This is a genomic window from Streptomyces flavofungini (assembly GCF_030388665.1).
Lineage (GTDB): Bacteria > Actinomycetota > Actinomycetes > Streptomycetales > Streptomycetaceae > Streptomyces > Streptomyces flavofungini_A.
In genome coordinates this window covers 54,649-109,549 of the sequence record NZ_CP128847.1, presented here as the reverse complement: position 1 = coordinate 109,549, position 54,901 = coordinate 54,649, and the positions used below count along the sequence as shown (strand labels likewise).

General features: G+C 70.8%; 61 protein-coding genes (2 of these 61 running past the window's edge). 10 read left to right on the top strand and 51 right to left on the bottom strand.

The window, feature by feature from the left end; all coding sequences use genetic code 11:
- The 20 genes from QUY26_RS40145 to QUY26_RS40050 all read right to left on the bottom strand — a co-directional run.
- Positions 1–1,098 carry the 5' portion of a NucA/NucB deoxyribonuclease domain-containing protein gene (locus tag QUY26_RS40145; RefSeq protein ID WP_289956600.1) on the bottom strand. The gene continues 147 nt to the left of window position 1, outside the view, so only the first 1,098 of its 1,245 coding nucleotides appear in the window; it begins with the start codon at positions 1,096–1,098; its stop codon lies beyond the left edge, outside the window.
- A gap of 849 nt (positions 1,099–1,947) precedes the next feature.
- Positions 1,948–5,244, bottom strand: a complete 3,297-nt coding sequence (locus tag QUY26_RS40140) for a LysM peptidoglycan-binding domain-containing protein (protein ID WP_289956598.1) — start codon at positions 5,242–5,244, stop codon at positions 1,948–1,950.
- 1 nt (position 5,245) lies between these two features.
- Positions 5,246–5,692, bottom strand: coding sequence for a TadE/TadG family type IV pilus assembly protein (locus QUY26_RS40135; RefSeq protein ID WP_289956596.1), 447 nt, complete (start codon positions 5,690–5,692; stop codon positions 5,246–5,248).
- Complete coding sequence (locus QUY26_RS40130; protein WP_289956595.1) at positions 5,689–6,135, bottom strand: TadE family protein; 447 nt, start codon at positions 6,133–6,135, stop codon at positions 5,689–5,691. Before QUY26_RS40130 ends, QUY26_RS40135 begins: the two co-directional genes overlap by 4 nt.
- A gap of 5 nt (positions 6,136–6,140) precedes the next feature.
- Complete coding sequence (locus QUY26_RS40125) at positions 6,141–6,575, bottom strand: TadE family protein (protein ID WP_289956594.1); 435 nt, start codon at positions 6,573–6,575, stop codon at positions 6,141–6,143.
- Positions 6,575–6,790 carry a hypothetical protein gene (locus QUY26_RS40120; protein WP_289956592.1) on the bottom strand — a complete coding sequence of 72 codons (216 nt, stop codon included), beginning with the start codon at positions 6,788–6,790 and terminating at the stop codon, positions 6,575–6,577. Before QUY26_RS40120 ends, QUY26_RS40125 begins: the two co-directional genes overlap by 1 nt.
- Positions 6,791–6,812: 22 nt before the next feature.
- Positions 6,813–7,700 carry a hypothetical protein gene (locus QUY26_RS40115; RefSeq protein ID WP_289956590.1) on the bottom strand — a complete coding sequence of 296 codons (888 nt, stop codon included), beginning with the start codon at positions 7,698–7,700 and terminating at the stop codon, positions 6,813–6,815.
- Positions 7,697–8,632, bottom strand: a complete 936-nt coding sequence (locus tag QUY26_RS40110; RefSeq protein ID WP_289956588.1) for a type II secretion system F family protein — start codon at positions 8,630–8,632, stop codon at positions 7,697–7,699. The genes QUY26_RS40115 and QUY26_RS40110 overlap by 4 nt, the downstream gene beginning before the upstream one ends.
- Positions 8,629–10,149, bottom strand: coding sequence for a CpaF family protein (locus QUY26_RS40105; protein ID WP_289956586.1), 1,521 nt, complete (start codon positions 10,147–10,149; stop codon positions 8,629–8,631). The genes QUY26_RS40110 and QUY26_RS40105 overlap by 4 nt, the downstream gene beginning before the upstream one ends.
- On the bottom strand, positions 10,139–10,972 hold the full coding sequence (locus QUY26_RS40100) for a hypothetical protein (protein ID WP_289956584.1): 834 nt from the start codon (positions 10,970–10,972) through the stop codon (positions 10,139–10,141). The genes QUY26_RS40105 and QUY26_RS40100 overlap by 11 nt, the downstream gene beginning before the upstream one ends.
- Complete coding sequence (locus tag QUY26_RS40095; protein WP_289956582.1) at positions 10,969–11,673, bottom strand: SAF domain-containing protein; 705 nt, start codon at positions 11,671–11,673, stop codon at positions 10,969–10,971. The genes QUY26_RS40100 and QUY26_RS40095 overlap by 4 nt, the downstream gene beginning before the upstream one ends.
- Positions 11,674–11,694: 21 nt before the next feature.
- Positions 11,695–12,564 (bottom strand): ATP/GTP-binding protein, encoded by an 870-nt coding sequence (locus tag QUY26_RS40090; RefSeq protein WP_289956580.1) that lies wholly within the window; start codon positions 12,562–12,564, stop codon positions 11,695–11,697.
- On the bottom strand, positions 12,558–13,148 hold the full coding sequence (locus tag QUY26_RS40085; RefSeq protein WP_289956578.1) for a hypothetical protein: 591 nt from the start codon (positions 13,146–13,148) through the stop codon (positions 12,558–12,560). The genes QUY26_RS40090 and QUY26_RS40085 overlap by 7 nt, the downstream gene beginning before the upstream one ends.
- Positions 13,149–13,427: 279 nt before the next feature.
- Positions 13,428–13,802, bottom strand: a complete 375-nt coding sequence (locus QUY26_RS40080; protein WP_289956577.1) for a fic family toxin-antitoxin system, toxin component — start codon at positions 13,800–13,802, stop codon at positions 13,428–13,430.
- The gene (locus QUY26_RS40075; RefSeq protein WP_289956574.1) at positions 13,799–14,053 is read right to left on the bottom strand and encodes a plasmid mobilization protein; all 255 of its coding nucleotides are present in this window, start codon (positions 14,051–14,053) and stop codon (positions 13,799–13,801) included. The genes QUY26_RS40080 and QUY26_RS40075 overlap by 4 nt, the downstream gene beginning before the upstream one ends.
- 124 nt (positions 14,054–14,177) lie before the next feature.
- Entirely contained in the window at positions 14,178–15,182 is a 1,005-nt protein-coding gene (locus QUY26_RS40070) for an NAD(P)H-dependent glycerol-3-phosphate dehydrogenase (RefSeq protein WP_289956572.1), read from the bottom strand.
- On the bottom strand, positions 15,179–16,015 hold the full coding sequence (locus QUY26_RS40065) for a class I SAM-dependent methyltransferase (RefSeq protein WP_289956570.1): 837 nt from the start codon (positions 16,013–16,015) through the stop codon (positions 15,179–15,181). The genes QUY26_RS40070 and QUY26_RS40065 overlap by 4 nt, the downstream gene beginning before the upstream one ends.
- Positions 16,012–17,157: a YcaO-like family protein gene (locus QUY26_RS40060; protein ID WP_289956568.1), complete on the bottom strand. Its 1,146-nt coding sequence runs from the start codon at positions 17,155–17,157 to the stop codon at positions 16,012–16,014. Before QUY26_RS40060 ends, QUY26_RS40065 begins: the two co-directional genes overlap by 4 nt.
- Positions 17,147–18,397 (bottom strand): TfuA-like protein, encoded by a 1,251-nt coding sequence (locus QUY26_RS40055; RefSeq protein ID WP_289956566.1) that lies wholly within the window; start codon positions 18,395–18,397, stop codon positions 17,147–17,149. The genes QUY26_RS40060 and QUY26_RS40055 overlap by 11 nt, the downstream gene beginning before the upstream one ends.
- Before the next feature lie 80 nt (positions 18,398–18,477).
- The gene (locus QUY26_RS40050) at positions 18,478–18,609 is read right to left on the bottom strand and encodes a hypothetical protein (RefSeq protein ID WP_289956564.1); all 132 of its coding nucleotides are present in this window, start codon (positions 18,607–18,609) and stop codon (positions 18,478–18,480) included.
- A gap of 265 nt (positions 18,610–18,874) precedes the next feature.
- Here QUY26_RS40050 and QUY26_RS40045 point away from each other — a divergent pair, with 265 nt between their 5' ends.
- The 6 genes from QUY26_RS40045 to QUY26_RS40020 all read left to right on the top strand — a co-directional run bounded on the left by QUY26_RS40045 (position 18,875) and on the right by QUY26_RS40020 (position 23,974).
- A complete protein-coding gene (locus QUY26_RS40045; protein ID WP_289956562.1) occupies positions 18,875–20,143 on the top strand; it encodes a Tat pathway signal protein in 1,269 nt (422 codons plus the stop codon).
- The gene (locus QUY26_RS40040; protein WP_289956561.1) at positions 20,140–20,682 is read left to right on the top strand and encodes a GNAT family N-acetyltransferase; all 543 of its coding nucleotides are present in this window, start codon (positions 20,140–20,142) and stop codon (positions 20,680–20,682) included. Before QUY26_RS40045 ends, QUY26_RS40040 begins: the two co-directional genes overlap by 4 nt.
- Before the next feature lie 254 nt (positions 20,683–20,936).
- Positions 20,937–21,905, top strand: a complete 969-nt coding sequence (locus tag QUY26_RS40035; RefSeq protein WP_289956559.1) for an alpha/beta hydrolase — start codon at positions 20,937–20,939, stop codon at positions 21,903–21,905.
- A gap of 243 nt (positions 21,906–22,148) precedes the next feature.
- Entirely contained in the window at positions 22,149–22,751 is a 603-nt protein-coding gene (locus tag QUY26_RS40030; protein WP_289956557.1) for a hypothetical protein, read from the top strand.
- A gap of 13 nt (positions 22,752–22,764) precedes the next feature.
- Positions 22,765–23,055 carry a DUF6087 family protein gene (locus QUY26_RS40025; protein WP_289956556.1) on the top strand — a complete coding sequence of 97 codons (291 nt, stop codon included), beginning with the start codon at positions 22,765–22,767 and terminating at the stop codon, positions 23,053–23,055.
- Positions 23,056–23,401: 346 nt separating this feature from the next.
- On the top strand, positions 23,402–23,974 hold the full coding sequence (locus QUY26_RS40020) for a hypothetical protein (RefSeq protein ID WP_289956554.1): 573 nt from the start codon (positions 23,402–23,404) through the stop codon (positions 23,972–23,974).
- A gap of 47 nt (positions 23,975–24,021) precedes the next feature.
- On the opposite strand, the gene QUY26_RS40015 is transcribed toward QUY26_RS40020, so the two are convergent.
- Positions 24,022–24,600: a hypothetical protein gene (locus QUY26_RS40015; RefSeq protein WP_289956552.1), complete on the bottom strand. Its 579-nt coding sequence runs from the start codon at positions 24,598–24,600 to the stop codon at positions 24,022–24,024.
- Positions 24,597–24,908, bottom strand: coding sequence for a hypothetical protein (locus QUY26_RS40010; protein ID WP_289956547.1), 312 nt, complete (start codon positions 24,906–24,908; stop codon positions 24,597–24,599). Before QUY26_RS40010 ends, QUY26_RS40015 begins: the two co-directional genes overlap by 4 nt.
- A gap of 167 nt (positions 24,909–25,075) precedes the next feature.
- Between QUY26_RS40010 and QUY26_RS40005 the strand changes: the two genes are divergently transcribed.
- Entirely contained in the window at positions 25,076–25,381 is a 306-nt protein-coding gene (locus QUY26_RS40005) for a hypothetical protein (protein ID WP_289956545.1), read from the top strand.
- A 120-nt stretch (positions 25,382–25,501) separates the two neighbouring features.
- On the opposite strand, the gene QUY26_RS40000 is transcribed toward QUY26_RS40005, so the two are convergent.
- From QUY26_RS40000 to QUY26_RS39965, 8 genes are all read right to left on the bottom strand, one after another.
- The gene (locus tag QUY26_RS40000) at positions 25,502–26,608 is read right to left on the bottom strand and encodes an NlpC/P60 family protein (RefSeq protein ID WP_289956543.1); all 1,107 of its coding nucleotides are present in this window, start codon (positions 26,606–26,608) and stop codon (positions 25,502–25,504) included.
- Entirely contained in the window at positions 26,605–29,094 is a 2,490-nt protein-coding gene (locus QUY26_RS39995) for a hypothetical protein (protein WP_289956541.1), read from the bottom strand. The genes QUY26_RS40000 and QUY26_RS39995 overlap by 4 nt, the downstream gene beginning before the upstream one ends.
- Positions 29,091–29,456 carry a hypothetical protein gene (locus QUY26_RS39990; protein ID WP_289956846.1) on the bottom strand — a complete coding sequence of 122 codons (366 nt, stop codon included), beginning with the start codon at positions 29,454–29,456 and terminating at the stop codon, positions 29,091–29,093. Before QUY26_RS39990 ends, QUY26_RS39995 begins: the two co-directional genes overlap by 4 nt.
- The gene (locus QUY26_RS39985; RefSeq protein WP_289956844.1) at positions 29,449–32,124 is read right to left on the bottom strand and encodes an ATP-binding protein; all 2,676 of its coding nucleotides are present in this window, start codon (positions 32,122–32,124) and stop codon (positions 29,449–29,451) included. The genes QUY26_RS39990 and QUY26_RS39985 overlap by 8 nt, the downstream gene beginning before the upstream one ends.
- Positions 32,121–32,717 carry a hypothetical protein gene (locus QUY26_RS39980; RefSeq protein ID WP_289956842.1) on the bottom strand — a complete coding sequence of 199 codons (597 nt, stop codon included), beginning with the start codon at positions 32,715–32,717 and terminating at the stop codon, positions 32,121–32,123. The genes QUY26_RS39985 and QUY26_RS39980 overlap by 4 nt, the downstream gene beginning before the upstream one ends.
- Positions 32,714–33,049: a hypothetical protein gene (locus tag QUY26_RS39975; RefSeq protein WP_289956839.1), complete on the bottom strand. Its 336-nt coding sequence runs from the start codon at positions 33,047–33,049 to the stop codon at positions 32,714–32,716. The genes QUY26_RS39980 and QUY26_RS39975 overlap by 4 nt, the downstream gene beginning before the upstream one ends.
- Complete coding sequence (locus tag QUY26_RS39970) at positions 33,046–34,026, bottom strand: conjugal transfer protein (protein ID WP_289956837.1); 981 nt, start codon at positions 34,024–34,026, stop codon at positions 33,046–33,048. Before QUY26_RS39970 ends, QUY26_RS39975 begins: the two co-directional genes overlap by 4 nt.
- Positions 34,027–34,913: 887 nt before the next feature.
- Entirely contained in the window at positions 34,914–36,521 is a 1,608-nt protein-coding gene (locus QUY26_RS39965; protein WP_289956851.1) for a DUF2637 domain-containing protein, read from the bottom strand.
- A gap of 554 nt (positions 36,522–37,075) precedes the next feature.
- Between QUY26_RS39965 and QUY26_RS39960 the strand changes: the two genes are divergently transcribed.
- From QUY26_RS39960 to QUY26_RS39950, 3 genes are all read left to right on the top strand, one after another.
- On the top strand, positions 37,076–38,323 hold the full coding sequence (locus QUY26_RS39960) for a ParA family protein (RefSeq protein WP_289956836.1): 1,248 nt from the start codon (positions 37,076–37,078) through the stop codon (positions 38,321–38,323).
- Positions 38,320–39,456 (top strand): ParB/RepB/Spo0J family partition protein, encoded by a 1,137-nt coding sequence (locus tag QUY26_RS39955; protein WP_289956834.1) that lies wholly within the window; start codon positions 38,320–38,322, stop codon positions 39,454–39,456. Before QUY26_RS39960 ends, QUY26_RS39955 begins: the two co-directional genes overlap by 4 nt.
- A 441-nt stretch (positions 39,457–39,897) precedes the next feature.
- Complete coding sequence (locus QUY26_RS39950; RefSeq protein WP_289956833.1) at positions 39,898–41,766, top strand: hypothetical protein; 1,869 nt, start codon at positions 39,898–39,900, stop codon at positions 41,764–41,766.
- A 235-nt stretch (positions 41,767–42,001) separates the two neighbouring features.
- On the opposite strand, the gene QUY26_RS39945 is transcribed toward QUY26_RS39950, so the two are convergent.
- The 21 genes from QUY26_RS39945 to QUY26_RS39845 form a co-directional block, all read right to left on the bottom strand.
- Positions 42,002–42,529 carry a hypothetical protein gene (locus QUY26_RS39945; protein ID WP_289956831.1) on the bottom strand — a complete coding sequence of 176 codons (528 nt, stop codon included), beginning with the start codon at positions 42,527–42,529 and terminating at the stop codon, positions 42,002–42,004.
- Entirely contained in the window at positions 42,526–43,206 is a 681-nt protein-coding gene (locus tag QUY26_RS39940) for a hypothetical protein (protein WP_289956829.1), read from the bottom strand. Before QUY26_RS39940 ends, QUY26_RS39945 begins: the two co-directional genes overlap by 4 nt.
- Before the next feature lie 75 nt (positions 43,207–43,281).
- Entirely contained in the window at positions 43,282–43,464 is a 183-nt protein-coding gene (locus QUY26_RS39935) for a hypothetical protein (protein WP_289956825.1), read from the bottom strand.
- Positions 43,464–43,934 carry a hypothetical protein gene (locus tag QUY26_RS39930; RefSeq protein ID WP_289956823.1) on the bottom strand — a complete coding sequence of 157 codons (471 nt, stop codon included), beginning with the start codon at positions 43,932–43,934 and terminating at the stop codon, positions 43,464–43,466. Before QUY26_RS39930 ends, QUY26_RS39935 begins: the two co-directional genes overlap by 1 nt.
- Positions 43,934–44,770, bottom strand: coding sequence for an Lsr2 family DNA-binding protein (locus tag QUY26_RS39925; protein ID WP_289956821.1), 837 nt, complete (start codon positions 44,768–44,770; stop codon positions 43,934–43,936). The genes QUY26_RS39930 and QUY26_RS39925 overlap by 1 nt, the downstream gene beginning before the upstream one ends.
- Before the next feature lie 9 nt (positions 44,771–44,779).
- Entirely contained in the window at positions 44,780–44,956 is a 177-nt protein-coding gene (locus QUY26_RS39920) for a hypothetical protein (RefSeq protein WP_289956820.1), read from the bottom strand.
- Between the two features lie 20 nt (positions 44,957–44,976).
- On the bottom strand, positions 44,977–45,267 hold the full coding sequence (locus QUY26_RS39915; protein ID WP_289956817.1) for a hypothetical protein: 291 nt from the start codon (positions 45,265–45,267) through the stop codon (positions 44,977–44,979).
- On the bottom strand, positions 45,264–45,722 hold the full coding sequence (locus QUY26_RS39910; RefSeq protein ID WP_289956815.1) for a hypothetical protein: 459 nt from the start codon (positions 45,720–45,722) through the stop codon (positions 45,264–45,266). Before QUY26_RS39910 ends, QUY26_RS39915 begins: the two co-directional genes overlap by 4 nt.
- A 164-nt stretch (positions 45,723–45,886) precedes the next feature.
- Positions 45,887–46,198 (bottom strand): hypothetical protein, encoded by a 312-nt coding sequence (locus QUY26_RS39905; protein ID WP_436840561.1) that lies wholly within the window; start codon positions 46,196–46,198, stop codon positions 45,887–45,889.
- A gap of 98 nt (positions 46,199–46,296) precedes the next feature.
- A complete protein-coding gene (locus tag QUY26_RS39900; RefSeq protein ID WP_289956814.1) occupies positions 46,297–46,602 on the bottom strand; it encodes a hypothetical protein in 306 nt (101 codons plus the stop codon).
- A gap of 925 nt (positions 46,603–47,527) precedes the next feature.
- Positions 47,528–47,905, bottom strand: coding sequence for a hypothetical protein (locus QUY26_RS39895; protein WP_289956813.1), 378 nt, complete (start codon positions 47,903–47,905; stop codon positions 47,528–47,530).
- 111 nt (positions 47,906–48,016) lie between these two features.
- A complete protein-coding gene (locus QUY26_RS39890) occupies positions 48,017–48,598 on the bottom strand; it encodes a hypothetical protein (RefSeq protein WP_289956810.1) in 582 nt (193 codons plus the stop codon).
- A 111-nt stretch (positions 48,599–48,709) separates the two neighbouring features.
- Complete coding sequence (locus QUY26_RS39885; protein ID WP_289956808.1) at positions 48,710–49,045, bottom strand: Pycsar system effector family protein; 336 nt, start codon at positions 49,043–49,045, stop codon at positions 48,710–48,712.
- Between the two features lie 205 nt (positions 49,046–49,250).
- Positions 49,251–50,207 carry an ATP-binding protein gene (locus QUY26_RS39880; RefSeq protein WP_289956806.1) on the bottom strand — a complete coding sequence of 319 codons (957 nt, stop codon included), beginning with the start codon at positions 50,205–50,207 and terminating at the stop codon, positions 49,251–49,253.
- Positions 50,204–50,548 (bottom strand): hypothetical protein, encoded by a 345-nt coding sequence (locus QUY26_RS39875; RefSeq protein WP_289956804.1) that lies wholly within the window; start codon positions 50,546–50,548, stop codon positions 50,204–50,206. Before QUY26_RS39875 ends, QUY26_RS39880 begins: the two co-directional genes overlap by 4 nt.
- On the bottom strand, positions 50,545–51,054 hold the full coding sequence (locus QUY26_RS39870; RefSeq protein WP_289956802.1) for a hypothetical protein: 510 nt from the start codon (positions 51,052–51,054) through the stop codon (positions 50,545–50,547). Before QUY26_RS39870 ends, QUY26_RS39875 begins: the two co-directional genes overlap by 4 nt.
- 116 nt (positions 51,055–51,170) lie before the next feature.
- Positions 51,171–51,632, bottom strand: a complete 462-nt coding sequence (locus QUY26_RS39865; RefSeq protein ID WP_289956800.1) for an RRQRL motif-containing zinc-binding protein — start codon at positions 51,630–51,632, stop codon at positions 51,171–51,173.
- Positions 51,633–51,807: 175 nt separating this feature from the next.
- Positions 51,808–52,065, bottom strand: coding sequence for a hypothetical protein (locus tag QUY26_RS39860; protein WP_289956798.1), 258 nt, complete (start codon positions 52,063–52,065; stop codon positions 51,808–51,810).
- 167 nt (positions 52,066–52,232) lie between these two features.
- Positions 52,233–52,865: a hypothetical protein gene (locus QUY26_RS39855; RefSeq protein ID WP_289956795.1), complete on the bottom strand. Its 633-nt coding sequence runs from the start codon at positions 52,863–52,865 to the stop codon at positions 52,233–52,235.
- 113 nt (positions 52,866–52,978) lie between these two features.
- A complete protein-coding gene (locus QUY26_RS39850; protein WP_289956793.1) occupies positions 52,979–53,284 on the bottom strand; it encodes a hypothetical protein in 306 nt (101 codons plus the stop codon).
- Between the two features lie 2 nt (positions 53,285–53,286).
- Positions 53,287–54,901, bottom strand: the 3' portion of a protein-coding gene (locus QUY26_RS39845) for a DNA translocase FtsK (protein WP_436840560.1). The gene runs 821 nt beyond the window's last position; 1,615 of the gene's 2,436 nt are visible here — the last part of the coding sequence; the start codon falls outside the window, past its right edge; the stop codon is at positions 53,287–53,289.

Genomic DNA, 54,901 nt, shown 5'->3' with positions numbered 1-54,901 from the left:
GTCACTGTAGGAGCAGCCGGCGAAGGTGCGGCGTTTACCGCCCGCGCTCAGGCCTTCCTTGGAGGTGGCGACGGGGTACTCGTCGCAGCTCTTGCCGGTCACGGAGGGCCGGTCGTCACAGGCCAGGTCGCGGTTCTTTTTGATGACCGACTGCTTGGTGGTGCGGTGCAGCCGCTTGGGCAGGCCCGAGTTCTGGGCGAGCGTGACATGGCGGGCGAGGTCGGGGGTGCGGGCCTTGCTGTACCTCAGGTCGGAGGCGTACCAGGGGACCGCGCATCCGACCTGCGGACGGCCCGACGTCGCATTGTCGCAGCGGAACTCCTTGAAGGTACTGGGGAAGTCCAGCTCGTTGTAGGGAGGGTTGGTCGCCTTCATGGTCCAGCCCGTCCCGCACGTGCCCTTGGCTCCCGCCGCGGTGGCGGTGGTGTCGAAGAACGACTCGCCCAGCATCCACTTGTGCAGCACGAGCTTTCGGCTGGGGAACTTCGCGCTCTCGGTCTTGCACGAGGCACTGGGTGCTCCCTTGCCGCCGATCTTCGCCTTGAGGGTGTCGCCCCAGCCCTTGGTGGCATAGACCTCGATCTGGTGAGCGACCCGGCCCTGGCCGGTGTCGCCGTAGCTGTAGTTCAGGAAGATCATTTCGGTTTCGCCGGTCTTCACCCAGCGGCCGTTGACCTTCTTGCGCGTCCAGAATGTCCAGCCGTCGGTCCGGCACACCCGGGTGCGGGTGCCCTTGGTCGTGCCGTCGGTGGGGCACCAGGACGGCGGGTCGACACCGGCCCGCGGTGACTGGACGAGTCCCGGCGGCAGCTCTATCTCGCTCGGCGGCTTCGGCGTCAGGCAGGCGACCTCCTCATCCGCGTTCGGCTCCCCGCAGACCTCCGAAGCCGGCGGCTCCTCACTCTGCGGCGCGGGCTGCGCCTCGCCCGAGCCGGGCGTGGTCTCCGCCACCAGCTCCGGCCCGGCCGGGTCCTGTCCGCCGGTGCGCGCGGTCACCGATGACCTGCCGTCGGGATCGTCTGCGGTGGCCGCGCTCACCCCGGCGCCGGCTAAAAGTGCGAGGGCGGCGACGGTCGTACAGAGCCGTCTGGCTCTCATGTTCCCTCCCCATATGAACGATTCAACGTGCGCGCACCAGGTGTGCGCACACCTCTCGCCAGGCAGCTGCCATCGCCTGGCGGCCCCAGCGGACCAGCGGCCGCACAAGAGGGTCAAGGGAAGCGGTCAGGGCTGAACCTGTTTGCGACAGGGACTCCATGGCGCGCTGCGTATCCCCCAAGGCGCGGAGGATCCAGGGCGCGCGATCTTCTCGCTATGCCTGCAGCTCAACCGCACTCCTGGGGAAGCCGCAGCAGGTCAAGCAGGAGGACAATGCGCACGTTTCCCGAGCAGAAGCTCCCGCTCGCAAACATGACTGGTTCGCGTATCGAGGCCGGGCTTCACATCGGCGCCACGCCGCCACCCGGACGTGGCGCCGTCAGCCAAGGAACCGCTCGACGAGGCGCAGCCCCGACCGGCCGGAGGGCGGGCCCGGGGCCGGTGGGTTCCGCGGCCGCCTCGCGGACGGTCGCGGCCCGCTGGCCGAGAAGGCGGGTTCGTGTTGTCTCTGCTGCGTTGACGGTCGTCACGTCGGTCCCGAGCCGTTCGTGTACTACCGTCCCGGGGGCCTGGGGCGAAGCGCAGGCTTGGCACCTTCTGTAGGGTCCGCAGATTCGTGAGCACTCGCGAGCGCCTGACCTGCGGTGTCGGTGACGGTGAGCCCTGCCAACGACGGCATCCGTCGGCGGATCATGAGCAATCCGGCCCGGCCAGCGCGGACTTCGCGGCCGCATGCTTCGAAGAGACCGCAGGTCACGCGATCCATTGCTCACCGAACCGTGGATTTGCTCGGACAGTGCTCATGATCCGCCGACAGCGCTCACGGAATCTGGGACCCTACACCTTCGCCTATGAGGCGCTGCGGCTCATGATCGTGTCGTAGACGCGTTCCGTTTCGGGTTCCATTCCGACGTCGAGACGCTTGTTGATGTCCCTGAGGGTCTCGTATGCGGTGCGGACTCCCGCGCGGGAGTCCGCCTGGTCCTCGATGAGCATCCAGTCCTGGTAGAGGAGTTCGGCGCTGTCGTCGACGTCCAGGCCGATGCGGATGGCGCGGCGGGCGGCGTCCAGGTCGGGGCGGGGCGCGCTGCGGTGCCAGGTGGCCAGGGTGTGGGCGACGTCGGTGATGCGGACGAGCATCTCCTGTATGCGGGCGGCGGCCCAGGTGAGGTCGGCGCCGCCGAACGGCCGGCCGCGGACGAGTCCGAGCGCGGCCTCCAGGTCGGCGATGCCGGCTCCGGGGCCCTTGGCGAGGCCGCGTTCGGCGAGCTGCTGGAAGCGGTGCCAGTCGCTGCGGACCTTGGGGGACAGACGGTAGGTTCCGGCGCGGGTCTTGGGCAGGTAGAGGATGCCGTCCGCGTCGGAGCCCAGGCGATTGCGGAGCTCGGAGATACGCACCTGCAGCGTCTGCTTGGACCAGGGGCTGCGGGGGTCCATGGCCTCGCGGGCGGTGTCGATGGTGCAGCCGTCCTTGAAGTGCAGGAGGGCGGCGAGCAGCGCGAGTTTGAAGCCGTGGCCGGAGGCCTGGATGCCGGTGACGGTGACCGGCCCGAGCACCTGGATCTCCGGGGCCTGTTCATCTGCCGGCTCGCCGGGCTCTTCTGCCGGGGCGGCGGGTTCGGCGGTCTCGCCGGCGGGCTCGACGGGGTCCTCGGCAGTGCTGCGGAGGTCGGGCTCCGGGCTGGTGCGCGCCGCGATCGAGGTGAAGGCGGGCACGGATCCGGGCGAGGTGCTGCTGGGGGTGGCCGATGCGGTCAGCGCCGTGAACGGGACCTCGGTATCCGCGGAAGGAACAGCCGACAGGCGGGCGAAGTGCGGCTCTGACGCAGGACGGTCCGGCCCGATCGGGGTATCGAGCACGCTGGGCGGCACGAGCTGCCAGGGGCCCTCAGCCGGGTGGGGCGGCTCCTCGGCGGTCTGCAGGACCTCGAGGAAGGCGCGGTAGTCCTCCTCGGTCAGGGACTGCACGACGAGGTCGCTTTCCAGGAGGTTAAGGCGCTGCGGCGCGTCCTTGCCGGCCGTCAGGCGTACGGCGTCGGGGAAGGCCTCGCGGGCGCCCTTGGCGGGGAGCACGAGCGCGACGGGGAGGTCCCGGGAGGCGGCGAGAGCGTCGGCCAGGTGGCGGGCGTCGTCTGGGGTGGCCTCGGCGGAGCAGATCAGCAGCCAGGGCAGCGGTTCCGGTTGGTCCTCGCTGTCGTAGCCGCCCTGGTGGTGTTCCAGCAGGAGCTCGCCCAGGTCGCTCTGGGCGGCGCGCAGGTGCGGCACGACGCGCAGGCGGCCCTGTGGCAGCAGAGCGGGCAGTTCGGTACCCAGACCGATGGTGAGGATCTCGGCGTGATCGCTCCAGGTACTGGTGGCGGCTTCCAGGGCGATGGCGCGTGCCGTGTCGCGGACAGCGTCGTCGTCACCGTCGAGGAGCAGGACGCGCGCGGGCAGGTTGAGGAGCAGGTGGCTGCCGTCCGGTTCGGCGCCCAGGGTGACCAGTCCTGGATAGGGGGCGGGCACCTGACGGGCCTGGTCGGCGGTCAGGAGGGTGTGCGACTCGTCCAGAGTCCACCGCCCGACGGCAGCCGCGGTGAACGGGGCCAAGGGCTCCGTCATGTCGGTGTCAGGGAGGAGTTCGACGGTTCGGGAGGTGACCCGCGCACCGCGCACGCTGGGCAGGGCCGTGTTCTGCTGGCGGGCGTGGTGGGCCAGGGTGCGCAGCGCGCGGTCGAGCAGGTCGGTGCTGCCCGGTTCGCTGCTCGCCTCGAGGACCTCCTCCAGGCGGGCCGGTTCGGCGGGCATAGCGATGGTCTCGCCCGGGCGCCGGCGGCGGCGCTGCAGCAGGCGTTTGATGCCGACAGCGGAGATCAGGCAGCCCGCGAGCAGCATCCCGATCCCGGCCACCTCGCGTACGCCGAGGGCCGGGTCGTCCGACTCGGCGGACGTGGTCGTCTCCGGCGGTGCCTTCGTCTCCGTCGGGGCGGTGGGTGGCGTGGGGGCCGGACTTGTGGGTGTGGAGGCGGGCGGCGGAGCAGCCGATTCCTTGGGCTTGGGCTTGGACGTGTCGGGCTTCGTGGGCGGCGGCTGCTGTCCACGGTCGTGGGCCTCGTGCTCCTCCTTCGGAGCCTTCGGGGCTCCTCCCTTCTCGCCCGGTGCGAAGTCGCGTTCGGCCTCGTCCCGGTCACCGCTGCGGGGCGGCTCGGCGTCTGGCTTCGCCTTGTCGGCAGGCCCCTGGGGGGCGGCGGGGGCCGTGGGGTGAGGAATGTCCAGTTCCAGGCCCGCGCGGATGTCGTCCGGATCAGTCAGCGTGGTGCCGCCGGGCTGAGGTGCGCCCCGGTTCTCCTCGAAGATCTCCTTGTACTGCGTGCCGTCGCCGAGCTCGTCCTCGGCGATCTTCCACAAGGTATCGCCGGAGCGGACGGTGACCTGCTGGGCGCGTTCGCCTTGCGTGGCGAGGGTGTTGTTCTGGGGTTTCAGGGTGCCGGGCATCCGGAGTTGCCAGCCTGGCTGCAGGAAGGTGCTGGCGTGGAAGGTGGTTCCGTCGGCCATCGTGCGGCCGTCGTTCAATTGAGCGATGTCGCGCCAGAGTTCGCCGTCGCCAAGCTGCTCCTCAGCGATGCTCCACAGGCTCTCTGCGGGGCGGACCTCGCGGACGGTGTAGGTGGGCGCGGAGTCGTCGGCCGATGTGGGCGCGGTGTGGTCTGTGGGGGCCGGTTGGGGTGTCTGTGGGGCTTGGTGGGGGTGGAGCGTGGCGGTGGCGGTAGGGGCTGCGGTGGCGGGGTTGGCCAGGGCGGTGCCGGTGGGCAAGAGCACGATGATGCTGCCGATGAGGACCGAGGCCAGGCGTTGGGAGGAACCCAGTCCGCGCGGTGCCGTCCAGGTCCGGCCGCGGAGTTGGGCGGGGATCTCACGCAGGGTGCAGAAGGTGAATTGTGCCCAGCCGATCCAGGCGATGGCGATGAGCAGGAGCAGGAAGGCGCCGCCGGTGTCCTGCCGGTCCACGAGGTGGCTCAGGTCGTCGTGGCTGGTGTCCCACACCACGGGGGTGACCTGGATGAGCAGCAGCGGCAGGCCTGCGACGGCGGCCGCCAGGACGGCGAGGCTGGCGAGGCCCCGCAGGATGGCAGCGAGGGTGCGGCCGGTGGGGGCTGGGGTGCTCATCTCAGGGTCCTTCGGGTGCGGTGACGCCGTGGAGGAGGCTGGCCTTTCCGTGGCCGGTCACGTTCAGGGAGCCGATGCCCACTGCGGAGAGGAACGATGTGTCGTAGGTGCCGTGTGTGGTGACGGTCAGCGTCTTGCCGTCGGCGGACACGGTGGCGGTCCCGTTGGTGTCGGCGGCGTTCAGGTATGCCTGGGCGGCTGCTTGGGCGGCCTGCGGGTCGACGGTGATGGTCTTGCCGGGCACGGCCTGGGCCGGGTCGATGGCCTGTCCGCCTGCGCGGGCTGCTTCGGTGGCGATGTAGTCGGCGCGTTCGGTGGCGCGCATCTTGCCGCCGCCGTCGACGGCGAGACCGATGATACTGAGCAGCGCGAGGACGCAGATCGCCACGAAGACGGTGACGCCGCCGCGGTCATCGAAGCGGCGGGTGCGGGGTGTTGCGAGCGTCATTGCCCGCCCCTCTGCCGGTACTGATCCACGACGGAGGTGGCGGTCGCTTCCTGCGTGCGGGCTCCGGGGACGCCGGGAAGCAGGAGGTCGGAGAGGTTGACGGTGCAGCGCACGGTCGCGGAGACGGTGGCGACCTGGCCGATGGGCACGTTCAGGCCGCTGGTGTCGACGGACACGCTGGTGCTGGCACAGGTGACGCCCTGATCGTTCAGGGACTCGGTCGCCGCGCTGCGTGCGGCGGCCTGGGCGGCCTCCACGGTGCGGTGGATGGAGGCCTCGCGGGCGGCGTCCTGCGCGGCCGCGTCGACTTTGGATCCCGACATGACGAGGCGGCCTCCGGCGATGGCCATGCACAAGAAGACGAGCAGCGCCGGAAGGACGATCGCCGCTTCAACCGCGGCGCTCCCGGCATCGCGCGGCGCGCAACGGACTTGGTGGAACACCGTCTTCACTCCCCTGGCGCTGTCCAACGCTCCACCGGTCCCGAGGCCGACTGCGTGATGCGCAGCCCGGGGACGCCCGGCAGCATCGACTGGGCCGTGCCCGAGACCTGGATCCGGATGCGCTCGCCGGTGCTGCCCGCCGTGGAGACACTGGGCCCGCGCAGGCTGTCGCCCGCCGTGCGGTCCAAGACCTCGCGGGCGCGCTGGGCTCCGTCGCCGGGCCCGGCCTTGTAGGAACGGGCCGCGCCGAGTCCTTCGCGGGCTGCGGTGAGCGCGATCTCACGGGCGTAGTACCACATCGAGGCCTGGATGACGGCGACGGCGACGAGCAGGACGAACGGGTAGATGATCGCCATCTGGATGGAGGCATCTCCTCGGTCCTCGCGCCACGGCCGGCTGCGCGCCACCCAGGCGGCGGGCTGCGGTATACGCCGGGGCATCAGATGCCGTTCAGCTTGCCGTTGTACTTGGCGACGATCACCGCGATGGTCCCGGCGATGACGAGGGCCCCGGTCACGGAGGCCACCCAGATGATGACGGTGGTGATGCTGATGTCGCCCTGGTCGGGGTGCGTTCTCATCTCCTCCAGGCGGGACTCCAGGTGGGCGGTGAGTTCCTGCACCAGTCGGTAGGCGTGGTGAGCGGTGTACTTCATGACGTGCTCCAAGAGAGGGGGGTCAGGTGGTAAGCATGCGGATCACCGCGGGGAAGGCCATCAGGAGCATCACCTGCACGGCGAGGAGCGCGCCGGGGGCGGTCATCTTCTCGCTGGCGGCATTCGCCTCGGCGGCCTGGGCGGCGAGCAGTTCGGGGTTCAGAGCGGCTGCACGTGAGCGCAGTTGCTTGTAGACGGCGGCGCCGTCGGTGGAGGAGCCGCGCATGATCTCGGCGATGTCGCCCAGGACGGGCAGGTCGTATTCGTCGCGCAGGTCGGTCAGGGCCTGCCAGGGCGGGATCTTCTCCAGGCGAGCCCGCAGCAGGGCACCTTGGACGTAGACGAAGGGCCAGCCGCGGCCGACGTCGGCCGCTTTCTCCAGGGCGGTGGTGGGGCCGGCGTCCGAGGCCCGCTTGAGGGCCACCAGCTCGAGGTAGGCGGCCATGGCGTGGGCGAACTCTTCGCGGGCGCGTTTGGCCTGGTCGCGTACGGAGAGGTCCGGTGTGATCCACAGCAGTCCAGCCACGAGCAGTCCGAACAGGGCGGGCACGTAGAAGGGCAGGGAGATGCCGGCCAGGATCCAGGGGATGGACACCAGGACCGGGCACAGCAGGCCGAGCGCGGCGAGCGCGGTCTTGAGCAGCATGAAGCGGCCCGGCCCCTGGCCGAGCAGGGCGAGGCTCTGGGCCGGGATGCGCACGCCTGGCAGGCGCCCGAGGCGGGCCAGCAGCCAGCGGCCCCATACCTCGTCGCGGTCCAGGTCCGGCTCGGGCAGTGCGGTGAGGCTGCTCTGCTCGGTGCGGCGCAGAGCGGCGTCCAAGGCGGGCTGAGGGCGCAGGAGTTCGCGGGTCAGCAGGGCGATGCCGCCGCCGACGGCAGCGCCGGTGAGGACCATGGGCATCACGTTCATCGGGCGACCGCCGTCTCGTGCTCGGGCACCACGGCTGGGGTGGGCAGGCGGACGGTGCTGCGCGGGTCGCGGCTGAGGAAGCGCGGGATGCGCCGGTAGTGGGCGAGGTGGCGCATCAGTGCGAGGGTGCCGATGAACCCGGCCATGAGCATCGCGAGCACCAGCTGGCCCAGGAGAGTGGAGTAGGGGGCGGTGTAGGAGGGGACGAAGAATCCGGCCACGACCACGGCGAGGGTGATCAGAGTCATCCAGCGCATGGTGGTGCGGGGCTTCTCCCGGTCAGCTTCGGTGTCGCGTTTCCTGGCGACTTCGGCGCGGACGGTGGCGGCGAGGTCTTCCAGGGCCTGGGCCAGCCCGGGGCCGCGGTCGGCGACCGACAGGATGAGCGCGGCCACGATTTTGTCGGCAGTGATGTCGTCGAGGTCATCGCCGAACGCCCGCAGGGCCTCCTCGGGCCGCCATCCCATGGTCAGCCGGTCGGCAAGCGTGGAGATCTGCTCGGCGAGCGCGTCGGGGGCGCCCTTACGGCTGGTGATCATCGCCTGCTCCAGGCCCATGCCCAGGCGCAGCAGTCCGGCCAGCCGCTGGGTCCATTCACTGAGGGCCTCGAGCTGCTGGATGCGGGACTTCGTGGCCGCCACTGGGGCGAGCAGCCACGGCACGCCGAGGACGGACACGCCGATCAGGAGGCCCGCGACGAAGTTTCCGGTCACGAGCCAGATGCCCAGCCACAGGACAGCGGCCGCACCGGCCTGTGTGCGGCGCCGCATCCGCCTCTCCTGCGGGCCGGCGAACCACTCGCGTACACCCTGACCGTGCCAGCCGGTGTGCCGGTCCTGTTTCGGCTCGGTGGTGCCCACGAGGCCCCAGACCAGGGCGGTCAGTCCTGCCGTCAGCGTCATCCCGCTGAGCAGGGCCCCCAGCATCGTCACGTGCTCACCACCTTCAGCGGCAGCGGCTGCGCCCACGCCCCATAAGGGTGCTGCAGCAGCTCGGAGTTGAAGCCGACGCGGCGCAGTTCGTCGATGCATTCGGGGTGCGTGCCGGTGGGCACGGCCCGCTCCTCGCCGAGTGCTCGGTTGGGGGCGAAGATGTCGTTGGTGGCCGGGCGGCCGGACTCCGCCACTCCGGTGATCTCCACGATGTGGGAGACGAACCGGTGCCGACGCCCTCCGATCTTCGTCTCGTCGATCATCGAGACGAACACGACGAAGTCCAGGCCGTTGGCGATCTGCCGGTAGGCGAGTTGCTCGGAGAGGTTGCTCTGGGCGAGCGCGTACAGCTCGGCGATCCGGTCGAAGACGATGTCGGGGCGGCGGGCGTGGATGGTGCACAGGTTGCCGCCCGCGCCGTTGGTCAACGCCTGCATCATCGCGACGACTTCGGGTCCGCGGACCTCTCCGACGACCATCCGCTCCAGCGACATGCGCAGCGCCGGGTGCATCAGGTCCAGGAGGCTGACCTCGCCGGCGCTGCGCCCGCCCGCGCCCACTTCCCCGTTGCCCTCGCGGGCTACCAGGGAGATGGCCTGGCGGTGGTAGCCGTTGCTGTGGGCGAACAGCTCGTCCTCGGTCTGAATGGTGGCAAAACGCTCGTCGGGGTCGAGCTCTCTGAGCAAGGAGCGCATCAGCGAGGTCTTGCCGGCCTTCTGCTTCCCCGCGATGATCACGTTCTTCTCGGCGCGCACGCAGGCCCGCAGGAACTCGGCCAGTATCGGGTCGATCGCGCCGAGGTCGATCATGCCCTGGAGGTCTGCGTTCTGGACCCGGTGGCGGCGGATCACGGCGTACGTGGTCGGGCTGACGTCCGTGATGGCCTGCAGCCGGGAGCCGTCCTTCAGCGAGAGCGCGAGCAGCGGGTTCGCCGTGGAGATGGTCCGCTCGCCGTGTCCGGAGTCGCGGGCGAGCTCGCGCAGCATCTCCAGGAGCTCCTCCTCGGAGTCGGCGATCGCGCCGACCCTGCGGCGCTCGCCGTCGCCGTAGTCGAGCCACACGTCATCGGGGCCGTTGATGAAGATGTCCTCGACCCGCGGGTCATCCAGATAGGGCTGCAGGCGCCCCGCGCGGAAGAGAAGGTCATAGACCGCGCGCCGCAGCGCGTTGTCCTCGGCCGCGGTCGGGCTCACGCCGCGCTCGGCGGCCGCGGCGTTCGACCACAGCGCCACCGCCTCGTTGATCCAGCCCAGGCAGCGCTGCTCCTCGCCGGCCCGATCCAGCGTCGGGTCGGCCTTGAGGAGTTCCTCGCGCTGCTTGGCGACCTGGGACTTGATGTGCTGGGCCACCCGGTGGTCGACGGTGGCCTGCGGCACCGCGCTGTCGGGGGCGGGTGTACTCGTCGCCGACCCGTACCCGGCGTGCGGGCGGCCCTGTGCCTGGAGCCGCTGGCTGAGCGGGTGCCCGCCTGCCTGCGGGCGCACTGTCGGGTCGGCGTGAACCGGCCTACCCTGCATGGGACATCTCCCCTCCGGGCGGCCCGGCGTAGCGGGGCGCCAGGCGGGCGCGGCGCAGCGCGGCCCGCTGCTCCAGCACCGTGCTCGCCGAGCGGGCCGCCTTCATCAGCGCCGACTTCGTGAAGTTCCGGGGCTGTTCGGCACCGTCCGACAGCACCCGAGCCTCGCGCGGCGCGTGGGGCAGGGTGGCCACGACGGGGACCCTCAGCAGGCGCTGCACTTCTCCTGCGGGGTACGGGCCTTCGTCGATCATCAGCACGCCGATGTTGCCGACCTTCTCCTCCAGGGCCTCCACACGCGTCTGCGCCGCCTGCACGGAACGCATCGTGTTGCGGACCACGACGACGAGGGCGTCCGCGCGCTGTGCCAGCACCGCCGAAGGGCCGAACGCGCCGCTGCGGCCGAGATCGATCAGCACGTCGTGGGCCTGCGCGGGTTGATTGCCGACCCCGGTGAACAGCTTCGACAGGTCCTCCCAAGCCGGGGCGAGCCCGGCCCACTGGGCGGGATCGGTCACCCCGGGCAGGACCAGACGATCCCGCGGCGATTCCTGCTTTCCGTCCTCGGCGCTCACGTCGATGAGCTGGCGCCAGAACGCCTCGACCAGCTCGCCCTTGCGGGAGGCCACGGACAGATTCCGCAGCCCGTACCGGTCACCGACGGTGCCCTGCAGCAGCCCGTAGAGCACGCCGCTGCCGTCCGGGTCGCACTCGGCCAACACCAGCTTGCGGCCCGGCTGCAGCGGCCAGGACAGCAGCAGCGCCAGCGCGCTCGTCGTCACTCCCGGCGCGCCGCTGCACCCGGCCAGCGCGATCACACTCACCGCCGGCCGCCCGGCGCGTCGAGGACGAGCCGTACGGTCTCCGAGGAGACCCACGCGGCCAGGCGCGCAGCGTCCTCGTCCGGCGCTGCGACGTCGACAACGACCACGCCGGTGCCCGGCGCGGCCTTGCCCGCCTTGACGACCCGGGCGGCCACCGATTCCGGAGTCGAGTCCTCCTTCGACGGCATGTCCTCGCCCTGGGCCGGGACGTGCACCAGACGCACCTTCTGGCCCGGAGTCAGCGCCGTGGCAGGCACCTGTTCGGGCTTGAGCCCGATCGGCACGACCTGTTCACCGGCGTTGACGAGGGTGCGGGAGGTCACCTGTGAAGGGGCGAGCAGCGATCCGGGGCGCAGCTGCACCGCGGCCCGCTTGCCGACCACGGAACCAAGGTCATCGGCATGCACGGCCTTGACCGCCGGGTCCAGGGCCATGGACGCACGTCCCAGGTCGGCCTCCGTGATGACCTCGCCGACCTGGACGTCGCGGGTCACGGTGACCACCTCGGTCCGGTCGCCGCTCTGCGTGACCAGGACCACCACGCCCGCGCCGCCCGCGGCGATCAGCGCCAGAGACAGCGCGATCAGTCCGGGCCTACGCCGGCGGGCGGACACCCGTGGGGGTGTGACCGGCCCGGCCAGGCCCTGGAGCGGAATACCGTTCGTGACGGGTCCGGCGGCGCGGTCTTTCGTCTTGCTCACGTTCGTTCCCTTTCGGAAGGGCTATCCGACGACCTGCACTTCACCGACCGCCACCTGAGCCTGGCTCTGGCGGATCTCGGTCAGCTCCCCTGCTTCACCGCCACCGCCGGTGACCTGCCAGTCGATCGACCAGGTCGAGGTGGCCGTCAGCGCGAACCTGCCGCCCGCAGCCTTCGCCGAGGTCTTGGTGTAGCGGTGTCCGCAGGTCGGCGACTCCCGCATGCCGTACGACTCCTTGTAAGGCGTGCCCGGACCGGCACAGGTCTCGGTGCCGCCGTCCCCCATCCGCCACACGATCTTCTTCACCTTCGCGGTCGCGGTCACCGTCACCCCGCCGGCCGTCGCGGTCGCCGTGTTCGGCCCGAACGTGGTCGGCGACTGACGCACCCACAGCCACATCGGCACCCCGACCACGTACTTCCCACCAGCGCGCGGACTCGCGATGTCAGGGCCGGCCAGCTTCATCTGGTCCACGGCACGCCGCGCCACGACCTCCGGATCGATGGCCGGAACGTCCGGAGCACCGCCGCCCTCCGGGATCCACACCGTCCCCACACGCATGGTCTCCGGGCACACCACCCGGTAGACCGCTCCCTTGCCGCCTCGGCGTTTGCCGTCCTTCATCGCCAGGTTGTTCGCCGGAGGCTGCGGAACGACCTTCTTGTAGGTGCACTTCGGAGCCGACTTCCCACCATTCGCCGCACTCTTCGCACCCCCGCCCCCACCCCCGTCGGTGCCAGCGCCAGGTTGGCGGACGCGCTGCTCGGCGCAGACCTTGACCCACATCACGGCGCCGTCGCACAGGCCGCTGCTCTTCTTGCCCTCGGCGTAGGCGAGGGGTACGGCGCCGGCTACGAGGACGACCGCGGCCACGGCAGCGCGCTTCAGCATTCCGCCCCGCCTTGCGGGTTGATGTCGGTCACCATCCAGCGGCCGCCGTCCCAGCGCTCGACCTTTGCCGTCGTGATGTACTTCAACGGCTGCTCGGACGGCAGCGGCTTCACCTTCTTCGCCTTGGTGTCGTACATCCGGTACTTCGACAGGTCGATGCAGTCTTTGATGGTGGCCGTCGGCGTCTCGGCCTTCTCGTCCAGCTCCGCTGCTGGGTCGTGGCCGAGTTCGCCCCGGACGACGGTCCCAGCCTTTTTCATGCTGGCCAGATCGAGTTCGACCTTGCTCAACGCGTCCAGACTCGCGTACTTGTCTAGGTCGGTCCCCTTGGCGGAGGCCTTGCGGTACGCCTTCGCTTGCTCGCGCAGGAACGAGTCGTACACCGCGAGCGCGGCCTTCTTGTCGGGATTTCGCGGTTCCGCGGTGGGTGTGTTCGGCGCCTTCGACGGAGTGGCCGTTCGGGACGGCTTCGTGGACGCAGTCCCGTTGCTGGAGTCGCTGCAGGCGGTCAGCAGGCCGAGCGTGGCGAGGGCTCCGGCAGCGGCCAGGAGAGTACGGTGGCGAATATGGGGGTGGCGTGTCACATTCTCTCCCGTTTCTCGCGGAGGCAGACGGTGCACAAGCGTGCCCCGTCAACGCCCTCTTGTTTGGGCCTGGCCGAACTGCGCTGATGCGCATTCAGTAGCCATGAGGTTACGCATATGCCAGCGATGTTCCCAGCTACTACCAGAAGTTATCGTTCATAACTCGGGGCGAAACAGGTCACATTGGATGTCGGGAGTCGACAAGTTGCCCTGTGCACATGTGACTAGCCCTGCGGGCTGGAGTGCCAGGTCATCCGGTCCGTGGCGGCCGACCGGCTGTCAGTTCCGTGTCCAGGTGCGGATCTCTGCAGCGGCGCTGCGCACGTCGAGGGCGTCGCGGTCGATGCGCTCGGCCAGGTCGGCGGCCGCCTTGGGGCTGGCGGTGACGAACAGGCCCGATGCGCTGAGGTAGGAAGCAGCGACAACGGCGGCGAAGAGTTTGTTCCGCCGCTCCAGGGCGGGCACGCGCACCAGCTGGTGCATGAGGGCTGCCGCCCGGTGGTGCGGCTCGGTGTAGACGTAGACGTCCATCACCTTGTCGGTGTGCCGGGCGACGGCGGCTTGCAGGCTGCCGAAGTCGGTCACTTCCGGGTCCCCGGGCAGGGTGCGGTGGGCCAGGTCAAGGAGCCAGGCCCGGTCGATGTGGACGATCACGCGGCGCGGTCGTCCTTTCGGGCCGGGGCGGCGCCGTGGCCGTCGTGGCCGAAGCGGTCGTCAAAGTGGTCGGCCCACTCGCCCGCGAAATGGTCCGCGGCGACGAGGAAGCGGTGGCGAAGGTCGTTGGCCTCATCAGCAAGGAGCTGGCGGGCGTACTCGTTGACGTCCATGCCTGCGGCGGCCGCGCGTTCTTCGATACCCAGGTACACCTCTTCATCTACCCGGACGTTGATCTGCTTCTTCGCCATACCACTACTGTAGCTCCCTGTACGAACCGCTACAGGGGTGTGCCGAAGATTCGCTCTCATGGGTTCGCTGACACGGCAGTGCCCTGCGCCGCTGTCGAATCGGAGCTGCTCAACCGGCGAATGATCAGATTCCGTAGCGCTCGGCCTTGGGGGTGCGGGTCATCAGCGCGTCGGCGGCCTCGCGGGCGGTGCACCGGCCGTCGATGACGTCGACGACGACCTCGGTGATCGGCATTTCCACACCGTGACGACGGGCCAGCGTGAGCAGGGCAGCGGCCGACTTCACGCCCTCGGCGGTCTGTGATGTGGCTGCTGTCGCCTCGCGCACGGTCATGCCCTGGCCGAGGTGTTCGCCGAAGGTGCGGTTGCGGGACAGCGGCGACGAACAGGTGGCGACGAGGTCGCCGATGCCGGCCAACCCGGAGAGGGTGATCGGGTCGGCTCCGAGGACCTGCCCCAGGCGGGCGGTTTCCGCCAGGCCCCGGGTCATGAGCAGAGCGGTCGCGTTGTCCCCCAGCCCCAGCCCGCTGGAAAGGCCGGTCGCCAGTGCGATGACGTTCTTCACGGCACCGCCGAGCTCGCAGCCCACGACGTCGGTGTTGGTGTACGGCCGGAAGTACGAGGTCAGGGAGGCCTTCTGAAGTCGCTCGGCGACCTTTTCGTCCACGCACGCGATGACCGAGGCCGCGGGCTGGCGTGCGGCGATCTCACGGGCCAGGTTCGGCCCGGAGAGCACCGCGACGCGGTCCATCGGCAGGTCCGTGACCTGGGTGATGAGTTCGCTCATGCGGAGCCCGGTGCTGGTCTCGATGCCCTTCATGAGGCTCACGATCACCGTGTCGGGGCCGATGAGCGGTGCCCACGCGGTGAGGTTGGCGCGCAGTGTCTGCGCAGGGATGGAGATCACGGCGACGTCTGCCCCAGCGAGTGCGGCGGCCGGGTCGGTGGTGGCCTTCAGCCCACTCGGCAGGGTGATGCCGGGGAGGTAGTCGGGGTTCTCGTGGCGGGAGTTGATCGCGTCTGCGACATCCTCGCGCCGAGCGTGGATCACGACGTCGTTCCCGGCGTCCGCGAGCACCGTGGCGTAGGTGGTGCCCCATGACCCGGCCGACAGAACGGCAGTCCTCACTCTGGCTCCTTCTCGTGCCCGACGATCGTGGGGAGCGTACCGGCTCGGGTGGGCTGTTCGTCCGCTGGTCGGCGCAGGGTCAGCACGAGGGCGCTGCGGCCGGGCAGGCGTGGGAGTTGTCGGCGGGCTTCGGCGAGCATGCGCTCAGTCTCCCGGTCGCCGACTTCGTCCCGTAGTTCGTTCTCGTGGGAGAGCCAGAGTCCGTACAGGCGGCCCCACATGTGGGGTTCTGCCGGTCTCACGTCGACGCGCTCGACGGCGAATCCGGCCGCTTCCTCCTGCACGGTGAGGGGGCCTCGGGTCTCGCGGTGTACGGAGCGGGTGATGACGGCGCGGCCGCCGGGGCGCAGGATGCGGTGCAGCTCGCGCAGGGCCGTTGGGCGCTCGCCGGTACGGGAGAGGGCGTCGATGCAGATGACGGTGTCGACGTGTCGGTCGGGCAGTCCGGTTGCGGTGAGGGTTCCGGTGCGGAATTCGGCTTGGCCCTGGGGGACGAAAGCGGGTGCGCGCGCGGTGGCCAGGCGCACGGCGGCCGGGGAGATGTCGATGCCGATCAGCCGGACGGCCAGGGCGCGCGCGAGCCAGAGTCCGACTCCGCCGGTCCCGCACCCGAGGTCGGCCAGGACCTTGCCCGGGCCCATGCGCAGGGTGCCGGTGAGCGTGCCCAGCAGGGGCCAGTCGCAGGAGCTGGTGGGTGCGACCTCGACCGGGTAGGCGTCGCCCATCGCCTGGGCGTAGAGGCTGTCGACGAGGCGGGTGGCGGCTCGCGCGGTGTGCACGGCGTCGTAGGCGTCCTGCAGGTGGCGGATGTTGTCGTGCTGGTCGGTGATCATCGGGGTACCGCCCGGCGTCGTCGTGAGTGCGTCCCCGGGCAGATGACCTTGACGGCCGCCACCGGATCCGCGGGTTCGGACAGGTCGACTGCCACCGGTTCGTGCCCGGTGACATGGGTGATGCGGCGGGCGACGTGCGTGGCCTGGCCCGCGAGGTCTGCGGGGAGGCCTTGGCGGGTGGGCCACAGGTTCCACGGCGCGTACGGCCTCTGCGAGGTGCCGTCCAGGCCGGGCGGCTCGGTGTCGAAGAGGTCGTTGTGGGCGGGCAGGTCGTCGCGGGTGCCGACGATGTGAGTCAGGCGGGATTGCACTGCCTCGGTGATCGCGCGTGCGAGCGCGATGCGCGGTTGCAGGTGGCACCCGGAGCCGGCGAATGTGGCGGGGTAGTCGGGCGACCACAGGTAGGCGAGGCAGACCGGCATCACGAAGGAGTTGTCGACGACCGCGAGCTCGACGCTCGCCCCCGCTTCCCGTAACTGGCCGAGCAGGCGCAGGCAGTACAGGTCGTCGACCGTGGCCGGATCGATGAGCGTGCGGTAGGTGCCGTGCGCGCTCTCATCGGCGAACAGAGCGTCTCGTTCGATGACTTCGTACATGGCGTGCAGCAGTGCCTCGTCGCGGGTGTTGCCGCAGGCCAGGCCGGTGCTCGTCACCCGGAACAGATCCGGCTCCCACAGGGAGGGCTGTGCCTGGCGTCGCACGACGCTGACCGGCACCTCCACCTTGCGCCCGCTGGTCAGCCCGGCCCCGTACGTCCACTCCAGGAGGACCTCGTCGAGTGCCCACCCGTAGGTGGGTACCTTCATCGGCAGCGCAGCGAGCGGATAAGGCAGGGTCAGCTCGCGGGCGGCCGCGCGGGTGTGGGCGGTGCGGGGCTGTTCGGCGTGCCAAAGCTCGATGCCTTCCATGACGGCCGAGATGCGGGCCAGGGTGTCGGTGGCGCCCTTGCCCTGGGTGGCGGTCAGAGATTGCGCGGCGGGCCTGATCGCGGTGAACACGGGCAGGCCCAGGGTGTCCAGGCCGGTCAGCCGGGCGACCCGGGTGATCCCGTACCGGGGCAGCGAGGGTTCCAGGAGTGCCCAGGTCTGCTCCGGGCTGCGGGCGCGTACGGTGCCGTCCAGCACCACCGGTTCACCGGACATCGGCTCGCTCCTGTCGCTGCTCCTGGTCGTGCACGAGGCCGGGGATGAACCATTTCAGCGACCCGATGGCGTCCTCGCCGCTGCGAAAGCCCCGCGCGGCGGCCGCGTCTTCGAGCAGATCCGGCGTGGTGTCCCACAGGCGAAACAGCGACCGTCGGGCCACACTGTCGTCGACGGCCTCGTCGGAGAATCCGGGCACGTCGTGCCGTGCGGCCTCGCGGATAGCCTGGTAGCGGACGATCGCGGCTCGGTCCGCGGCTGTCTCATCCCTCAGCAGCCGCGCGCGGGCGCCCTCATCACGCAGGTCCGGCACAGGACGGAAGAGCACATGAGCGGGCACGCCACCACCACCCGTAGCGGCCTTCACCCGTTGTGGCAGCGGCACACCCGCCCCGCCGTCCGCCGGGTGCCGGGAGAGGTGTTCAAGGAGGTCGTTCCACACCTGGGGGAAGAACGGGTCGAAGAAGGCCTGGTACGCCACCCGCACGGCGGCCTGCAGCCGCTGGCCGTCGACCACGGAGGCCACGGCGTGGTTGGCCCACCGCCGGTAGTAGCCGCTCTCCGCCACCGGGCGGGGCTGAAGGCGGGGCAGGTGTTCGTCGAGGCCTGCCTCAAGGGCCTCCAGGGCGTCGGCGCGCTTGATGTCCCCGAAGTACGGGTCGGCAGCCCGCCGGTCGTCGAGCCAGTCCGCGAACCGGCCCGCTTGGTGGGCGCGGCAGACGGCGCGGACCGCGGCCATCGTGCGCTGCGGGTAGTACACGGCACACAGCGCCGTCAGCAGGTCCTCCGCAGCCCTCGCCGTGACGACGCCTTCGTGCGCGGCGCGTCTGAGCACATGGCGCAGGTTCACCACGGGCCAGGTCAGCGCCCTCAGATCGCCGTCGGGTGCCTGGCCGACGGCCACCTCGTCGTCACCGTCGATGTCGCCGCTCAGATACGCGCGGAAGACCGCTCCCACACCCACCATCCCGAACTGCTGCAGCTCAGCCGCCCGGATCGCCCCGAGCGACGCGCCGCCGATGACCCGCACCCCCCGGGCCAGCAACGCCAGCAGTTCCTTGTGACGTACGGCCGGGGTCTGATGCCACGCCCCGTCCAGGACGACCACCGTGTCGGTGTCCGCGATCGCGGGATCGAAGAGGTCGCCGTGGCGCAGCGGCGGACGGACCCTGATCCGCGGATCAGCGAGCACGGGAGCATCCCGGCCCAGGGACGGCCCGACATATACGTGAAGCAACATGAGTCACCACCTTCCGAGACGCCTGCGGTGCCGGAGATCGCCCCCGGCACCGCAGGCCGCGCAGGACTACACGGGCGGGGTCAGGGCCCTTCGTCCTCGACATCCTCGATCAGGACGACGCGCGCGGGCGCGACGATCCGGGTGAGCCCCGCAGGCGCCTCCACCAGGGCAGGCTTGTGGTTCAGAGTGCTGTCGGACTTGGACACTTCCATCTCGTTCTCCCTCTTCTCGGATGTGGCGCGAGACCTTCCCGCCCCAGAGCCTCAGGAGCCGCCTCGGGGTCGTGGTCTCGCTCAAGGACAGCCCTGACAGGGAGCCGCGGCCGCCTCTTTCGCGTGCGGCGCCCTACGCGGTACCTAACTGCCGTGGCACCTGGGTCGGCTATGTCGAAACGGCTCCGTCCGACGTGCACACACCCTGTCGAGTTGACTTTCTCTTTACCAATAGAGGGCGGGGCTCCGGATCTACGGTGGGTGCATGGAGCGCAGGCGCAACGAGGCCCTGGTCCACTGGATGTCTGAGTTCAAGATGACCACCCGCGAGTTAGTGGATGTCCTCAACGACTTCATCCGGGAACTGACCGGCCGCCAAGGGCTGATCACCGAGCGGACCGTGCACAAGTGGCGCTCGGGCGAGACCAGATGGCCGCAGTCCGTCCAGCGGACCGCGCTCCAGGCCGTCACCGGACGAACCCCGGCGGCATTAGGTTTCGTCGTCCCTGACCGGCACACCGGCCGTAGCAAGGAGGACCCGTCCGTGCACCGCCGCCGCTTCGTCACCGCCGCCGCCGGAGGGGCACTCGCCGCGGCCGCTCCCGCCGTCGCCGGAGCGTCGCGCTCCCGTGTGGGCATGAGCGATGTGCAGCGGCTCACCGCGAAACTCGGTGCCGTCGTGGCGTCCGACGACCGGCACGGAGGCACCGAGTCCGTCGAAACTCGCGCGAGCCAGCTCGCACGCCAGACCCTGGCCCTGCAACAGCGCGGCACCGCCACCTCCCGGGTGCGCGGGCACCTGTACTCCCTGGCCGCCGCGTTCGCCTCCTCTGCCATGTGGGCCGCCATCGACGGCCACCGCCTGAACGCCGCGCAACAGCACATGCAGAAGGCCGTCACCCTCGCCGGCCTCTCCGCCGACCCCGCGATCCAGTTCCGCGTCTGGGGCCACGCAGGAGCCCTCTACCGCCACCTCGGCCGCTACACCGACGCCCTGGCCGCCGACGACGCCGCCCGCTCCACCAGCACCGTCCGCCGCGACCCGCTCTACGCCTCACTCGCCCACGCCCGCACCGCCGTCCACCACGGAGACCTGCGCGACCACAACTCCGTCAAGCGCAGCCTCGGATGCGCCCAAGACGCCCTCACCCGCGCCGACCCACAGGCCCCGCGACCGCCGTGGATGCGGTTCTACGACCAAGCGGAACTGGAGCTCCTCGCACTCATCGCCCACGCAGCCCTCGGCGGCTGGGCCGCCTCCGAAGCCCACGCCCACCACAACCTCGCACTGCTACGGCCGGACCTATTGCGCAACCGCTCGCTGGCCCTCGCTCACCTGGCCCGAGCACAACTCGAACAAGAGGCGCTCGAAGCCGCCGTCGACTCCGCATGGCGCATCCCCCCAGATGCCTGGCGCGGGCGCACCGGAGGACTCATGCGGGTCTTCACCGCACGCCTTGCCGATCTTGCGCCTGACGAGCCCGCGGCCCGAGCATGGGCCGACCACGTCCGACAGAAGGGCCTATCCACGTGAGCGTCGAGCTGCGCCATTATCGCGATGTAGAAGAGATCCGGCAGACCCTCGTGGACATCCATATCGAGGTGCGCCAGCGCGACTTCGGACTCGTCGGTGACTTCTACAGCGCAGCCCGGTTCAACCAGCGGCTGTCCGGACACAGCTCAGCACCGGGCTGGGAAGCCATCGTCGGCTACGCGGCCGGCGAACCCGTCGGCTTCGCCTACTGCACCCCGCTGGGCCCCAGCACCCGCTGGTGGACAGCGATGACCACACCCCTGCCCGAGGGATACACCGACGAGGACGGCACCCGCACCCTCGCCCTGAACGAAATCGTCGTACGCCGCAAATGGCGTGGAACCGGCATCGCCCACCAGCTCCATGAAGACCTGCTGAAAGGCCGCGGCGAACAGCGGGTGACCCTGCTGGTCAATCCACGAGCGGGCGACGGGAAGGTCCAGGCCGTCTACGAGCGGTGGGGATACGAGAAGATCGGCGAGCAGCAGCCCTTCCCCGACTCCCCCGTATTCGCGGCCATGATGCGTTTCACGCACTGACTGGTTCTGTTCACGAGTTTCGGCAGCAGATGTTCACCAGTTTCGACAGCGCGCGTCGGACTCGCAGATTCGAACAGCCAGGTGCTTCTCCCCGCAGCGTGAGTGACCGGCTTGGCTGGGATTGAGGACAGTGACCGTCCTCAATCCGTCCTACGGTCGGGCTGGGTCGCTGATCGGGCGGCTCGCAGCAAGAATCACAGCTGGTAGCCACTCATGACCCTGGGCTACCTGCCGCGCGTGCAAGGAGTACGACCATGGGTATTTCCGAGGCGGCCGACCGCGCCGACACCTTCGTCCCGCACCGTTTCACCGAGCAGCTGGTGGACCTGGGCGAGATCCGCATGAACTACGTCGCCGAGGGCGACCCCAGCGCCCCCGCGCTGCTGCTGATCCCCGCCCAGGGCGAGTCCTGGTGGGGCTATGAGGAAGCGATCGGGCTGCTCAGCTCGCAGTTCCAGGTGTTCGCGATCGACCTGCGCGGCCAGGGACGCACCACCTGGACCCCGGGCCGCTACAACCTGGGCACCTGGGGTGCCGACGTCGAGCGGTTCATCGACCTGGTCATCCAGCGTCCCGCGATCGTGGCCGGGAACTCCTCCGGCGGGATCATCACCGCTTATGTGGCCGCCTACGGCAAGCCCGGCCTAGTCCGCGGCGCGATCCTGGAGGACCCGCCGCTGTTCTCCTCCCAGGCCGCCCCGCCGTACGGGCCCGGGATGATGCAGACGCTCGGGCCGATCTTCGCGCTGTGGGCCAAGTGGCTGGGCCCACAGTGGTCGATCGGGGACTGGAGCGGCATGGTCAAGGCCGCCCCCGAGGAGCTGCCCGCCTTTCTGCACCCGGGCATCGGCTTCATGATGGGCGACGGCGACCCCGAGGCCGGCGCGTCCCCGACCCCGGTTCAGCACCTGAAGGAGTACGACCCCGAATGGGGCCAGGCGTGGGCCACCGACACTGCCAACGCCGGAGTCGATCACGCCACGATGCTCGCCCAGGTGAAGACCCCGGTGCTGCTCACTCACCACTTCCACATGACCGACCCCGACACCGGGCAGCTCATGGGTGCGATGACCGACATCCAGGCCGTTCAGGCCCGCCGCCTGATGGAGTCCACCGGCCAGCCGGTCACCTTCACCCCGCTCGACGCCCCGCACACCATGCACGAGCCGATGGCACAGCAGTACGTCGACGTCATCACCGACTGGATCAAGACCCTGCCCTGACCCGAGAACCGCAGCACCAGACCTCGGCCACTGCGGGGCGCAGCGGCCGAGGCTCGCCAGGACGGCGTCCCGCCGAAGCTGAAAAGGCGGGCGTTCGCGGCGACCGCCAACCTGGCGGCGCTCGCGGGATGGGTCAGCCATGACGCCGCCCGCTACGGCATCGCCCAGCGCCTGTGGAGCTACGGCACGTACGCCGCTGGCGAGGCCGGGCAGCGCGACCGCGGGGTGGAGATCGTCACCCGCATGTCCCACCAGATGATCTATCTGGGGCACCCGACCGATGCCCTCGGCCTGCTCGGCATCGCCGCGAAGAAGGCCACGCTGCCCGCGACGAAGGCGCTGGTCGCCTCGCAGACAGGGCGGGTGCACGCGGCACTCGGCGACGGGCAGCAGGCCGAGCGGCACCTTGGTGATGCCGACGAGCTCCTGGCGGACGGGCTCGGCGACGACATCCCCGAGTGGGTGGCGTACTTCGACGCGGCCGAACACGCCGGGGCCCGCGCGGTCTCCGCCCGCGACCTCGCCGGACTCGGCCGGAGCAGGCGGCCCGCGAGCACCCACTTCGAGGACGCCCTCACGCTGAGAAAACCCGGCTTCGACCGCGTCCGCGTCATGGACCACGTCGGTCTGGCCGCCGCCCTGTTCGACGAGGGCGAGGCCGAGCGCGGCGCCACCGCGGCCCACCAGGCGCTCGACGACGCCGCCCGCATCGACTCCACCCTCGTCGCTTCCCGGCTCAACACCCTGCTCGAGGCGGCCCGCCCGTACAAGACCGCCGCCGTCGATGAGGTGTGCACGAGGGCGAAGGAACTCGCCGCCGCCTGCCCGACAACGATCGCGGCCTGAGAGCATCGAACACATGGGCAAGCACTCCCGTCCCGGACCCCCGAACCAGCCCTCCCGCGCCGTCCCGCGCATGAACACCGACGACCCGCTCGCCGCGTACGACAAGCGGCGCCGGCCGCCGATGGACATCTACCGCCGCCACCGGCCCGTGCACGGAGGCGCCGGCCACCTCCGACCCGACGAGCCACGGGTCCTGGAGGAATGGGACAACTTCACCTACCAGGCGGTCGGCACCGCGCCGAACCTCACCGCCGCCCAGATGTGGGTTGCTGAGCTGGCGCTCGATGACGATTCCGCCGCGTGACGCGGCAGGTCAGCCCTGCCGGGCGGGACGCTGGCCGGGCATGTCATGCCGTCGGCCCAGGTAACTGATCATTCCGCACAAGAAGCCGCGCTCGCACTCGCCAGCTCGCCCCCGTCCTGACCCGGGCCCCTGCCACTGGACACAGCCCCATGCGTGCTCGCCGACCGAAGCAAGCGCTCCCGTGGTGCGCGCGACCGGTCGGAAGTCCATGCACTCTATCCTCCTTCCCCAGTTCGCGGTCAGCGCGGAGCGATTCAACGGGCCCCCGGGGGCCTAGCGTTCCTGGGCGGGACATACTTTCCATGCAGAACCCGTAGAACCGGGCAAGTTTCCGTCGGAAGGCTTCATGAGAATCATCATCGAAGGCGCGAGTGAGGAGTTCGAGAGGAAGTTGCTCAAACTGCTCGCCGCGCACCACCACGAGCTGACCGTCACGGCGGACACCGAGTGGACCGTCGAGAGGGCCGAAAAGTACATCCGTTCACTTCCCGCCGGCGCCCGCCGGTTTGCCGAGCTGGTCGTGGCCGACGGCTACGCCGACGCCGAGAAACTCCGCAGGGTCATCGGCAAGCTCAACGGCCCCACCGTCGCGCTGTCCCGCGCGATCCCGCGCGGCGTACGCTCGGGCTGGTGGCCGCAGGGCACCGCGGCGCCCATCAAGGTGGTGTACGACCCGCAGAAGCCAAGCTGGCAAAAGGCCATCGGCTACGAGATGAGCACCAAGAACGTGTCCGTCTTCCGGTCCGCCCTCGCCCACATGGCCATTCCCAAGGCAGCCACCGAGCCCTCTCGGCCCCCATCCAGTAAGACAGTGGGTGCCGGCCGCGCCGCCACTGATCCGACCGCCCGCCTCGTTGGCCTCAACGTCGGTTCGGCCCCGGCAGACGGCGAGCAGGACGGCACGGAGCCACTCCCCTAGCCCGGGAGGGGCAGTCGTGAGCTCCCGCTCTCATCTCTAGGCGGTGGTCAGCGTAGTGGTTCCCATCTGGAGTTGTGGCGGGCCAGCAGGACTTGGGCGGGACGGCCGTCCTGGGCTTCTCCCGCGGGGTCAGTTCCCGCCCAGACGAGCCGGACACGGGCACGATCGGAGCGGCCGTCGACGGACCGGGCGATCCCGGCCTGGATCCGTACGTCGCGGTAGGGGGCCCGCAGCGCCTGTCCGGAGAAATATCCGGGCCACTGGGAGCGTTCGGCGCCGGTGAGCTCGGCGGTCCAGGCACGTGAGGCCAGGGACACGAGGTGCTTCTCGGTCCGACGGGGAAGGTCAGCAGGCGAGGAGCGCTCCAAGAGCCGCTGGACGGCGTGGTCACCGCCAGGGCCGTCTCCCGGGACTGGAATGTCGGCGGCGGCCGAGGCCTTCCGGCGGGAATCCACCGGCTCGGGTGGGGGCGCCGAGTTCGTGGAGGCGGCCGACTCCCGCGGGGAGCCTTGCGGGCCCTCGGCGGGGAGCAGCAGGACGATGCCGATCAGGACGCAGGCGGCAGCTGCCAGGAACGGCCACTTGGCGGCTTTGTCCGGTCGATCTACAGCGGGTGAGGGCCTCACACCTCGTCCTTGTTCTTCCCGTCAGCCCGGCCGTTGAGCGCGGTGAGGGCGCCCATGTCCCACTGGTCGGCGATCTCGTTGAGGGCGTCAGCGGACGAGAGCTCGGGGTGTTCGCGGAGGGTTGTGGCGATACCGCGCAGGGCGTGGGTCACGTCGTGTGCGGCGAACGGGGCGTGGCCAGCAGCGTCTACCAGGACCGGGATCTCGGCGGCGGTGATGTGATGCCGGGTCAGCCTGCGCGTCTGAAGGTGGTGTGTGCGGATCTGCTGCATGAGCTGGCGCAGGCGCCTCGTGATGGAGGTCAGCATGGCCTCGTCCTCCTCTGGGACGCCAAAATCGGAATCTGCATAGGTGTAGGTTCTTGACCTTCCTGTGTCCACTTCCTGACGGGGCACGGGAATGGATCAGTCCTGGTTGTCGGTGCAGCCCCATACCTTGGGTCCGCATTCGCAACCCACGACGCCCGGGGGACTTGATGGATCTGTACGACCCGTACTACGCGGCTGTCACCCTGGCCACGGCCACAGCGGCGGCAGTGCTGATCTCGGCCGTGCGCGGCAACCGCAACGGCGACCCTCTTGCGGGCGTACCCATGCTGGTCTTCGGCGTGCTCACAGCCGGGGGCCCGACGTTCTACGGGGCCATCCTTCGGGGGGATCATGATCCGGACGTGGCTGGTCCCGTCTGGGGCGGCCTCGCTGGTTTCGGGATCGGGGCTGTGGTTGGCGTTGTGCTCGCCGCAGCGCTCTTCGCCTACTGGACTCGCCGCGAACAGAGGTGAGTTGCACTGGCGCCAGGACCGCGAGGATGACCGGGCGCTTCTCTGCCCAAACGGACACATCGAGGACAGAACGATGAGAAAAGGCCAACTCAAATGCGGCCCTACAATAGGGAATTGCGTTCACAGTAGGCGGGTTCCTCCGGCGTATCCGTGGTCCCAGATGGGTTCGGTGCGGACCTTGGTTCCGGGACGGGCGGCGTTGATCATCTGTCCGTCGCCGAGGTAGATGCCGACGTGGTAGATGGTGCTGTCGCTGCCGTAGCCGAAGAACACGAGGTCGCCGGGGCGCAGTGCGCCGATGCCGCGGCTGGCGGGGATGCGTTTGCCGCGCTGGGCCTGGGCGGCGGCGGTGCGCGGCAGGCTGATGCCGACCTGGGCGTAGGCGTAGGTGGTCAGGCCCGAGCAGTCGTAGCCGGTGATGTTGGCGCCGGACTTGCCGCTCGGGGAGCAGCAGTGTCCGCGGCTGGGCCCGTTGGCGGTGCCGCCGCCCCAGGAGTAGGGGGTGCCCTTCTCCTCGAGGGCGGCGTTGATGACGGTGCGGGCATCGCCCGTGACGCCCTGGCCGATGCGGATGGTGCCGTTGCCGAGCTGGCTGTAGCGGTCGATCCACGACGTTACGTCGGCGACGTAGGCGTCGGAGCGGTTGTACTGGAAGATCGCGCTCTTGAGCTGGGAGCGGTCGGCGAGGTTGCGGCCGTTGCCGCACAGGTAGACGGCGGCGCCGAGGGCGGCATCGTCGGCGTTGTGGGGGTTGGTCTCGCCGTCGTCGTTGGCGTCGCGGCCGTTGGTCTCCCAGGTCGAGGGCAGGAACTGGAAGGGGCCCACCGCTCGCTCCCCTGAACTGGTCCCGTCCCACCGGCCGTTGTCGGTGTCGTTGAAGGTAGTCGTGTTGCCTCCGGCGCCGGAGCCGTTGAGGAGGACACCGAGGATGCGGGGCGTGATGTCACCGGTCGCGGCGATCTTGCGGCCGCCGGCGTGGTTGGACTCGATCTTGGCGATGCCGGCCAGGATCGGCCAACGCATGCCCTTGCACTTGGGGACCTCGTCGGGCAGGCGGGTGGCGGCGTTCTGGTAGGCGGCGAGCATCCGCTGCGGGATGCCGGAGACCTTGCCGACGGTCTCCATCGGTGGTGCGGCGGGTTCGCGGGCCGCGACGACCAGGACGAGCAGGACCGGGGCAGCGAGCACGACCAGGAGCAGGGTGGCACAGCCGAGCTTCGTCTTCACCGGCCCTCTCCCCCGTCTTCGTCAGGTCGGGGGCGGAAGTTGAGGGGCGGTGTGCCCGGCCCGACCTCGTCCGCGGCGCCGTCGCGGCGTCGGGGCTGCTCTTCGTCCCTGGAGTGCAGCCACTCGAGGGCGGCGTGGAGGTCGTCGGCGCCGTCGCGGGAGCTGCTCGGGCGAACCGGGTCGGTGTGGGGTTCGCTGACGACCGGCGGTTCGGCGTAGCCGCGCTCCCCGTAGTCCGGCCCTCCGTAATCGGGCTCGTGGTACGGCGCGGAGTAGGTGGTGGGGTCGAACAGCGGGGCGGGAGCCGAGGTGTCGTCGGGGCGGTGTCCGCGGGTGGTTCCGCCGCGCAGGCCGTCGTAGGTGTCGAGGGCCCACTGGCTGGCGGTGTCGGCGTAGTGGGCGCGCTGGCGGCCGAGTTCCTGGTGCAGGTCGCTGGTCAGGGTGCTCTTCGCGCGGCGGATCCGGGTCCAGGTGGCGGGCAGGCCCACGGTGGAGTAGTAGGCCGCCTTGGTCGTGCCGACCAGGACGCGGCCGCCGCGGGTGCGTTTGAGACCGGCCTCGAGGCGCGTGCCGAAGGGCGTGAAGCCGGATGGCGGGCTGCCGCGGCTGATGATGCGTCCGGTACGGCCGTCGATGACCGTCGGTGTGGAGGGGTGCTCGCCGCCCGGCGCCTGCGCGCCGGCCGGTGCCGCCCCAGGGTGCGGGTGCTTCCCCTTGTGGGACGGGCCGATCAGGGCGGCGTGCGCGGTACGCGCGCCGAGGGCCAGAGGGGCCAGGGCGCGGCGGCCTTCAGCTCCGGCCTCGGCCAGGACAGCGCCGGGGTGTCCGGGCAGGCCCGTGGAATCGCCCAGGGCCCGCAGGCCGAGGGAGAGTCCGGCATGGCGGCTGAGGAAGGACTGGTGTGCGGGTGAACTGCCGATGCCGCCGCTGTACCCGAGGGAGGACATCGCGGACGCGGTGGCGGCCGCGTGGTCGCCCATCATGTGGCTGCCGCCGACGCGGGCGTAGCGCATTCGTTCGGCGAAGCGGCGCCCGACGCCGGTGCCCTTGCGCAGCATGATGCGGTGCCCGGCCAGTGCGGTGACGGCGAGGCCGACGAGGGTCAGTAGCCGCTCCATCATCGGGGTGGAGTTGTCGGCGAGCAGGGCCCGGGCGGCGACACCGAACAGGGGGATGAAGATCGCGACGCCGAACAGCACGATGCACGCGGAGGCATAGACGCCGACCCACTTCCACAGCGCGTAGCGGTTGGGGCCGGGCAGCAGGGCCCAGGCGAACACGACTCCGGTGCACACGGCGGCGATCACACAGCCGAACTGGGCGACGAACAGGGCCATGACCATCGCCAGGATGACGACGGAGATGATGATGACGACGAGGAGGACGAGCAAGGCGCCCAGGAGGCGCTCCCAGGTGGCCGTCTCCATATAGTCGGCGGCGGCTTTGCCTTCCTTGCCCTGCTTGTCCAGTTCGCGCTGGGCGCCGTGTTCGCCCTCGCCTTGGTCGCATTGGTCCTTGGCGGGCCCGTAGACCCATTTGCAGGGGTCTTCCTTGTCCTTGGGCGGCTTGATGAGGCGTTTGTGGGTCTTGTAGAGCGGGCTGTCCTGGTCGATGGCTCGGCCGTACTGCAGCAGCATGTAGGGCTGCACGACGAGGGTGTCGGTGAGCGTGCGGGTGATCGGCTTGGACACGTCCGCGGCGGCCAGCGGCCGTCCGGACTGCATGCAGGTGGCGCGGGCCGGACCGGTGACCGAGGCGCATGCCGCCGTGCGCTGACGCTTCTTCTCTGCTGCCGTCGCACCGGAGGAGGAGTTCTCGCTCTGGCGGCAGGTGGTCTGGGCGGGCCCGCTGAGGAGGTCGCACGGGCTGGCGCCCTTGGTCTTGTCGCCGCCGTTGGCGGTGATCGATGCGGCTTCCAGGGCGGCGCGCTGGGTGTGCTGGATCGGCCCGTCGTGGCCCAGCAGGATCGAGGGGCGTACGAGGGTGCTCGCGGCGAATGCGGCGATGAGCAGGGTCAGCAGGATCTCGCCTGCGCCGCGGGCCACCCTTCCCCGCATGATCAGGATGAGTCCGAAGGTGAAGGCCCAGGCCAAGAAGGCTGCTGCCATGCCGAGCGGTCCGATGATGTCGTGCTGGTAGGCGTCGGAGATCTTCTGTGCGGGGCCGGCCATCTTCTCCAGGACCGGGAAGCGGTAGGCCCAGTCGACCAGCCAGCAGTCGAAGCCGACGATGGTGCGGGAGAGCGCGAACATCCCGGAGAGGAGGAACTTCATGACGGTGGCGATCGGGCCGTCGTCGCTGGCCGTCAGCTCGTAGCGGGACAGCGGCGCGCCCTCGCTGGTGGTGACGTCGAGCGGCGCGAGGAGGCCTCCGGAGCCGCCGCCGGTGTCAGCAAAGGACGGGGCGGTACTGAGGACCAGCACCAGGGCGGTCAGGGCGGTGACGGTCCCGGCCCTCGTCCACCGGCGGCGGTCGGCGGCCGTCATGACGTGCTCCGGCGGCTGGCCAGGATCACCGCGACGCCGAGCACGGCGGGGGCCAGCAGGATCGCGCTCGTAACACTGACCCCGGCACGGTCTCCCGGGGTGGGCGCGACTTCCGTGTCCTGCTCACCGCGCTGGCAGAAGGACTTCGCGGGGCCGGCGACCAGCTGGCAGGCGTCGCTGCCGTCCGCGGGACGCGGTGGGGCGGAGCGGTGCGCGGGAGGAGAGGTGAAGGCGTCGCCGATCCGGGGCAGCAGCAGGTGCGGGAGCAGCAGCACGGCGCTGACGACCGTGACCGCGGCCAGGACCACAGTGAGTGTCACGGCCCAGCGGCGCAGCGGGCCGGTGGAGAAGGTGTCAGGCATCAGGGCCCCCGGCGGTCGGCAGCACAGACAGGACGGCAGAGGTGGAGGTGGGCTCGGGCTGGGGGCCGGCCGGCGGGCGGGTGTCCTCGGGGGTGGTGAAGATGGCGTTCAAGACGCGGTCCACGTCGGGCACCAGGGCCTTGAAGCGGCCGATCTGCATGCGCGGGTCCCGGCCGAGGAACTCCCCCGCTCGCTCGGCCTTTCCGAACGGGCTCAGGTCGGTGGTGACGATGCGCAGGAGGTCCTCGTCGTCACCGGGCAGACCGAGCCACTCCAGGCCGCGGGCGGCGAGCACCGGGTCGGCGGTGCGGGATAGGAAGCGGTAGGCGAGCAGACCGCGCCCGGTGGAGGTGCCGAGTTCGCGGACATCGTGGCAGCCCAGGCCGACGCCCGCGCCGTGCTTGCGGCCGTCGAAGACGACTTCGTCGCACAGGGCCTGCCCCTCGGCGGAGGAGGTGAGCCAGTACGCCTCATCGAGCGGGATCAGCGTGAACCGGGGGTCGGTGAACGCTGTTTCGCGGGCTATGGCGGCGATCAGGTAGAGCACGGCGCGGCCGATGAGGGCCTCCAAGGGCTGATTGCGCATCAGCTCCGGGTTGGTCACCGCCTCCCGGGGCGGCAGGGTGAGCCCGTTCGTGGTGATGACCACGAAGTCGCTGGAAACGTCCGCGGAGAGGTCCAGCGGCGGCAGGTCGGGATCAAAGACACTCGCGGCGAGCGGCTCGTCGGCGGCGACCTGCAGCCACTCCACCAGCGAGGCGGCCCGCAGCGCACGCGGCCCCTCCCCCGCCGCCATCTCCGCCAGAGCGACGAGGACTTCGGCCATGCACGGCGTGGTGGCCGCGGCCGCTTGCTTGACGGCTGCCTTCAGCAGCGCGCCGTGCTCGGTCATCGGCCCCACGCCGAGCTGCACGGTGAGGTAGCTGAGCGCGTACCGTGCCCCGACGGCCGGGTCGGCGAAGACGCGCAGGGGGTCGATGGACAGCTCCGCCTTCGCCGCGTCCACGACCTGGCTGCGGCCGGGTGCGGCGCTCGCCGCGAAGGCTGCCCACTCGCGGCGCTTGGTGCGGTCGATGGCGATGGCGCGGCCGCCGCGGTCGACGATGGCGGAGGCGATCATCTTGAGCAGGACGCTCTTGCCGCCGCCCAGGTCGCCTGCGATCCCGAAGGACGCGGAGGCGTTCTGCGTGGGCGCGTTGGCGATGTCCAGCAGGGTGGGGGTGACGGTGCCGACGTCCTGGCTGAAGCCGATCATCGCGCCGGTGGGGTCACCGAAGCTGTGGCCGGTGAGCGCGCCGTGCATGGCCCAGTCCTCGCCGAGCTGGTGCTGCACGTACTGGCGGGTGGCCGGCGGCGTCGCCGTGGCGGGCAGGGTGAGGGTGAATAGCTCCTCCTGGCCGCCGACCGGGCGCACCAGACGGTAGTTGGCGCCCTTCAGGCGGGCCTGCAGGGCTCCGGCCCGGCGGTCGCATTCGGCGGGGGTGTCGGCCCACACCGTCATGACGGTCACGGACTGGACCTCGACCTCCACGCTGGTGCGCGACGCGCGCGCCCCGAGGTCGCCGAGGTCCTCGGCGGCGTCGTGGATGTCCTCGGGCAGGCCGGTGGCGCGCTGCGCGGAGTACTGCTCGGCCTGGTCGACCAGATCGCGCTTCTTCTTCTTGACTTCCTCGATCACCTTCTCGGTGGGGACCACCTTGAGGTCGACGACCCAGTCGACGCCGAAAGACAGACGGTCCAGGTGCGCCAGGAAGTCGCCGCTCGCGGAGGTGAACCGGCGCGGCATCTCCGCCAGCGCCAGGTGCGCCTGATAGGAGGTTCCAGCCTCGGATTCGACCTGCAGCCACCGTCGGCCCGCCTGGTGTCGGGTACGCCGTCGGCCACGCCGTGCGCTGCCGAGGGTAGTGCTGCCGCCCGGGCGGGCGGCCTCCTTCACCGGGGCGGCATCGGTTGCGTCGTGGCCGCCTTCCAGCAGCCGCACCTGCCCGAGGTCGGCGTGGGAGGGGGCCCGTAGGACGCCGCTGACCACGCGGCTGCCCCGCAGGCTGGAGCGCTCGGACTCGGCCAGCAGCGACTCGTCCAGGCCGCGTGCGAGCGCGTGCTGATGCATCCACACGATCTCGGCCGGGCGGGCCGGGACCAGGTCCAGGCCGCCGCCGAGCTCGGCCGCCAGCTGGCGGGCCCGCTGCTGGTAGTCCTCGACTTCGTGCGCGGGTACCGGGGCCGGGGGCAGGCCGAGCATCGCCGACAGCTCGCCCCAGGCCGAGGCGAGCGCCGCGGATACCTCTGCCCGTGCCCCGCCCGCCTCCAGCGGCACTGCCAGCCACAGGGTCCGCCGGTGCATCTCCACCGGAGAGTCCAGGTCCTCCCCGGCCAGCAGCCGCAGCTGCGCGTCAGCGATCTCCGCCCAGTGCGGCCGCCTGCGGTAGTCGATCCCGGCGATGGTGCGCGCAACGACCTCCCCCGGATCAGTGCGGGCGCACAGCCCGTACAGGCGGGCCGCGCCCGGCAGCGAGCGGACCAGGGAAGTGATGCGGTGCTGCAGCTCCTCGCGGGCACGCTCGGCCATGTACCGCGAGCCCTGCGGCGTGACCGTCCAGATGCCCCACACTGTGCCCGCGTTGGTCCACACGATGTTGTCGACGATGTGCCGGATCGCGAGCGTCACCGCTGTCCCTCCTGCTGCTCGCGCAGCAGTTGCTGCAGCGGCGTCGGTGCCGGGCGCGCGACGGGCATCGCCGTGCCCGGCCGGGCCGTGCGCTGCCACATCCGGCGGCGCGGCGGCCTGGTTGTCCCCGGCCCGGCGGTAGGCGCGGGGCTCGGTGCCGTGCGGGGCCGGGTGCGAGGTGGGGCGGCGGGTTCGGCGGCCGCGGGACCGGACGTGGTCTCGATGAGGAAGCTGCCGTACAGGGCGCGCGGGCGGGCCGGGCGCACGGCGCGTCCGTTCATCCGGCCGCCGGCGGGCTGCAGGGCGCGCTGCCCCCAGCCGTAGGCGACCCACAGCGGGGAGCGGCCGCCCATGCGCGAGGCGCGGGCCAGCCACACGGCAACCCCCAGCCCGAGCACGGGAGCGGGCCCCAGGGGCGCCCACCACGAGAACGTTTTGATCAGAACGAAGATGCCGACGCCCGCGATCGTCAGCTGCGCCGGGGTGTAGGGGCCCAGCGGCAGGGTCCAGTCGCCGATCTTTCCCATGACCCACGGGTGACGGCGGGCGCGGGTGTACGTGCGTCCGATGCGCATGGCGGTGGCGGTGCTCATGCGTGTTCACCGCCTCCGCCCGCCCCGGGGGCCTGCGTGTCCGGTCCTGCGCCGGGGTACCGCGGGGCGTGCTGTGCCGGTGAGCCTTGGGAGCTGATGAGGAAGTCCGTGAAGGACTCGGACAGGTCATTCCGAGCGCCGTAGATGCCGTTGGCGAGGATCAGTCCGATCAGGGCGCCGATGCCCGCCTTCAGGCTGAACTTGCTGATGACGGTGACGACGACAATGAGCAGCAGACCCAGCTTCAGGGCCTTGGTCGCCCAGCCGGTGCCGAGGCCGAAGAGGTTGTTGCCGATGTCCTCGAACTCGATCGCGAGGGTGATCGTGTTCATCGCTGTCCCTCCTGGGAGGCCGTGCTGACGGTGGAGGCGCGTACGACAGCCGGGGTCGGCCGCACGGCATTGGAGGCGGAGCGCTTGGCGTGCTGCTTGCTCTGCTCGGCGGCATCCTCCAGACCGGACTGAAGGGCGAGGACCTCCCACCGCCCGTCGCGGGATGCGAGGTTGAGCGCGTACGACAGCGGCCACTGCCCGCCGTCGGCATCGCTGGCGGTGATCTGAACCTGCAGCCGGGCCGCGCCGTCGGTGCTGGCCTTGCCGTCCGTCTGCTGTCGCGCGCGGACTTCCTCGACCCGGACCTTCTCGAACGGCGCAGAGCCGCGCAGGGTGGGCAGCGACGTGCCGGGGGCGAGGTAGCGGTCGGCGCCCTCCGCCGCACCCAGGTAGGCGGTCAGGAACTCCCCGGCCGTCACCGCCAGGTCCGACTCGGCGGGCACCTCGGTGCCGAACAGGGAGTCGGGCTCCTCGAGCGTGCGCGGCGCGCTCACCTCCATCGGCGCGGCGGGCACGACGAAGCCCCGGACCGAGCCGGGCGCGGCGCCGTGGTCCTTCACGAGCAGCGGCACCGCGAAGTACCGCAGGCCGTCCGCCCGGTCGGCCGCAGCGCCCTCTCCCCCACTGCTGCGAGGAGCGGGCGTCTTGAACCGGGCGGCGACCGTGACCGACCATCCGGCACTGCCCTGCCGCACGCTGCGCACCACGGTCAGACGCTCGACGACCGGAGGTTCCTTGCTCCAGGACGGCGGCTGGACGGACGGCGCCATCGCGCGCAGTTGCCGCGCGGCCGCGCTCTCCTCGCCGGACCCGGCGCGCAGCCACGCGTCGAGGACCAGCTCGGCGTAGCCGCCCGGATCGGTCACGGGCTCCTTCGTGGTGTCGGCCTGCGTGACCGGTGCCGGGCGGGTGCGCACGACCGCGTCGGGGCGGGCGCAGCTCGCGACCAGGGCGAGCGGCCCGGCGGCAACCGCCACCCACACCGCTACTCGGACCAGTTGGGTACGGCGTACCGGCAGCGACCGGGTGCGTGGCGCACCGGGTGGGTCTTCGTGTTGCTGGGGTCCGCGCCGTGGCCGGCGTGGGATGGAGGCGAACATGGACGGCTCCTCGAGGTGCAGAAGAGAGGTGGTGCCGTCACTCTTCGTCCGCGCTCTTACCGCCCCGCTTGCCACCGGAGGCCCGCAGCCGTCACAAGGGCATAACTCCTGGCCCGGCCAGACGTGGTAAGTGCCCGTGACCTGGTGGTAAGCCGAGCCGGGCGGAGGTTGTCGCCGTGGTAAGTGACGGTTCCCGCCCATTCACCACCGCAGTTCAGAACCGGTACCGGAGCCCGCTTACTGTCTGCGCGGGAACTGCCCCCCCGCTCGTGTGCGATGCCATCGGGTATGGGCTGGCGAGGGTGTTCAGCGGGCCGTCGCAGAGCCGGGGCGTGGAAGGCTCGGCCGAGCGTCCGTCGGTCATGGGTGGCGGTCCCCGGGCGACGGTCCTCGGGCATGACCGGTGAGCGCGGGTCCGCGTCGGTGCTGGAATTCCAGGTGGAGTTCCAGCACCGACGGGGCCACGTTGTGGAATTCCAACTCGGTCCCGGCCATGTTCCAACGACGGCCGATCGCGTGCCCCTGCGTCGCCTGAAACGGTCCGCTGGTCGGGCTCCCCCACCGGATGGTGGTGCGCCAAACCTCGCAGGCGTCAGCGGCCGGGGCTGCGAGTGACGCGGCCACTCTCCATCGCCAAGCCCTTGCTCGGGTTGGAAAATCGCAGGTCAGCGCTTCCAACTCCCGGAAGGGCGGCGTTCCAACGCTGCGGAAACTCGGTGGGGCGAATCCCTTGTCAGGTGGTGTTGGAACGGGCGCTGCAGGGCTCATGCCTGGATGGCGGCCGCCTGCGCGCGGATCTGTCCGATGTACTTGCGGACTGTGCCCACCGCGTATCCGGTCTGCTCGGCAAGCTGAGGAGCCAGTTCGTTCGCTGACATCTGCACGACCTCCGGCGGCATCAGGCGGTAGTGGTGCGCCACCAGTTCCACCCCCTTGAGGGTGCTCGGCGGCGCCGTCGGGTCGGCCTCGGCCGTCTCACCGTCACGCGGCCCGTCACCACGGGCTTGCGGTTCGTCGGACGGTTCCGTGTGGGGCGTGTCGGCCTCGGAGCCGGAGGGGATCCTCATCTGCACGACGGTGCGGCCGCTGCCACCGGTACGGTCGGCGGGTGTTCCGGCAGGTTCAGTGTCGCGCGGTTGGAACGAGGGGTGACTGGCCGTTTCCAAGGGCGGCGATGCAGCGCCCCGGGCATCGTTCCAATTCCCGTGCGAGGTGGAACGATGCCCGGCCGGCTGCGGCACTCCCCCACCAGCAGCGGCCGACTCCTCATGGTTCGGGGCGTGACGCTGGCCCTGCGCGTGCCGCGGGTCATAGGCCAACTGTTCATCGGCACTCTGCTGCTCGGTCTGTCCCTCGTAGGCCTCGTGCCGTTCGTCGTACGGGGCCTCCGGGTCGTACGACACCGGGCCCTCACCGTTGGGGGACTGCGGCGGGTGCTGGGCGGCGAACCAAGGGCTGGCGTGGTTGACCGGGGGCTGCGGGGCGGGCTCGGGGGTGACGTCCGGGACGGCTTCCGGGGCGGGCCCGGACGCCGGGTCCTTGACGAGGGCGACGGGGGCGGCCGAGGCGGCGGGCTGCGCCTGGGGCAACTCCCGCTGCGCGGACTCCGGCTGAGGCAGCCCGGCCGCGACCGGCTCGGCCTTCGTCAGCTCCGGCTGCTGGGCCGTGGCCTGGACGGGCGGAAGGACGGGCGGTTCGATGCCGGCCGCCGCGAGGCCCGCGGGGGCCGTCTCCGCGAGGGGGACGCCGTAGCGGGCCAGGCGCAGCGGCATCAGGGACTCCACCGGGGCCTTGCGGCGCCAGCCGCGGCCGAAGCGGGAGCGCAGGCGGGCCTGGTAGACCAGGCGCTCCTGCTCCAGCTTGATGACCTGGTCGTAGGAGCGCAGCTCCCACAGCTTCATGCGGCGCCACAGCAGGAACGTCGGCACGGGGGAGAGCAGCCAGCGCGTCATGCGCACGCCCTCCATGTGCTTGTCGGCCGTGATGTCGGCGATCCGCCCGATCGCGTGCCGGGCCGCCTCGACCGCGACCACGAAGAGCACCGGGATGACGGCGTGCATGCCGACGCCCAGCGGGTCGGGCCAGGCCGCCGCGCCGTTGAAGGCGATGGTGGCCGCCGTGAGCAGCCACGCCGTCTGGCGAAGGAGCGGGAAGGGAATCCTGATCCAGGTCAGCAGGAGGTCGAGCGCCAGCAGGACGCAGATGCCCGCGTCGATGCCGATGGGGAAGACCATCGAGAAGGTGCCGAAGCCCTTCTTCTCGGCCAGCTCCCGCACGGCCGCGTACGACCCCGCGAAACCGATCCCGGCGATGACCACCGCACCGAAGACGACGACCCCGATCAGAATCCGATGCGCCCGGGTGAGCACCATCGGGCCCGTCGCCTTCTCTGCGGTCACTGCCGCTCCTCCCCCATCATTGATGAGCAGCGTTCACAATTTCATGTGCGGCTAAGCCGTGGGGAGTTCACTGCGGCTCCCCCGGGCTCTGCCCGTTGACGGAGCACGCGACAGCCTCTCCGCACGGCACATCGGCGCCCACGTGCGGATGATGACCGGCTGAGCTCACCACGAAGATCACCACACTTCGCCCACCATGGTCACAGAGGTGCATCAATCCCCCGTGGTAAGTCGGTGAGGCACCACACGGGACGGCCTGCGGCCTCACCTGGACAGAGCGGGCTGCCATGCTTCTGTCTCTACGAACCCAGTCGACGGCAGGCGGCTGACCTCGGCGGACCAACTTCGTTGAGACGAACCGCCGCCGGCTCAGTTCGTTGAGACAGGACGCATGCTCAGGCAGGTGGGAAGCACGGCGCAGCTCGTGGTGGCTTTACCGCGGTAAAGGCCCCCGAACTCCAGCCTGCGAGAATCTTCCTAACGTGTCGTTAGTGATGTTGATGTTGAACGTTAGTAAGGTAGCCCGCATGAGTTCTCCAGCCTCCTCGAACGACCGCGAAAAGGTCGTCTCCAAACTGCCGGGATGGCTCCGGCAGAACCTCAAGGTCAGAGCAGCCCAACACGGAGTCGAGATCCAGGCTGCGGTAGAGCAGGGCATCGAAGCGTGGATGTCCCTCGCCTCCGCCCCGGGAACCGTCGACACCACGGGCGCCGACTCCTTCTCTACCTTCCTCCCCCACGGCCAATGGGGTGGGTTCCGCCAGGTTGCCTCCGACCGCCGTCTGTCGCTGACCCAAGGACTCGCTCAGTCGGTGCAACTGTGGCTGGAGAAGAACCCAGCCCCGTCTGTGCAGCGGGCGAAACACCCCCGCCGCCGGGTGGTGTGCAACCAGAAGGGCGGCGTGGGCAAGACCGCGGTCACAGCCGGCCTCGGCGAGGCCTTCGCTGAGGACCCCGAGGCGCTCAGCCCTGTGCGGATCTCCCGGCACTTCGCCGCGCAGCTGTCCGAGAGCGAGCAGGACGACCCGCTGGCCGTCGAGGACCTGCCCGGTCTGGGACGGCGGACGCTGCTGGTCGACTACGACCCTCAGCGCCACCTCACCAAGCAGCTGGGGCAAGAGGAGATCCCGATGGACTCCGACGTCGACAGCCTGAGCAAGCACATGTCCGGCGAGGCCAAGGGAGATATCCGGGACCTCATCGTCCCCATCACCGACGACCGCTACGGCGGCCGCCTGGACCTGTTGCCCGGCTGCCAGGACGGGTTCCTGCTCGACGTGGCGCTGTCCAAGGTCCGGTTCCGCGAGGCCGCGCTCGAGCGGGCGCTGGCCTCCATCGAGCCCTTCTACGACGAGATCATCGTCGACTGCCCGCCGAGCCTCGGGCTCAGCATGGACGCCGCGATCTACTACGGGCGCCGTCGTGAGGAGGAGGCTGCGGGCCAATCCGGTCCGCTCATCGTGGTCCAGGCCGAGGACAGCAGCGCCGACGCCTACGACCTCCTCATCACGCAGATCGAGGATCTCCGCAACGACATGGGCGTGGAGGTCGACTACCTCGGCATCGTCGTCAACCTCTACGACCCGCGCCGCGGCTTCATCGCCACATCGTCCCTCGAGGCGTGGATCGACATAAAGGACCCGAAGGTGATCGCCGTCATCGGTGACCTGACGGACCAGCGCAAGGCCGTCCGGGTCAAGCAACCGCTCCTGACGTTCGCTCCGCGCGGCGAGCAGGCGGCGACCATGCGGGCACTGGCTAGGGAGATTTCATGAGCAGCCGTGTAGCCGACCAGTTGGGGACCGGAGCGTCCTTCAGCAGGACACGGGGTGGTGTCAGCGCGCGCCGTCAGGCTGTCGCCGCCACGACGGGTGCCCCGACGACCGGTGCCCCGGACAGCCGTCTGCGCACGCTTCCGCTCGATCAGCTGGTGCCCACCCGCTTCAACCCGCGCCGCAACTTCGGCACTGAGCAGGACTTGAGAGAGTTCGGGTTGCGTCTGGGCAAGAAGCAGTTGCAGCCCGCCGTGGCCGTTACACGGGAGGCATACCTCGAGCTGTGGCCGACTGAAGCGGACAACGTCGGCGCCGCCCAGTACGTTCTCGCCAACGGGGAGCGCCGCTACCGCGGGTCCAGGGCCGCGGGCCTGCCGACCCTCGACGTCGTTGTCGACGACGACGTGGCCAAGTCACGGGCCGACTTCCTGGACGCGGTCTTCTCCGAGAACGACGACCGGGAGAACCTCGACCCGATCGAGCGAGCCCTGGGCATACAGACCATGGCTGAGGAGCTGGGCGGAAACGCGAAGGTCGCCGAGTACTACGGCAAGTCGGCGGGCTGGGTCACCCAGCAGATGTACCTGCTCAACCTCGTGCCCGAACTCCAGGCGCTGGTGAGCTCCGGCGAGCTGCCGGTGCGCGAGACGCGGTCGCTGGTGAAACTGCCTGCAGACGGGCAGCTCGCTGCCTGGGAGCAGCGGCACACCGAACGCCGAGAGGAGAAGGCCCAGCCGCGTCCGCGTGGTAAGAGGCCCCGGGACAAGGGCGCAGCCCCGTCAGCGGCAGGGGAGCCGCAGGAGGCCTTTACCGCGGTAAAGGCGCAGCCGCGGGTCAGTGACGAGAAGGCTACGGGCCCCGCCTTTACCGCGGTAAAGGCCAGCAGTGGGGCAGAAGCCGGAAGCGACGTGGCCTCCGACGTCGTCGTTCCCGCACAGGCCGCCCAGCCGGCTTCTGCGGAAGTCAGCTCGGCGGCTTCCACGAACCCGGCCGAGCCCGTGACGCAGGCAGCTCCGGCACTGCCGTGGGGCGACCCCCTCTGGTTCGACCAGCAGCTTCGCAAGTACATGTCCCGAGAGAACCGTGATCGTTTGGTCTGGCTGCTCCAGGCCTCGGATGAGGACAGCGCGTAGCCGAGCCAGAGCGCGAGGCGGACATACACAGCCGTTCCTCGTTGGCGGAGCATGCAGGGAGGCCCGGGTGGCCGCGAACGTTCGCGGCCACCCGGGCCTCCCTGCATGCTCCGCCAACGAGGAACTCGAGCCGCGAGCGCCCTCCAGGACGGGCTCGACGCGACCTGGAGGGCGTAACGGATTTCATGCACTTGCACACTCCTCGCTATAGATTGCCCGGCATTCAGGTGAATCGAGGCCGAAATCCCTTGGCGGACAACGGGCTCAAGATCTAGGTTCTTCTCGCCTGGCCTCGGACGCGGCCAGCTCTGGATGCCCGACCCGACCTCTGGGCGTCTGCAGAGAACCGACGTCGCGCTTGGCCCTCATCCGCTTCTCGCGTGCTGTTGTTCATGACATGCGCTTTCGCTGCCCAGGTCGGGGGGCTCGGGAGGACACGTCGTGTACGACATCGATCAGCTCAGCAACGCAGCAGGGCAGCTCACCGGCGAGCCCTTGGAAGTGGCGCGGCGGCGCCTGAGCGCCAAGGAGCGCTTCGACTACTTGATTCCCGGTGCTTCACCGGAGCAGGGGCGGCTGGAGGCCGTGCTCGTCTGCGCCCTCGGCGCGGTCGAGGGCCAGGACCGGCCCTTCGGCGTGCGCGACGCTAAGCCTGTCAGCGAGGGCCTGGTGCTGCGCGTGGCGCGCGCGGAGGACGTGCAGGCGGTGCTCGATATGCTGCCGCGCCGTACGAGGAAGGGGCCTTGGCGTGGGGTGCGCGGGCTGACCGTAGAACTCGACGGTGCGCGGCTGCGGTTCGGGTTCCGTCCCTGGCTGTACGAGAAGACGTGGCGGACAGTCGCGCCGGGCGTGTGGATGTCCGGGCCCCGCGGCGAGGACTTGGCGGAGCTGTTGGCCGCTCATGAGCAGCATGTGGTGGCGGCGGGGGACAGCCCGCAGTGGGATCCGCAGCTTCCGGAGCCGGGCCCTAAGCGTGCGGAGCCGGTCGCGCGCAGTCTCGTGCGCCGACTCGACGCGTCGTACGGCATCGGTAGTGATCTGCTGCGCCGTCCGCGGCTGTGGGACAGCCTGGCCGGCTATGCGGGGGTGCGGGTGGAGACCCGCATGACCGACTACGGGCTCGACTGGATCGTGGAACGCCGGGTGGCTGGGCCGCAGTTCGACGAGGCACGGCTGATCGAGGTCTTCACCGACCATGTCGTGGGCTGTGGGCTGCGCCTGCTGGATCATGCGTGCGGCGCGGAGGAGTGCACCGTGCGGCTGGCGCCGCGGCCCGGCATGTGGGGGTGGCGCGGCGTACTGACCGTCCGCAGTATCCGGGAGGCACCCGCTGCTCACGGGGTGGTGCCCGGGCCGCGGCCGCTGACCGCGATCGGCGAGCGCCTCAACGTCAGCCGGCCGCGCTGCACCTCCGGTGATCCGCAGGGCGATGTCTCTGGCCGGGAGGGTGCGGTGGTCCGGCTTCTCGGCTACCCGGGCCCATGCGGTGTCCGCGGTGACGAGCTGCCGTGGGTTGCCGAGCAGATCGCGGCCGTCTGGGCCACGCAGGGACTGGCCGCGGCAGTGATCCAGCTCCAAGACAGGGACCAGATCACCTGGGGGGACCCCACCCGCCCTGTCTGGGCAACATCCAAGATGCCCGACACAACTCCGGGATGGCGGCGGCTGCGCCTCACCCCAGCGCCCGGGCGACTGTGGCAGCTGAAGGTCTCCCACACAGAGCAGGCGGTCACGGCCGCGCTGGCTCATGCCCGGCGCGCATTCGACCGCATCATCCTGACCGGCCGCAATACCGACTTCCCCGTCGAGGACTCCGACTTCGTCCAGCCCGATGCTCGCCTGCTCGTGCACCAGGCCTCGCCCTACAGCCGACATCTGCCTCTGCCCGCCCAGGCTTCGGGCGCGCCCAGGACCGTTGAGCTGACGGCGGCTGAGTCGGCCGTGCAGTGGCGTCAGCAGGAGCTCGGTGGATGGGCTCCGCGGCACCCTCTGTCGGGTCTGCTCCTCCTCACGTACGCCCCGGAGGGCGAAGCCTTGGACGCATTTGACCTGAGTGTCGAGGAACAGCTCGCGCGCTACGGAATGCCTGTGGTCGGGCGCTTCCCCTCAAACCGAGGGACCACCCGAGGGCTTGGACACAGTTCCCCGGCCACGGTCCTCGATCCGGAGGCCGACTTCCCCACCCACAATCAAATGATCTCCGCAGTGGACGCGGTCACGCGCTGCTTGTGGCCCGAGGACGCCCGTTCCGCCCAGGTCCCGGACGTTGTCACCACGGCTGCCCGGCGGACTCCCCAACTGGAGAGTTGAGCGCACAGCCCAGCGCTATCAACGGCGTCCGCGTGCAGTGAGCACCCCGAGAGCGTCGGAAACGCAAAAAGGCCTGGCCTCCGCACGGTGCTCGCGGTGGGCCAGGCCTTCTTGGATGCGTCCTCACCGACCGCGCAGCGCCCCCCGGTTCGGCTGGGGGGGGAGCGGGTGCGGTGGGGCAGGCGGTGTGCTCGGGAGGGCCTGGAGCTGCGTGTGAAGGCCGGGCCTTCGGGAGTCACGCCGCCCAGGTCGCGGGCGCACCTTCGTCAGGGCTGGGGATTCCAGCGTCAGTCGCCCGGGCTGCCGGGTGTCGCATGGCGGTGACCGGGACGGCACCGGGCTCGGTGGCGGGCGCCCAGACCATGCGCCAGGTGCCGTCCCACTCGCATCCGCAGGGGTGGTCTGGGTGTGGATGCTTCAGGAACACGCCCCATGTCAGGATGGCGCGCGGGATGCGGGGGATGAGGACCGCCGGGTCGTCGCCGGGGTAGAGGTGCAGGTTCCGCCAGGTGCAGACCCGGGCCATGTAAGTGGCGGCGGCCTCGATGGTGTCGGTCCACTTCTGGTGCCCGAGCACGAGGAACGCGACCGGGTAGAGGGGATCGTCGGTGGGGCCATTGAGACCGGTGACGTGAAGGCCGGCGTGGGCGAGGAACCCGTTCGCCACCGCATCCTCGCCACCAGGCGTCCAGAGCTGTTCGACGGGGTGCATGGTGCCGTCGTCGCCCTCGCTGGTCTCGATCTCGTACAGAGCCGAGGTCACGCGCTCACCCCCGCGATGGTGTCGGCCAGGAGCGCGGTGACGTCGGCGCCGTGCGGGTCGGTGTAGCTGTCGTGGTCGCTGACGTGGAACACGGCGTCCTTCGCGGTGACGGTGAACCCGGGGATGACGAGGGCGGCGCGGCCTTCCAGCTCGGTGTTGAGGAGGTCGGCGTCGCGGGAGGCCAGCCAGGTCTGGGGGTAGGGCCCGAGGCGCAGCAGCGTGTAGCCGGTGCCGTCGGCACGGCGGGCTTCGACGTGGACGCCGTAGTGGGCGGGGTCCATGCCGACGTCGTCGGGGAGGGGCAGGTTCGCGGCGGCGTGGGTGAGCATGGCGTAGCCGGGTTGCCAGAGGCCGAGGATCGCGGTGGTTTCGCAGCGCAGCCAGCCGCGGTTGGTGTAGCCGAGCTGGTGGCCGTGGAGGTAGGCCGCGGCGTGCGGTGTGTCGGGGTGGACCAGGGCGACGGCGATCTTGTCAGGGCCGTGGTCGTCGCCGGGTCGGGTGTGGGCCCGCTCAATGAACGGGCCGACCCGCACAGCGATGTCCTGGGCACTGCCGGGTGTCCAGGGCTTCGGGTGGCGCAGAGTGGAAAGCATCGTGCGGAACTGATCGACGACGGCCTGGTCCTCGGGGGAGATGGCGCCGAGGGCGGGGCCGCAGCGACGGAAGCGACGGATCATCGGGTGGTCTCCTGCTCGAAAAATGGGGAGGCCGCGCCCCGGCCTTCCGGTCGGGGCGCGGCACTCGAGGCAGTGCTACTGGGGGGTGGTGTCGGTGACCACGAGGAACTGGTCGGCGTTCAGGTCCATCACGACCTGGGCGTCCGTGCCCTGCGCGCGTTGGGCGGCCGCGTACTCTTCCGCCGGCCATGAGCCTCGGGGAGCTCCGGCTGGGAACCGCTCCAGGACCGTGCGGGAGGGCGCGGTGGTCGTGGCCATCACGCATCGCCGCCATTCACGCGCTCGTGGATCTCGATCAGCGTGCCGATGGCGTCGGGATTCTCCGCCACGCCGACCCACTGCCCGAGGGCCGTGAAGACCGGCACGGCGTCGGTGTCGGCGTCGAACACCACGACGTAGTCGCCGTACCTGTCGAGGACCATCTCCTTCAGGGCCCGCGCCGGTGCGGTGGCCAGAACCTCCAGGGAATCGACGGTGAGCCGGGCCGTATCCGCCACGCTGTCGGGCTGGGTGAGAACGCCGGAGACGTGCAGCAGGTCGCCGGGCTGGATCTCGGTGAGCAGCGCGTGCGTGATCCCGGGTGTGCTGGTGGTGCAGGACCAGATCACGTCGTCCGCGCTGTCGTCGGTGGGGGAGACGACCAGCTGGAAGCGGGCGGTGTGCGGCGCGTCGCCGCGGGTGGGGACGGCATCGAGGAAGCCGTCCACGGTGAGGGGCTTGGTGTCCATCAGCTCGCCTCCGCCAGGCTGGTGCGGTGGGCGGCGTCGTAGGCGTCCAGGACCTTCTTGGCCAGGGTGCCCCGGTCGGCGACCTGGTGGCCGCTGGCGCGCGCCCATGCCCGGATCGCGGCCAGTTCCTCACTGCTGCGCCTTCCGTTCGGGACCAGGGCCGGGGCCACGGGCGCGGAGGCCCGGTCCTCGGTGTCGGCGCGGCCGCCGGCCTTGACCTTGCGCAACTGTGCCTGCGCGGCCTCGAGTTCGGCCTTGGCGGCGGCAACCCGCTTCTCTGCCGCCCGCTGAGCGGCGTCGGCGGCGCGGCGGGCGGTCAGCTCGGTGAGGTCGCTGCGAACTCGGGCAGCGCGGTTGCGGATGCTGGCGGCGCCATGGTTCTCCGCCCACGCGAGCAGGGCCTCGATCCCGTCGGCGCCGGGCGCTACGGCGGGCGTCTGCGGGGTACCGGCGCTGTCCTTTGTGTCCGCGTCGGGGGCGGGCCGTCCGGCGTTCTGCACGGCGTCGGCGAGTTCGCTCTCCGACAGGCCGAGGATCTCGCGGACGTGCTCGGCGGTGTCGCCGTTGTTCAGCATGGAGACCGCTGTGGCGGTGAAAGCGTTGATGGGCATCGGGGCTCCAGTCTTCGGGGTGTCGGTGGTGGGGATGTGGGGGAGCAGGGTCACGAGGTCGTCCTCGCTGCAGGGCAGTCCGAGCGCGCCCAGCAGGTCGGCGAGGTCGTCCTTGTCGCGGGCGTGGCAGGCGACCACCAGTGAGGCGGCGGCGCTCTGGCCGCTGCCGAGCGGGGTGAGTTCGAGGCCCTCGGCTGCGAGGGCCTCTTTCATGTCGGTGAACATGACCGGCCCCTATGCGGCCCTGGTGGGGAGCTTGCGCTGGGCGATGTCCAGCAGCTCGCGGTTGCGCTTCTGCTGGGCGAGCGTGAGCGGCCGGGCCTTCGCGCCGTGGCGGTGCCACAGCGGGGAGGCGGGCGGCTCGGGGTAGGCGAGGGCGCGGTCGACGTCGTTCTGTGGAGTGCTGCTCATGGGAGCCTCCAGGCGGAGGGTCAGGCGTGGTCGACGCCTTGGCCCTTGGACTTGGGATTCGGCTGGGTGTCGGAGGCGAACCGCCCGCGGCGGGCCTCAACGGGGTTGGCGGTGATCCAGTCCTCAGCGCACACCTTGTGCACGGGCTCGCCGGAGTGGGAGCGCATGGGCGTGGGCTGGCCGCACAGCGTGCAGGGGAGGCCCTGCCAGCGGTCGAAGTGCTGGTTGTCGCGCCAGACGAGAAGTTCACCGGGAGCCGGGATCAGGCCCGGCTCGAACGGCGTCTTCTCCTTTTTGCGTTGGGTGCTCACGGCCGGAAGGCGGGCAGTTGCTGGAACACCTGCGCCAGCAGGTCCGGCGTCGGCTTCCAGGCCGCAAGCGCGTCCGTGGCAGGCACGGGCAGGGCGAGCTCGTGGACGTCGGCGAAGACCAGGTGGTGCGCGCCGCGCTCCGCCCAGGGGCTGGTGCACTTGTTGGGCCCCTGGTCCGGGTGGCAGTCGGTGAGGCGGGCGACGCCGATGACCGCGCCCAGGTGCAGTTCGCGGCCGCGGATCGCGGTGGCGACCAGCGGTTCGCGCAGCACGGCGGGCTCCGGCTTCTTCTTCCCGGCGTGCAGAAGGACCCAGCCTCGCCACGGCCAGTTGCCGGTCCTGTTCTCCGGGCTCTTCCCGGCGAGGATGCAGGTCGCCCAGGGCTGGCGGATCGTGATGCCGCGAATCCAGTCGCCTTCGGGCAGATCACCGACGGCCGGGCTTGTGCCGGTCAACGGCGCGACGGCGGTAGTCAGTAGGGGTGCGCGCTGCCCATTCGGGGCCTGTCCGCGCAGGACGGAGTCCATACTGAGGATCTCCCTCTCGTCTCGTACGGGATGGGTAGGCCCGGGACAGGCGAACTGGTTTGGACGCCTTGAGCGCCTGTCCCGGGGCGTAGCTACAGGTCGAAGTCGCTGACGCGGAGCCAGCTGTACGGGTCGTCCCAGCGGCCGGCCGTCGCGGAGAGCCAGTCGGGCTCCCAGCCGGGCCGGTAGCCGCTCGCTCCCCAGCCGTCCGGCCTCTTGTCGGGGATCTCGAGTCCGGCCTCCTGCGCGGCGCACGCCGCGTCGTAGACCTCGTGCGCGATCCGTACAGCGGCACTACGGCTGTCGGCGGGGCCGGTGAAGACGTGTACACCGGTCAGGCCGGGCTGGGTGGTGCTGCTGATCGGGACGTCTACCTCGTAGTAGGGCAGGCCCATGACGTCCATCTCCCTTCGTGCTTCTCGTGGGTTGAGGGGCCGCTGCGGCCGCCCCGGCCCCAGCGGTGGCGGGGTCGGGGCGGCACAGAGTGCGCTCAACTCGCGGTTCAGCCAGCCGTCGCGATGGCGTCGCGCAGGTGGGTGCGTGCCCGGGCCAGAAGCGAGGGCTGGTCACCGCCGGGGGTGGTCAGGGCGTCGGTGAGGTAGCTGACGGCGGAGTGCAGGTCCTCGCTGGCGTCCTGCCAGTTGCCGAGGCTGGACGCTCCGAGGAGGTCGCGGACTTCTTCGACCAGGTCGATGAAGGCGTTCGGGGTGTGGCCGCGCGGCGACTGGTCGCCGGTGAGGGCGGCGAGGTCGGTAGCGAAGCAGTCGCGGAGCGCGGCGAAGGTGTCGGGCCTGGTCTGGGTGCTCACGGGTGCCTCCTTGCCAGTGGTCGAGCTGAATCGTGATGGGCAGCCGGGGGTCAACCGACGGGGGTGTGGACGGTGCGGCGGTGCGCGGCGAGGCCGACGGCCCCGCCCCGGACCGGGGAGGGGCCGGGACGGCACGGTGCCTGGTCAGGCGCTCAGGGGCTCGCGCGGTGCGTTGCGGTCGTCGGGGTCAGCGGCGACGGGGAGGCCGACGGCGCGCGCGGTGAGGTGGTGGTGGATCTGCCCCATGCTGGTGATGAGGACCGGCTGGTCGCTGTCGCCGGTCAGCAGCGTGAACTGGGCATCCGAGTACTTGCTCGTGGTGCTGGCGTAGTGGAGCCAGACGCCGGGCGCGAGGAAGAAGCTGGCCTCGCCGTTCTCATAGCCGCGCCACCGGTCCTCGTCCCGCAGGAAGTCTTCGCCCTGGTCGATTCGCCATGCGGCCGAGGCGGCGCGGGAGGCGGCGTCGTTGCTGGTGGCTGCGGCGACCTGCGCCAGGCCCTCGGCCAGGGTGGCCGGAGCGGCTGGAGGTGCCGGAGCGGCCGGAGAGGTGCGCGGGTGGTCGGCCGGGTGGGGCGGCGGGCTGTGGTGAGCAGGCGGCGCAGCGGGTTCAGGAACAGCTCGGCCAGGGAGTTGACTGCGACGGCGGCCACGACTGCGACGCCACCGGCGAAGACGAGGCGCCAGTCGTGGGACCAGTTTTCGGGCGACTGGGTGTAGCCCGCCCAGGCTCCGGTGGCGCCGCCGATCACAACGGTGGCCATGCCAAGGCCCTCGGTCGCGGCGTCGGCGACGGCGAGGGCGGTGCGGCGAACAGCTCGGCTCATGATGGGGGGGTGCTCCTTCTTCTGTCGGATGCGCTCTGGTGGGGGAGGGGGTTGGGGCTCCGGGACGGCCGGGCCGCACGCCAGCGGCCGTCCCGGGCGTCTCAGTTGCCGCTGCCCGCATAGGCGGTGGTGGCGCGGGCGGCGTCTGCGAGCAGCACGGTCAGCTCGTGGGCGTGGTCGACGACGTCCTCGAGGCGCTCGATGACCTCGCTGGGCAGGCCGCGGTTGCGGGCCCCGGTCAGGACGCCCTCCAGGTAGAGGGCGTCGTCGAGGATCCGGCCGCGGACGTCCAGGACTCCGGGCTGCACGGCCAGGGCGTCGTGGTTCTTCCCGGTGGCGAGCGCGGCGTGTTCGGTGGCTGCGGTGTACGCGGTCTCGGACTGCTCGGTGAGCAGCGCGTCGACCTCGGTGGTGTCGCCGTAGGCGCGGCGCCAGCCGAAACGCGCAGCGGCGGCGTCCATCAGGGAGCGGCGGGTCATGGGCACGGGGACCTCCGGGGGCCCGTCGCCTGGTCCGGGTGACCGGGCGGACACCGCGCGGCCCCGGCCGCCGGGGAGACCGGCGGGCCGGGGCTGCACGGAGGGCGCCGGTCAGTTCTGCGGGCGGCGGCGTGCGTAGTAGGAGACGTAGTCGCTGTACTGGCTGCGTTCGGTGCGCAGGATCTCCGGCTGGTCGATGGCCAGTTGCTGGAGCGCGTTCGTGATCCAGTCGTCGGTGCGCTGGAGGGTGAGGCGGAGCAGGGCCAGGTCGGAGAGCCACAGTTGGACGTCCTCGTCACGGCGGCGGGCACCGCTCGCCCAGGTCTGCAGCCGCTCGCGCACGGTGTTGTCGTCCGGGCGGGCGGGGATGTCGCGAGGCAGCGCGCGGCAGGTCGTGGCGTGCTCGTTGGCGGCCGTCGCAGCTTGCGTGAGGCCGTAGCGCGTGTTGTAGGTGCGCCGTCCGTCCTGCGCGGAGGCGAAGTGGCAGCCCAGGCAGGCGACCGCGTAGTAGGTGCCGGTCTTCCCGTCGTCGGTGGTGTAGACGAGGACGACCGCGTAGGCCTGGTTGTAGTAGCGCTGGGCGATGGTGACGCCCTCGGGTGTCCAGGTCTCGCCGGTCTCGGGCCGCGGCTCGGGCTCGGCGGCCGGTGGTTCGGTGGGGGCGGGGCGGCGGAGGAAGAGGGTGAGGGCCACGGGCCTACTCCTTGTCGGTGTCGATGTCGGTGTCGGTGCGGTGGGTGTGCCGGGCGGCGAAGGTGGCCGCCTCGGCGGTGAGGACCAGGGCGAGCGCGTACGCGCAGTTGCTCATCCGGTGACCGCGAGGACGGCGGCGATGAGGAGCAGGGCGAGGGCGGCGAGGATGGTGTCGACCGCGCGGGTCAGGCGCTGGTATTTGGCGACGGCGATGGTGGACAGTGTCTTGACGCGGGTGGCCCGGGTGTCACGGCCCATGGAGGCCCTGATGCCGTCCTCGTCGAGCTGGGCCCAGCACGGGAAGCCCTCACGGACCACGCGGCCGCGGCCGCCGAGGTTGGGGCGCACGACCAGGAGGAGCAGCACGGCGGCGACCGCGAGGGCGAGGTCGGTAGGGAAGCAGTCGCGGAGCGCGGCGAAGGTGTCGGGCCTGGTCTGGGTGCTCACGGGTGCCTCCTTGCCAGTGGTCGAGCTGAATCGTGATGGGCAGCCGGGGGTCAACCGGCGGGGGTGTGGACGGTGCGGCGGTGCGCGGCGAGGCCGACGGCCCCGCCCTGGATCGGCTGGTGGCAGTCCGACAGCCGTGCCACCGCTGATCCCCGGCCGGGAGTTCGGCCGGGGATCAGCGAGTGCGGGCGGTCGGCTGCGCGTGTCACGCGACCGCGTACTGCGCTTCCAGGTCGGCGCGGCCCTCGGGGTCGTCGGCCTCCTGGTCGACGTCGTCGGGGCCGCCGTGGACGGTGCAGACGATGTCCGGGTCGCTGTCCATGGCGCCGGTCAGCGCCTTGTGCAGGTCGGTGACCGAGTAGACCGGCGTCCACGCCTGCCCGGTGCACTCCGGGTCGAAGGGGCAGGGCAGCAGGACGTCGAAGCCGAAGTCGCCCTCGCCGTCGACGTCGTCGCGGTAGGCCAGGGTGAGGTACTGCTGCCCGAGGCGGATCTCTGCGATGCGGTCCCGGCCGGTCACCAGGTCCGAGCCCGGCCGCCACCGCCACAGCGGCAGGATCTCCGGACCGAAGAAGCGGCGGACCAGCAGCAGATCACCCAGGCCGTCGCTGCCGTCGTGCCCGAGGTCGGCCTCCCTCACCTGCGAGAGCCGCTTGAGGAACGGCTCCAGGCGGTACAGGGCGTCGGCGAAGACGACCGTGGTGAAGCCTTCGGCGGTCAGCCGCTGGTGCGAGTGGACCATGGCCCGGTGCTGGGCGCGGACGATGTCCTCGGGCACGCGCCGGTTGTCCGGCCGCGGGCCCTGCCGCTCCAGGCAGACCGGCAGCGGCGTGGCGACGACGACCGCGACGGTCGGCATGCCGTGCCGCTTAGCGGCCATCACCAGCTCCACCCGCACGGGCTGTTCGACGTTCGTCGCGTCAATGACCGTATTGATCTTCCGGGCCATCCGGCGCTCCAGGATCAGCTTGAGGACCTGGGAGGCATCGGCCGTGGCGTCCTGCCGACCGGGGTCGTCACTGACCGTGCCCCGCAGGCCATCGAGGGAGAGGACCTGGGAGGCCGGCCAGGTGCGGGCCAACGTGGACTTGCCCGCACCAGAGGCTCCAATCAGCACGATCAGCCCGTTCTCGGGCAGGTCCGGGTACAGCACCGAGGTCATTCGAGATGTCCTTGCGGGTCGAGGGAGCGGGCAGCCCAGTTCAGGCGCTGCCCGGCGTTGTCGGTGATCAGGGCGGCGGCCTCGTGCAGCGGGCAGGAGGCGTCGCCGTCCCGGTCCGGCTCGATCTGCTCCGCCCGGCGCGCTGCGGTGCTGACCACCTGCGCGAGCATCGGGAAGAGGCCGCCGGGGACGTCGATGTCCTCCTGGAGCTCGCGCAGGATCGCGGCGAGCTCGCGGGCGTCGACGTCGTCGGCGTTCAGGTCGTCGTGCACCTGCTGGAGGGCGAGCTGGGCGATGCCGAGCGAGGCGCGCACCCGGTCCAGGCGTGTGCGGCTGGTCATCGGGGGGTCGCCTTGGTGGTGGCGACCACGGCCGCGACCGTTTCCCAGCCGTGGTGCCAGGCGGAGTCGAGGTGGAAGGCGCCGTTCATGCCGAAGTCGGCGAGCTTGTAAAAGCCGCCCTTGCCGGTCTTGGTGGCGATCCGCTCCAGCAGGCCCTTGCCCGGGACGCGTCGGTCCGCGGCGTAGTGGGTGCCGAAGGAGATCACGAGCGCGGCCGCGGCGGCGCCCGGGTGGACCTTGATGCCGAGCGCGCGGGCGCCGACCCCGGCGACGATCGCCTGCGTGGCGGTGTAGGTCAGGCAGTGCTGGAGGCACGCCCTACGGCCGTCGACCGTGCCGTGGGTCGTCTTCTCCTCGGTGACCGGGTCCTGGTAGGTGACCGGGTGGTCGTCGGAGGCGCCCTTCACACGGGCGCAGAAGTCGGACTGGACCCAGAAATCTCCGATCGCGCTCCCGGCGCGGATCAGTCCGAGAAGGGCGGCGAAGACGGCGGGACGATGCTGCATGCTGGATCTCTCCTGAGCTCGAAGGGGTGAAGGAGTGGGCGGCCGGTCTTTGCCGGTGCTGCGGCTGCCCGATGGGGCGGTCCCCGTCCCAATCCGGACGGCCGGGACGGGCTGGCTCATGCGGCCAGCCGGTGAACGGCCGGGGCCGGGAGGGTCATGAGGCTGCTGGGGTCGACGGGTGTGCCGTCGAAGCACTCCAGGCAGCAGCCGAGTTTCTTCGAGAGGCAGATGTAGAACCGCCTCGCACACTGGCCACAGGTCTGCCGAGCTGCCATCGCCTGGTCGAGGGCCCGCTCCTGAGCGAGCGTCGGAATCCTCTTGGGCTTGGCCAGGTCGACGCGGATCAGGTAGCCGCGGGTGGGGTGACGGCAGGACCACTGCGGGCGGGTGGCGCACAGCTTGCAGCGCAGGATCGCGACCGGGCCCTCGTTGGCGCCGGGGCTCAGCCCCATATTCCGTAACTGCCGCCTGGTCACGAGCCCTTTGGGCACCGTGCTGCGGTCGTACTCGGGCAGCGCCGCGTCACTGCGCGGCACCCGGGTCACCTCGCGGCGGCGCTTCTTCCTCGGGCTCGGCATCACCTGCTCCAGGCGCCGGGCAGCCGGTCGGGGCGGTGCGGGTAGCGCGGGCCGGGACGCGGCGGGCGCGGTCTGCCGATCCGGCGGCGCGGACGGGGGGTGAGCACGGGCGGTCCTCCAGCAGGTCGGTGGCGGGGGAGCGGCGATGCGGGGCGGCCCGGCAGGGCGTGCGGTCTCAGCTGCGGGGCTGGAGCAGCCGGGCGGCCCACTGCCGCAGGCGGGCCCAGCCGGTGGGGTGCGTGTGCTGCCAGGCGCTGGTGTCCATCTCCCACCTGTCGGAGAAGCACTTGGATGCCCCGCAGGTGCACGTCCAGGAGTAGGGCACGGTGGACGTGCCGTCGAAGGTGGCGGTGGCGATGGTCGTGACCTGGGCGCCGTCGTGGCGTCCGTGATAGGTGCCGGCCCAGAACTCGATCTGCTGCTCCCGCTTCATGGGTTTCCCTTCGGGTTCGGTGGCGCGGTGTGCCGTCTGGTGGGCGGTACAGGACCAGGCGGCTCGGTGTGTTGCGGACGTTGCTGCGGGAGGCGTCGGCGGACCGGGCGGCCTGTCCCGTCCCCGGCGCCCGGGCGGAGCCGGGGGGGCGAGGCAGGCGGCCCGGCTCAGCCGCGGAACGTGTTGCGCCGGAAGATCGCCTTGCGGATGTTGACCGTGGTGGTGCCGCCGCCCGCGCCCTTGGCGCCGCGGGCGAGCAGGAGGACGACGGCGACGAACAGACCGGTCACACTCATGACGACCTGGCCGGCCGCGGTGAGGATGGCGGGGACCTGGGCAACGGTCGGGGCCGCGGCGCCGATACCTACTCCCGTGAGCGCGATGAGGCCGCCGGTCGACAGAGACAGCACGCTGTACCGCCACACGTAGGCGGGCACCGCGCGCTGCAGCGCGGGCTCGGGGGCAGGCGGCAGCGCGGGCGCCGGGGCCGCGGCGACGATCTGCGGGTAGACCGGGGCCGGGGCGAGGGCGACGTGCGCGGCCGCCTGCTGGTACTGGGCCTGGATCTGGCGGAGGGCTTCCTCCCTGCGGACCAGGTCGTAGACCCGAGCCATGTACTCCTCGTCGGTGTGCAGGCCAGCTGCGCCGTGCGGGGCCGGTACGGCGCCCGGGCGGGCGTCGGGGAACAACTCCCAGATCTTCTCCAGGCCTTCGTAAGGGAGGCCGACGGTCGGCATGCCGGTCGGCGCTGCTCCGGGGGTCTGGGTGGTTCCGGTGATCGTGAGGTCGCGGGGGTCCACGGGGGCTCCTTGCACGGGGGGGAGAGGGGTTGTGCGGGAACGCGCAGGACCCGCCCTGCCGGATGGCGGGGCGGGTCCTGGGCGACGGGAGAGGGCCGGGGTGGTGCGGTGGGTCAGCCGAGGCTGTAGAGGGCGAGGAACGCAGCGAGGAGGACGCAGCCGAGCTTGGCCCACCAGGGGCCGATCCCCCAGGCACCCCAGAGCAGGGCGAGGGAGGCTGTGCGCAGTCCCCAGCGGGGGAGGAGGCCCAGTGGCTGGTGCTGCTGGAGTTCCTGGATACGGGTGGTGCGCCGGTCCATTTCCGCCTGGAGGTGCGCGCGCGTGACCGTGTCCGTGGTGGACGTGTTCTTGAAGGTCTCGCTGTAGGAGTGCCGTTCGGCCTCCAGGCGCTCGATCTCCTCGTCCGCGGTCTCAGCCATGTTCACTCCTTGGCATGCGAAGCGGCGGCAGCCGCGAGGCCCAGCGCGCCCAAGTCGCGGGTGGTGTAGCCGAGTTCGTCGGCCAGCCTCATCATGGTCGCGTCCAGGTCTGACGTCGAGACCAGGATTTCGCGTGCCTTGGAGCCGTCGGCGGGGCCGACGATGCCGAGCTGGTGGAGGAAGTCCATCAGGTTTCCGGCGGGGGCGAAGCCGAGGCGCAGCTTGCGCTGCAGCATCGACGTCGACCCGAACTGGGTAGTGACGAGCAGCTCGGTGGCCTGGAGGACCAGGGCCCCGTCGACGCCGTCGGGCAGCACCGTGGTTTTCGCTCCGGCCGGGGCGGCCGGGGTGATGCTTGCCGGTGCGGCGGCGGCCTCGCGGGCGATGTAGCGGGTGTACTGCCCGGAGTCGTCCTTGATGGCCTTGCCGTCCTTGGCCCACCCCTGGAGCCAGCCGCTGACCGTGCGTGAGGCGGGCGTGGCCTCGCCCAGGAGCTGCTTGAGCGCCTCGTGCAGGAGCTTGGGCGTGTACCCGGTCTGTCCTGCGGCGGCCAGGAGTTCCCAGCCCTGCTCGCGCGGGTCGACCGGGCGGGTGGGGCGGGGGAGTGGTGCCAGCCCGGCGGCCTGCCCCTCGGGGGCCGGTGCCGGGCTGGCGGAGAAGGCTACTTGCTTGGCGGTCGGGTCCAGGCTCGCGGTGACAGCGGCGAACATCTCCGCCGCGCCGCCGAAGCCTTCGAAGCCGACGGGCGCAGCCGGGGCCGCCGGGGTGCCAGCCGCCGCAGGCGGGGCCGGGTCGGAGGCGAGCAGTGTCGCGGCGGCGATGATCTCTCCGGCGTTGTCGACGGCGTGCTGCGCGGACTCGGTGAGTTTCTGCCCCTTGTACAGGTCGGGCAGGGTGCGCGCCCACCGCTGCGGGTAGTGCTCGCCGCCGTCGACGGCGGCGGACAGCTCATCGAGCTTGGGGCGCCGTGCGGCGGTGGCTGCGCAGATGGTGTCCATCAGTTCGTCGACCAGGCGCCACACCTTCATCGCTGTGGGCTTCTTCGGCCCGAGCCGGGTGTGCATGTTCCACCCGGACCCGGCGACGGGCGCGTCCTTCGGATCGATCTTGACGTAGCCGGGGAAGAGGTAGGCGAGCTCTTCGGCGTCGGAGACGGTCATGCCGACGCGCCACTTCGACATCAGTTTCATCATCGCGGTGATGGCGTCCTGCGTGGCGCGCAGCGCTGCCTTGAGGGTGCGCACGCGCATCGCGCGGCCCTCCTGATCGACCTTGTCGATCATCTCCTTGATGTCGTACGGCAGGGAGGCGGTCTCGTCGCAGATGATGACGATGCCGGGGATCTCCGCGCTGATGGGGAGCTTGTTGTCGGTCTTCTGTTCGCGCATGAGCTGCTGGTAGCCGGCCTTGCGGGCTGCGATGATCTCGGCGGCCATCTTGAGCATGAGGCGGGCTTCGTTGTCGGTGTGCGCGATCCAGTCGACGATCGGCGCGGAGGCGAGGCCCTCGGTGGCCCACGGGGTGATCCAGGGGAGGGCGACGCCGCCGCCGGTGGTGTCGATGGCCCAGATCAGGGCGTCGGGCATGCGGGCGAGTTGGGCGGTGACTACGCGCAGG

Coding starts and splice junctions, on each gene's coding strand:
- QUY26_RS40140 (WP_289956598.1), bottom strand. CDS start 5,244: ATGAGCACCCCAGCCCCCACCGGCCGCACCCTCGCTGCCATCCTGCGG.
- QUY26_RS40135 (WP_289956596.1), bottom strand. CDS start 5,692: ATGACGCTCGCAACACCCCGCACCCGCCGCTTCGATGACCGCGGCGGC.
- QUY26_RS40125 (WP_289956594.1), bottom strand. CDS start 6,575: ATGCCCCGGCGTATACCGCAGCCCGCCGCCTGGGTGGCGCGCAGCCGG.
- QUY26_RS40120 (WP_289956592.1), bottom strand. CDS start 6,790: ATGAAGTACACCGCTCACCACGCCTACCGACTGGTGCAGGAACTCACC.
- QUY26_RS40115 (WP_289956590.1), bottom strand. CDS start 7,700: ATGAACGTGATGCCCATGGTCCTCACCGGCGCTGCCGTCGGCGGCGGC.
- QUY26_RS40105 (WP_289956586.1), bottom strand. CDS start 10,149: ATGCAGGGTAGGCCGGTTCACGCCGACCCGACAGTGCGCCCGCAGGCA.
- QUY26_RS40090 (WP_289956580.1), bottom strand. CDS start 12,564: ATGCTGAAGCGCGCTGCCGTGGCCGCGGTCGTCCTCGTAGCCGGCGCC.
- QUY26_RS40075 (WP_289956574.1), bottom strand. CDS start 14,053: ATGGCGAAGAAGCAGATCAACGTCCGGGTAGATGAAGAGGTGTACCTG.
- QUY26_RS40065 (WP_289956570.1), bottom strand. CDS start 16,015: ATGATCACCGACCAGCACGACAACATCCGCCACCTGCAGGACGCCTAC.
- QUY26_RS40060 (WP_289956568.1), bottom strand. CDS start 17,157: ATGTCCGGTGAACCGGTGGTGCTGGACGGCACCGTACGCGCCCGCAGC.
- QUY26_RS40055 (WP_289956566.1), bottom strand. CDS start 18,397: ATGTTGCTTCACGTATATGTCGGGCCGTCCCTGGGCCGGGATGCTCCC.
- QUY26_RS40050 (WP_289956564.1), bottom strand. CDS start 18,609: ATGGAAGTGTCCAAGTCCGACAGCACTCTGAACCACAAGCCTGCCCTG.
- QUY26_RS40045 (WP_289956562.1), top strand. CDS start 18,875: ATGGAGCGCAGGCGCAACGAGGCCCTGGTCCACTGGATGTCTGAGTTC.
- QUY26_RS40035 (WP_289956559.1), top strand. CDS start 20,937: ATGGGTATTTCCGAGGCGGCCGACCGCGCCGACACCTTCGTCCCGCAC.
- QUY26_RS40030 (WP_289956557.1), top strand. CDS start 22,149: ATGTCCCACCAGATGATCTATCTGGGGCACCCGACCGATGCCCTCGGC.
- QUY26_RS40025 (WP_289956556.1), top strand. CDS start 22,765: ATGGGCAAGCACTCCCGTCCCGGACCCCCGAACCAGCCCTCCCGCGCC.
- QUY26_RS40020 (WP_289956554.1), top strand. CDS start 23,402: ATGAGAATCATCATCGAAGGCGCGAGTGAGGAGTTCGAGAGGAAGTTG.
- QUY26_RS40010 (WP_289956547.1), bottom strand. CDS start 24,908: ATGCTGACCTCCATCACGAGGCGCCTGCGCCAGCTCATGCAGCAGATC.
- QUY26_RS40005 (WP_289956545.1), top strand. CDS start 25,076: ATGGATCTGTACGACCCGTACTACGCGGCTGTCACCCTGGCCACGGCC.
- QUY26_RS39995 (WP_289956541.1), bottom strand. CDS start 29,094: ATGACGGCCGCCGACCGCCGCCGGTGGACGAGGGCCGGGACCGTCACC.
- QUY26_RS39990 (WP_289956846.1), bottom strand. CDS start 29,456: ATGCCTGACACCTTCTCCACCGGCCCGCTGCGCCGCTGGGCCGTGACA.
- QUY26_RS39980 (WP_289956842.1), bottom strand. CDS start 32,717: ATGAGCACCGCCACCGCCATGCGCATCGGACGCACGTACACCCGCGCC.
- QUY26_RS39975 (WP_289956839.1), bottom strand. CDS start 33,049: ATGAACACGATCACCCTCGCGATCGAGTTCGAGGACATCGGCAACAAC.
- QUY26_RS39965 (WP_289956851.1), bottom strand. CDS start 36,521: ATGGTGCTCACCCGGGCGCATCGGATTCTGATCGGGGTCGTCGTCTTC.
- QUY26_RS39960 (WP_289956836.1), top strand. CDS start 37,076: ATGAGTTCTCCAGCCTCCTCGAACGACCGCGAAAAGGTCGTCTCCAAA.
- QUY26_RS39955 (WP_289956834.1), top strand. CDS start 38,320: ATGAGCAGCCGTGTAGCCGACCAGTTGGGGACCGGAGCGTCCTTCAGC.
- QUY26_RS39940 (WP_289956829.1), bottom strand. CDS start 43,206: ATGATCCGTCGCTTCCGTCGCTGCGGCCCCGCCCTCGGCGCCATCTCC.
- QUY26_RS39935 (WP_289956825.1), bottom strand. CDS start 43,464: ATGGCCACGACCACCGCGCCCTCCCGCACGGTCCTGGAGCGGTTCCCA.
- QUY26_RS39930 (WP_289956823.1), bottom strand. CDS start 43,934: ATGGACACCAAGCCCCTCACCGTGGACGGCTTCCTCGATGCCGTCCCC.
- QUY26_RS39925 (WP_289956821.1), bottom strand. CDS start 44,770: ATGTTCACCGACATGAAAGAGGCCCTCGCAGCCGAGGGCCTCGAACTC.
- QUY26_RS39920 (WP_289956820.1), bottom strand. CDS start 44,956: ATGAGCAGCACTCCACAGAACGACGTCGACCGCGCCCTCGCCTACCCC.
- QUY26_RS39905 (WP_436840561.1), bottom strand. CDS start 46,198: ATGGACGTCATGGGCCTGCCCTACTACGAGGTAGACGTCCCGATCAGC.
- QUY26_RS39895 (WP_289956813.1), bottom strand. CDS start 47,905: ATGACCCGCCGCTCCCTGATGGACGCCGCCGCTGCGCGTTTCGGCTGG.
- QUY26_RS39880 (WP_289956806.1), bottom strand. CDS start 50,207: ATGACCTCGGTGCTGTACCCGGACCTGCCCGAGAACGGGCTGATCGTG.
- QUY26_RS39875 (WP_289956804.1), bottom strand. CDS start 50,548: ATGACCAGCCGCACACGCCTGGACCGGGTGCGCGCCTCGCTCGGCATC.
- QUY26_RS39870 (WP_289956802.1), bottom strand. CDS start 51,054: ATGCAGCATCGTCCCGCCGTCTTCGCCGCCCTTCTCGGACTGATCCGC.
- QUY26_RS39865 (WP_289956800.1), bottom strand. CDS start 51,632: ATGCCGAGCCCGAGGAAGAAGCGCCGCCGCGAGGTGACCCGGGTGCCG.
- QUY26_RS39860 (WP_289956798.1), bottom strand. CDS start 52,065: ATGAAGCGGGAGCAGCAGATCGAGTTCTGGGCCGGCACCTATCACGGA.
- QUY26_RS39850 (WP_289956793.1), bottom strand. CDS start 53,284: ATGGCTGAGACCGCGGACGAGGAGATCGAGCGCCTGGAGGCCGAACGG.